Genomic DNA, 56,785 nt, shown 5'->3' on the forward strand with positions numbered 1-56,785 from the left:
GCCGATCCGCGGGACTCACTCGCTGACGTACCAGCCGAACGCTTCGCGCATCGGCACCATCATCTCGCCGTTGGTCGCGCCCCTGCGGGCCGCCTCCACCAGCGCGGGCATGAGCGGGCCGGTGCCGTCCTTCAGCGCCTGGCATGCCTCGCGGACCCCTTCGAGGGCCTGGTCCACCGCGGCCTGGTCGCGCTTGGAGCGGTAGGCCTCCAGTCGGGCCTTGGCCTTTTCCTCGATGGACTCGTCGATGCGGAAGGGCTCGTAGTTCTCCGTCTGCTCCGAGACGTAGCGGTTGACGCCCACCACGGGCAGGTCGCCGCTGTTGATCCGCTTCTTCATCTCGTAGGAGGCGTTGTCGATGTTGCGCTTGATCTCGCCGGTCTCCAGGCCCCTGAGGTAGCCGCCCGAGGCCTCCAGCTCCTCGTAGATCTCCCAGGCGGCCTCCTCCATCTCGTCGGTGAGCTTCTCGATGAAGTAGGAGCCGCCGAGGGGGTCGGCAACGTCGCGCACGCCGCTCTCCCACATGAGGATCTGCTGGGTGCGCAGCGCGGTGCGGTGCGACTCCTCGGTCGGCACGCCGACGGCCTCGTCGTAGGAGCAGGTGTGGACCGACTGCACCCCGCCGAGGACGGCGGCCAGGGCCTGCAGGGTGATCCGCGCGTTGTTGTTCATCAGCTGCTGCTGGGTCAGCACGTAGCCGCTGGTGTGGACGTGCACCCGGGCGTGCATGTTGGACGGCTTGGTGACTCCGGCGTCCTTGCAGATCTTGGCCCACATGCGGCGGTGGGCGCGGAACTTGGCGACCTCCTCGAACAGGTTGACGGTGCACCCGATCTGGAAGGAGAGGCGGCCGATGAAGTCGTCGGGCGCCAGGCCCGCCTCCAGACCGGCGTCGATGATCGACTTGCCCCAGGACAGGCCGTAGGCGAGTTCCTGGACCGGGGTGGCGCCCGCCTCGGAGAGGCCGTACATGAAGATGTTGGCCGGGTTCCAGGCCGGGGCGTTGTCCTTGGCCCACTTGATCAGGTCGATCATGAGGGCATAGCCCCACCTGGGCTCCCACGACGGGATGTCCTGGACCGCGATCCTCGGGTACCAGTTCATCGAGTTGCCGTGCATCTTCTGGGTGGGTTCGCCGCGCCGTTCGACGGCGGCGGCCAGCAGCGCCAGCGCGGGCAGGCAGTTGTCGCCGGTGATCATGGAGAAGTTGGTGGTCTCCAGGTCCCAGTCGCGGATCAGCTCGTCGTAGTCGTCGCCGGTGCTCATGTGGACGCCGCACTGGCCGAGGTTGCCCGCGGCCTCGGGGTGGTCGGCGTCGATGCCGTACATGCAGGGGACGTCGTAGACGGTGTTGAAGACCTTGTGGCCGAAGTAGCCCTCCATGCCTTCGGCGACCATCTTCTCCATCTTCTGCCGGGTCTCCTCGATGGTCCCGTAGCCGAAGACCATCTGCTGCATCCACGGCGTCAGGGCGTAGCCGTCGGGGTGCAGGCCCCGGGTGAACGGGTAGGCGCCCGGCATCTCCTCCAGGTCGCAGTCGGCCATGTCCTCGGGGGTGTAGACGGTCTTCACCGGCAGGCCCGACAGCGTCGTGGCCGGACGCAGTCTGTCGGCGTAGCGGGCGCGGCGCGCGGCCCACGTCTCCTTGGCGGCCTCGAACTTGCCACTGGGCTTGGGTGTCACTTCTTCTCCGTTTCTGCGGCGGCTCCGGCCGCCCGCTGGGCGGCGAGTCGGCGGTGGGCGTCGATCAGCTCTTCGACGAACTCCTCGGCGGCCCCGTAGGGGTCGGCCAGGCTCCGGTCGTCGACGGCGGCCTCGAGCAGTTCCTCGCGGAGCCGATCACTGGCGAAGGCGGTGAACCGCGCCCGTCGGCGGGCGTGTTCGTGGGCGGTGCGCCACTGCGTCTGTCCGGTGAACCGGTGGTGCTCGTCCACCGCGTCGACCAGTTCGGCGACGCCCTCCCGGCGCAGGGCGGAGGCCTTGAGCACGGGGACTCGCCACGGCCGGCTCCCGTCGGGGCCGGTGCGTTCGAACCCCTGGGAGGCCAGTTCCCTGAAGGTCTGCTCGGCGCCTGGGGTGTCGCCCTTGTTGACCACGACGACGTCGGCGATCTCGGTGATGCCGGCCTTCATCGCCTGCAGGGCGTCGCCGTAGCCGGGGACGAGCACCAGGGCGACGGTGTGCGCGATCGTGGCGATCTCGAACTCGCCCTGGCCGACGCCGACGGTCTCGACGATGACGACGTCCTTGCCCATCGCGTCGAGCACGTCGACCGCGTCGTTGACGGCGGCGGCGAGTCCTCCGGAGGCGCCCCGGGAGGCGAGGGAGCGGATGAAGACGCCGCTGTCCCCGCTGGAGGTCTCCACCATCCGGTCCCGGTCGCCGAGCAGGGCTCCGCCGCTGAACGGGCTGGAGGGGTCGACCGCGATCACGCCGACGGTGCGGCCCCGGTCCCTCAGTTCGCGGATGAGCGCGGAGACGAGTGTGCTCTTGCCCGCTCCGGGTGGCCCTGTGATCCCGATGAGCTGGGCCCTTCCGCAGTGCGGCGCCAGTGAGCGCAGTACCGCGCGCGCGTCGGCGTGCCCGTTCTCGATCCGGGTGATCAGCCGTCCCGCGTGCAGCGCGCTTCCGGCCACCACCTGCTCGGCCTGGTCGGTCGTAGCGTCCACGGGCATCCCCACAAAAACTATTTCTTTACGTTCAACGTTAGTCTTGCATATGGTTCAGGGAAATGCCAACAGTCTGGACAGCGGCGACCGCGATGTGGAATGCCTGGTACCGCACCGGCCGCCAACCCTCTGACGTCGCAGAACGCGCCCGCACCCAGCACGCGAGCCCAAGGGAGACGCCCATGACCGCCCCCGCACCGCGGACCCTGGAGATCACCGACTCCGGAGCCCGCCTCGACATCGCGCTCAACCGACCCGACGAGCGCAACGCGCTCACCTTCGAGGCCTGGGACGACCTCGACCGCGTCATGGCCGGGGTCGAGCGCCGCGACGACCTGCGCGTGGTGACCCTCACCGGCAACGGACCGGCGTTCTGCGCCGGGGTCGACTTCGCGGCCATCGGCGCCTCGCTGGAGGTGGAGAAGGGCAGCTACCCGTCGTTCATCCGGCGCTGGGCCGCGATCGTGGACCGCTTCGAGCGCGTTCCCCAGCCCAGCGTCGCCGCGATCAACGGCCCCGTCATCGGAGCCGGTCTGGAGCTGGCTCTGGCCTGCGACATCCGCATCGCCAGCGACCGGGCGGTGTTCGCCATGCCGCAGATGCGCATGGGCATCGTCCCCGACGTCGGCGGCACCAGCCGACTGGCCCGGGCGACCGGGGAGTCCTTCGCCAAGGACATGATCCTCACCTCCCGCATCGTCGACGCCGAGGAGGCGCTGCGCGCGGGCATCGTCAGCCGGGTCGTCGAGCACGACCGCCTGGAGGAGGAACTCGACGGCGTCGCCGCCGCGGTCGAGAGCCTGCCCTGGCCGTCGGCCTACTTCGCCAGCCTCGCCATCGACTGCGGCCCCCGCCTCGACCCCCGGCGCGCCGCCGACATCGAGGCCCTGGCCGACCAGGTGATGCTCCGCCAGGAGGAGGTGTGGCGAAACATCTCCGACTTCATGGCCGCCAAGGGGCTGCGCGGACTGGGCCGGTGACGATTTCTCCCGCAATATTTACACGTTTGACGTTGAACGGTAGATTCAATCCAGCAGCGCACGGAGGAATCGTGTTCGATCAGGGAGCCGTGGTGCAACCATGAGCAGCAGCAGAACGAACGGCAAGGTCGTCGCCCTGGAGAGCCTCGGGGACATCGTCCGCGACGGCGAGTCCGTGGCCTTCGGCGGCGGCTGGTTCGCCAACCACCCGATGGCCGCGGTACGCCAACTGATCCGGGCGGGCCGCAGGGACATCCACGCCATCACGGTCGTCGGCTCGGTCGACATGGACCTGATGGCGGCGGCGGGAACACTGGGGCACCTGTCCTTCTCGATGGTCACCCTGGAGGCCTTCGGCCTGGCGCCGAACGTCCGCGGGGGCATCGAGTCGGGCAGCCTGCCGTTCACCGAGTACACCGGCCTGGGCCTCCTGATCGGCCTGGAGGCGCAGGGGCGCGGCATGCCCTACCTGCCCTACCGGGGCCCCTTCGGCTCCGACATCCCGGGACGCTACCCCGACATCTACGCCACCACCACCTGCCCCTTCACGGGCGAGGAGCTCACCGCGGTGCGCGCCCTGCAGCCCGACGTCGCGATCGTGCACGCCCTGCGTGCCGACGCCGAGGGCAACGCCCAGTGGGACGGCACCTCCGGCCCCGACGTGGAGATGGCCAAGGCCGCCAAGCGGGTGATCGTCACCTGCGAGGAGGTCGTCGACCGGCAGGTGATCGTCGACAACGCGCACATGACCAAACTCCCCGGCTACTACGTCGACGCGGTGATCGAGGCCCCCTTCGGCGCCCACCCCACGTCGCACGTCCCCCGCTACGCCATGGACGCCTGGGAGCTCATGGGCTACGCCGCCGCCGCGGGCGACCCCGCCGCGATCGCCGAATACGTCGCACAGATCAGCGGCGAGACCGAGGAGGGCTACCGGACCCGGGTGCTGAAGGGCCGCGACAGCGTCCTCAGCGCCCTCGTCGACGCGGCCGAAGTCATCGAGGGAGCGCAAGCGTGACCGACTACGAGATCCACGAACTCATGACCTGCCGCGTCGCGGCCGAGGTCGACAACGACGGCGTCACCGTGATGGGGTCGTTCACCCCCCTGGCCTACGCCTCCTACATGCTGGCCAAGCTGACCCACGCCCAAGACGCCTACCTGGTGGGCTTCGACGCGGTGGGCATGGCCCCGGTCCAGTTGTCCTTCACCGGCGCCGAGGCCTCCGCCTACAAGGGCGCGGCCTGCCGCTGGGGCATGCTGACCGAGATCAACTCCATCCACCTGGCCAACCACGGCGGGGTCGAGGCCGTCTCCTCGGCCCAGTTCGACGGTAGCGGAGCGATCAACCTGTCGGCGATCGGACCGTTCGACGCGCCCAAGGTCCGCCTGCCCGGCGGCGCCGGAGCGGCCGAGGTGATCAAGATGTACCGCAAGATGATCGCCTACTTCGGCAACCACAACCCGCGGACCCTGGTCGACAAGGTCCAGTTCGTGACCGGCACCCGCTGGAAGGTCGGCGACCGGGCACGCGAGGAGGCCGGTCTGCAGCCCGGCCCCATCGTGGTCGTCACCAACCTCGCCGTGCTGGTCAAGGACGACGACGACCGCCCCTTCCGCATCGAGAGCGTGCACCCCGGCGTCGACGTGCGGACCGTCGTCGACAACACCGGCTTCGAACTGCAGGTGCCCGCCGACGTCCCGGTCACCGCCGAGCCGACCCAGGAGCAGCTCGACCTGCTGCGCAACCGGATCGACCCCTTCGGGACGGTGAAGTTCGACTTCGTCTCCGGCAGGGAGCGCCTCTCCTACCTCAAGGAGATCCTCGACGCCGAGTGGGACCGAGCGGCTGCGAGGCTGGCATGAGCGTCTTCGACCGGTTCAGTCTCGAGGGCAGGGTCGCGATCGTGACCGGCGCCTCCTCCGGGTTGGGCGTCACCTTCGCCCTGGCCCTCGCAGAAGCCGGCGCCGACGTCGCGCTCGGCGCCCGCCGCACCCAACTCCTGGACGAGACCAAGGGCAGGATCGAGGCGCTCGGCCGCCGCTGCGTCGCGGTCCGCACCGACGTGGCCGACCCGGCCGACTGCGAGGCCCTCGTCGCCGCGGCACGCGACCGGCTCGGCGGCGCGGACATCCTGGTCAACAACGCCGGCGTGGGCCGCGTCGTGCCCTCCCACAGGGACGACCCCGCCGAGTTCGCCCGGGTCCTGCAGACCAACCTGGTCGGGGCCTACCAGATGGCGCAGGCCTTCGGCCGGGCCTGCATCGCCGCCAAGCACGGCGGCTCCATCATCAACGTGTCGTCCGTGCTCGGCATGGTCTCCACCGACGCCCCGCAGTCCGCCTACAGCGCCTCCAAGGCCGGCCTGCTCGGCATCACCCGCGACCTGGCGATGCAGTGGACCCTGCGGCGCGGCATCCGCGTCAACGCACTGGTCCCGGGCCTGATCCACTCCGACATGACCGCGGCGATCGAGGCGGACGAGCAGGCCGAGGCCAGCGCGCTGGCCAGCATCCCGATGCGCCGCCTCGGCGACGCCGACGAACTGGTGGGCGCCCTGCTGCTGCTCGCCTCCGACGCGGGCAGCTACATGACCGGGTCCTTCCTCGTGGTCGACGGCGGCTGGACGGCGCAGTGACGGCCTTCGACACCGCGCTCGACCCGGAGGTCGAGGAGCTGCGCGACCGCGTCCGCGCGTTCGTCCGCGACGAGGCGATCCCCGCCGAGCGGGAACTGCTCGCCACGGGGGCGGAGCCGACCGAGGAACTGCGCCGCCGGCTCCAGCGGTCGGCCGCCTCCGCCGGGCTGCTCTCCCCCACCGCGCCCACGCGGTGGGGCGGCCTCGGCCTGTCGATGTCCGCGCAGGCCGTCATCCTCATGGAGGCCGGCTACGGCCTGCTCGGTCCACTCGCCCTCAACTGCGCGGCGCCCGACGAGGGCAACATGCACCTGATGAACCGGGTGGCCACACCCGAGCAGCGGGAGAGGTACCTCGCCCCGCTGGTCGGCGGCGCGGTCCGGTCCTGCTTCGCGATGACCGAGCCGAGCCCCGGCGTCGGATCGGATCCGTCCATGCTCAGCACCTCGGCCCACCGGGACGGCGACGCCTGGGTGATCAACGGCCGCAAGTGGTACATCACCGGCGCGGACGGGGCGGCCTGGACGATCTGCATGGCGCGCACCCCCGAGCACGGGGACAGCCCCGCCGGCGCGACGATGTTCCTCGTCGACGCCGACAACCCCGGAATGCGGATCGTCCGGCACATCGACAGCCTCGACAAGGGGTTCGTCGGCGGCCACTGCGAGGTGGTCTTCGACGACTGCCGGGTCGCTCCCGACGCCGTGCTGGGCGAGGTGGGCAGGGGCTTCGCCTACGCCCAGGTGCGGCTGGCGCCCGCCCGCCTCACCCACTGCATGCGCTGGCTGGGGCTGGCCCGGCGCGCCCAGGACATGGCGCTGGACCGCGCCGCCGAACGCGAGGCGTTCGGCAGCAGGCTCAGCGAACTGGGCATGGTCCAGCAGATGCTCGCCGACAGCGAGATCGACCTGGCCGCCTCCCGCACCCTGATCGCCCACACCGCGTGGCTGATGGACCGGGGCGAACGGGCGTCGGCGGAGAGTTCCGTCGCCAAGACGTTCGTCGCCGAGGCGGTGGGCCGGATCGTGGACCGGGCGGTGCAGATCCACGGCGCCCTCGGAATCTCCCACGACCTTCCGCTCTCACTGTTCCTGCGGGAGGTCCGCCCGTTCCGCATCTACGACGGCGCCTCCGAGGTGCACCGGATGTCCATCGCCAGGCGGGCCGTGCGCCGCCGCGCCGCCGACCGTGCAGCCCAGTGAACAGAAAGGAATTCCCCGTGCCCAGTCTTGCAGTGGTCGGAGCCGGCCTGATGGGCTCCGGCATCGCCCAGGTCGCCGCCGTCGCGGGCTACGACGTGGCCGTCCAGGACGTCAGCGAGGAGCAGCTCGCCCGCGCCCTCGGCGAGATCGAGTCGTCGCTGCGGCGGCTGGAGAAGAAGGGCCGACTCACCTCCGAGCAGGTGGGCCAGACCCTCGGGCGGATCACCACCACCACCGACCTGGCGAGTGCGGCCCGCGACGCCGACGTCGTGGTCGAGGCCATCGTCGAGAAACTGGACGCCAAGCAGGAGGTGTTCCGCGCACTCGACCGGATCTGCGGGCCGGAGGCGGTGCTGGCCACCAACACCAGCGCCCTGCCGATCACCCGGATCGCCTCGGTGACCAGCCGCCCCGAGCGGGTGGTGGGCACCCACTTCTTCTCCCCGGTACCGATGATGAGGCTGTGCGAGGTCGTCCGCGGCGTCAAGACCAGCGACGAGACCCTGGCCAGGGCCAGGTCCTTCGCCGAGGACCTGGGCAAGACCTGCGTGGTGGTCAACCGCGACATCGCCGGATTCGTCACCACCCGGCTGATCGTGGCGCTCAGCGTCGAGGCGGTGAAGCTGGTCGAGAGCGGGGTGGCCACCGCCGAGGACATCGACACCGCCTGCCGCCTGGGCTTCGGCCACGCCATGGGCCCGCTGGAGACCATGGACCTCACCGGCATCGACGTGTTCGTCAACGCCTCCCGCAACATCCACACCGACACCGCCGACCCCAAGTTCCACCCGCCGGAACTGTCGGTCCGCAAGGCCGCCGCCGGAGAACTGGGCCGCAAGAGCGGCAGGGGCTGGTACGAGCACTCATGAGCGAGCAGACACGGGTCACCCTCGACATCACCGGCGGACTGGCCACCATCACCCTCACCCAACCCCCGGTCAACGCCCTGGACCGGGCGCTGATCGCCGAACTGGCGGAGGCGGTCGAGGAGGTGCGGCACAGCGAGGACGCCCGCGCCGCCGTCGTCACCGGCGGGCCGAAGGTCTTCGCGGCGGGCGCGGACGTCAAGGAGATGCTGGGCTGGGACTACCGCACGGCGGTCCGCGACTCCGGCGCCCTCGGCGACGCCTGCACCGCGCTGTCGCGGCTGCCGATCCCGGTCATCGCGGCGGTCAACGGCTTCGCCCTGGGCGGCGGCTGCGAACTGGCGCTCGCCGCCGACCTGCGGGTGTGCGCGGCCGACTCCAAACTGGGCTTCCCCGAGATCCTGCTCGGGGTGATCCCCGGCGCCGGGGGCACCCAGCGGCTGCCCCGCCTGGTGGGCCCGGCCCGCGCCAAGGACCTCGTCTTCTCCGGCCGGATGGTCGGCGCCGAGGAGGCCCTGGCCATCGGCCTGGTCGACCACGTGGTCGAACCGGACCGGGTGCTGGAGCGGGCCCGGGAACTGGCCGCCCCCTACCTCAACGGCCCCGCCGTGGCGCTGCGGGCCGCCAAGGAGGCGATCGACCGCGGCCTGGAGGCCGACCTGGGCACCGGCCTGGAACTGGAGCGCGGTCTGTTCGCCGGACTGTTCGCCACCGAGGACCAGACGATCGGCATGAGGAGCTTCGTGGAGAACGGGGTGGGAAAGGCGGAGTTCCGTGGCCGCTGAACCCGCCGCGGGGACCGACCGGCTCGTCGGACTGGACCTGGAGCGGCTGACGCCGTACCTGGAGTCCGCCGTGGGGCTGGCCGGTCCCCTGCGGGCCTCCCTGATCGCCGGAGGCCGCTCCAACCTGACCTACCGCCTCACCGACGGCCGCGCGGACTGGGTGCTGCGGCGGCCGCCGGTCGGCCACGTGCTGCCCACCGCCCACGACATGGCCCGCGAGTACCGCGTCATCGACGCGCTCCACGGCACCGGCGTCCCGGTCCCCGCGCCCGTGGTGCTCTGCCGGGACCGCGACGTGCTCGGCGCCGACTTCTACGTGATGGAGCGGGTCGAGGGCCCGGTGCTGCGCGGCGCCGAGGACACCGCGGGCCTGGCCCCCGAGGAGGCTGAGCGCTGCGCGCTGTCCCTGGTGGAGACGCTGGTCGCGCTGCACGCCACCGACCCCGCCGTGCTGGAGGGCTTCGGCCGCCCCGAGGGGTTCACCGCCCGCCAGGTCTCGCGGTGGGCCAGGCAGTGGTCGCTGTCGGCGACCCGGGAACTGCCGGAGGTGGCCGAACTGGTGGGCCGCCTGGAGCGCGCCGTGCCGCCCGCGCAGCGGGTGAGCGTGGTCCACGGGGACTACCGACTGGACAACGTGATCTTCGCCCCCGACGGCGGCGGGATCGCCGCGGTCATCGACTGGGAGCTGTCCACCCTGGGCGATCCGCTGACCGACCTGGGGCTGCTGCTGGTCTACTGGGACCCGGTCACCGAGGACGTGACCGGCACCCGGCACGCGGCGAGCGCCAACCCCGGCTTCCCCGACCGGGACGCGCTGGCCCGCGCCTACGCCGACGCCTCCGGGCTGGACCTGTCCCCGCTCGACTTCTACGTGGCGTTCGGCTACCTCAAACTGGCGGTGATCGCCGAGGGCATCCACTCCCGCTACCTGGCCGGGCAGACCGTCGGTGAGGGCTTCGAGCGGGCCGGCGCCGCGGTGCCCCGCCTGGTGGCGGCCGGACTGGCGGTGCTGGACGGCCCCTGACCGCCGCTGTTTCCACACATCGCACGGCCGCCGCCTCCGAGGGAGGCGGCGGCCGTGGCGTTGTCCGAGGCCGTGACCGTGTCACCGGGCCGACCAGTCCCGGTGCGGCCCCGGAAGGGATGGTGTCCGCGCGGGGTCCTCCGTCCGGACACCACCACAGTAATTCCGCAAAACGGTTGACGTTACACGTTAGAAACGCTTACCTTCTCTGTGAGGTAGCTCACAGGGACGGCGCTAGCCGTGTCCTCTGGGAGATCAACGCCGACGTACGACCTCCTGGTCAGGGGCCGCACACCATGACGAACACCGCGGAAACCGCCGACCACCGACTCATCGACCGGGCCGCCGTCATCACCGGCGGCGGACAGGGCATGGGCGCCGCCGAGACACGGCTCTTCGCGGCCGCCGGCGCGCACGTGGTGATCGCCGACGTCCAGGAGGAGCCGGGCCGCACACTGGTGGAGGAACTGGGAGAGCGGGCGCGGTTCGTTCGCATGGACGTCTCCTCACCGCAGGACTGGGCTCTCCTCATCGACTCCCTCGACGGCTGGCCGCCGCCACGGAATCCGGGTCAACACGATCCTGCCGGGACACATCGCCACCTCCATGCACGCCAAGGTCGAAGGCGCAAGGGACACCAGGCTCTACAGCCGCCTGGCCCCCGGCCGGGGCGGCACTCCCGAGGAGGTGGCACGCCTGGCCCTGTTCCTCGCCTCCGACGCCAGCTCCTACCTGACCGGAACCGACATCACCGTCGACGGCGGACTCACCGCGGCCCTCCCCTCCCTCAAACAGGGATAGGCGAGCCGACCGGGACCACTGCCGCACGGTGCGGCCTCTGCCCTCCCGGTGGCCGCACGGTTCGCCTGTCCGGCAGCGCTTCTCCGGCGGGCACGGCGACCTTGCCCGTGCCGCTGCGGCGTTCGGGGGACACCGCCGGGCCACGGGCGGCCGGCCACTTCGCCCCCTCCCGTACAGGGCACAGTCACCACCCGTGACCGGCCCCCGGCGTCAACAATCAGAGACCACCCGCACGAGAGGACTTTCCTTGGAGCACGGGACCCCCGCCGACCGCGAGGCGATCGCAGAGTTGAAGCACGCCTACTGCTGGCACTACGACACGGGAGACCTCGACGCGCTGATGCGCCTGTTCACCGCCGACGCCGTCTGCGACCTGGACGCGTTCGGCTCCTGGCGGAGCGCCGAGGAGATCCGCCAAGGGTATGCGCGGCAGATGGCTGCCACCGGCATCCCCGGCACCCGGTTGCACTCGGTCAGCAACCCGGTCATCAGGGTGAACGGGGACCGGGCGAAGGGCTGGTGGTACCTGGTCGACTACAACATCGAGCCCGGCTGCACCGCTCCGGTGCGCATCCTGGCGACCTACGACGACGACTACCTGCGCACCGAGGAGGGGTGGCGCATCGAGCGCACCCGGCTGAGCATCCGGTGGCGTTGCCCCGAGTGAGGGGAACCGGTCAGCGCCCACCCGATCATTCGGCGGCACTCACGTCAAACGGCCGGCACCGTGATGTTCTCCTACGCCGCCGCCCCCGGCGTGGAGAGCGGTCAGGTTCCCTCGAGTTTCCGGCCCCTGTGGTGCGCGCCCTGGACGCGGTCGCCGGAACCACGGGAGCCGACGGGAGCATCGTCGTCCCGCCCGGCGGCCCCTTCGGCCGGATGACGCTGGGGCCCAGCTTCTTCCTGCTCGCCGCCTACCACCTGCGCGACGTGCTGAAGTTGCGGGGCCCGCGCGGCTGACCGGAAGGCCGGCCGTCCGTCTTCGGACCGACCCCGCACACCCGCCACCGACCGAGCGGAGAACCGTTGTGGCCATCTGTGGAGCCCCTGAAGGGGGCGGCGGCAGCGGCGCGTGGACCCCACGTCCCGTGGCGGCCCCCCGGACAGCGAGAGCCTCGGCCCATCCCCGCATGCGCGGGGAACACTGAATGCCCCGGAATCCTACCGGAGAAATAGGCCGGTTTCCCGCACTTAACAGAAACCAAACAAAACACCCAGAATAAACATGGGGACTGGAAACAGCACATACTCGCCGACTGTGTCCAGACACCGACAGAAAAGGCCGATTCCCTGAACGTGGAAACGAGACGGCCAACAGATTGGCGCGTTCCAGCCGAAGCCCTCAACTGCCACCTCGCCGCAATAACCACTTGGTACTGACTGGACTTTGATGGCGGAGTTCGTGTGGAGCTGTGCGGCCAGGGCAGGGCGTGCCGGCCGCACGGGGCCAAGGAGTGCTTTCAGTTGCCCGGGAGTGCGCACCCACCGCGTATGGCCCGACCGGGCCGAGGTATTCCACAGCACCCCAAGGAAGGCCCCGGCTGCCAGCCGGGGGTGGGCCGTGTCGGGAATTTTTCTGGATTGCCTCGCCCCCGGGATTCCGGGAAGAAGCCCTCACCACAAGGACCGGGCCGTCGAACCTTGATGAGGCGGGAACAGGCCCGAGAGCACCAAGATCAGCGTGCGGCTACTCGGCGGCGGGATGGCTGCGGCGACCACTGAACACCAAACCGACGGTGGGGCGCCCCACTCCCCTCGGGGCCCGCCGGGTGCCGGTGGCCCGACTACTCGGGCAGCGCCGTGGAGTGCCAGCACACGAAGGACCACCGGCCGCCGTGGCGTGCCCACACCGCGCTGTAGCGGGCCCGCAGACGCAGCTCCCGCCCCTGAGCCCGGGCTCCGAGGCGGACGTCACCGGTGACCACGGCGGTGTCGCCGAACAGGCGGACCCGCTCGTCGGCCACGTCGGCCGCGGTGTAGGCGACGGTTCCGTCCGCCAGCGTCCCCAGGTAGCTGTCCTTGGAGTCCACCATCGCGTTGGAGTGAGTGTAGGACATCCGGTCGGCGAACAGCTCGCGCAGCGTGGCGGTGTCGCCCTCGACCAGGGCCGCCCAGCGGCGTTTCTCCAGCTCCAGGATCTCCGCGGTGACGGCATCAGACATGAGTGCCCCCTCAAGGGTTGCCAACCCACTACAGGCGAACTATTGACGTTCAACGTCAAGGGACATTACTTTCATCACACCCGATCCGCAAATGCCCAACGACAGGACACCCAGATGTCTGTGCTGCAGTTCGCCCTCCTGGGCCTGGGGCTCGGCGGCGCCTACGCGCTGCTGGCGCTGGGCCTGGTGACCATCTACCGGGGAACGGGGGTCCTCAATTTCGCCCAGGGCGCGGTCGCCATGATCTGCGCCTACGTGTTCTTCGCGCTCCGCGACGACCTCGGCTGGCACACCGTCCCGGCGGTCCTGCTGACCCTGGCCTTCTCGGTCCTGCTGGGGGTCGCCTTCTACCTGCTGGTCATGCGGCAGTTGCGCAACTCCCCCATGCTGGCCCGGATCATCGCCACCCTGGCGCTGCTCCTACTGCTGCAGGGCCTGGCGATCCTGCTGTTCGACGTGCAGACCAAGACGCCCGCCCCCGTCGTGCCCGCCGCCCCGGTCACCGTGCTGGGCGTGCCCATCCCGGCCGACCGCCTGGTCCTGGCGGCGGTGGCCGTCGTCCTGGCCGTCGCCCTGGCCCTGATCTCCCGCCGCACCCGGATAGGTCTGGCCATCCGCGCGATCTCCGACAGCGAGAAGGGCGCCTCGCTCAGCGGCCTGTCCCCGGTCCTTATCGGCGCGCTGACCTGGGCCATGGGTTTTGCCCTGGCCGCCGTCGCTGGAGTGATGCTCAGTCCCGTGGCCGGCCTGGACTCCCAGGTGCTCACCCTGCTGGTGGTCCCCGTCTTCGCCGCGGCCCTGATCGCCCGATTCACCTCGTTCGGCGTCGCGGTCGCCGCGGGACTCGGCCTGGGCATGGTGGAGTCCGCGCTGCAACTGGTCACCGGCGCCGAGGGCGCCTGGTACACCTGGCTGTGGACCGGACCGGGCCGCTCCCAGGCGATCCCGGCGCTGGTCGTCATCCTCGCGATGATCTTCTCCGGCCGACTGCTGCCCGCCCGCGGCGAGGTGGTGCGCGGCCGCCTGCCGGTCAGCCTGCCCCCGCGCTACCGGGTCATCGGTCCGCTCCTCGCCCTGGCGGTGGGCCTGGTGTTCATCCACACCGTCAGCTCCTCCTGGCTGGCGGCCGGGGTGGTGACCCTCGCGGGCGTGCTGATCGCCCTGTCGGTGGTGGTGGTCACCGGCCTCGTCGGCCAGGTCTCGCTGGCCCAGGTCGCCTTCGCCGGGATCGGCGGCATGATGACCGCCCTGTTCGCCAACGCCGGACTGCCCTTCCCCCTCGTCCTGCTGCTCAGCGGCGCGGTGGCCACCCTGGTGGGTCTGCTGGTGGGCCTGCCCTCCCTGCGGGTGCGCGGCCCCAGCCTGGCGCTGGTGACCCTCAGCGCCGCCTACATCTGCCAGGTCGCCGTGTTCTCCGACGGCCGCCTGCTGGGCGGGGACGGCGGCTACAACCGGGTGCCCGCGGCCAGCCTGTTCGGCCGGGAGCTGAGCAGCACCGCCTTCGCCGTGGTCGCCCTGGTGATCGTGGTCGCCACCGCCAGCCTGGTCGCCGCGCTGCGGGCCTCCACCTTCGGCCGGCGCGCCCTGGCGGTACGGGAGAACGAGGCCGCCGCCGCGGCGGCGGGCATCAACCTCAAGCAGTTCAAACTGGCCGCCTTCGCCCTGTCGGCGTTCATCGCCGGCCTCGGCGGCTCGCTGCTCAGCTACCAGGCCAACGTCTTCGCCTACGAACGGTTCACCGTCTTCGAGTCGCTGCACGTGATCGCCATGGCCGCCATCGGCGGGATCGGCATGGTCAGCGGCGCCATCTTCGCCGGCCTGGGCGCCAGCGGCGGCCTGTTCTCCCAACTGCTGGCCACCTGGGAGGCCGACGCCTACCAGCTGATCATCGCCGGCGGCGCCCTGCTGATCGCCATCCAGGTCCACCCCGACGGCCTGGCCTCCACCGCACACGCCATCCGGACGCACCGGCGCCGACGCGCAACCCCGGCCCCCGCACCCACCTCCCCCGACGACACCGACCGGTCGACTTCCACCGATCAGCCGGTGCCCGCCAAGTAACAAGGAGCGACCCCCCATGAACACCAGACGCCCCCGCACCGGGCTCACGGTCGGCGCGGCCGCCACCGCACTGGCGCTCACCCTGGCAGCCTGCGGAAACAACGGCGTCGAGACCACCAGCACCGGCGGTCTCGACGGCGAACCGATCAAGCTCGGCTCCGTCCTGACCATCACCCACCCCGCCTGGAGCAACGCCTCGGTGGAGACCGTCAACAACGCGTGGGCCTCCTACATCAACGAGGAACTCGGCGGAATCGACGGCCGCCCGGTGACGGTGGAGAACTGCGACGACCACGGGGACCCGGCCAAGACCACCCAGTGCCTCAACAACCTGGTCGACTCCGGCGTGGTCGCCCTGGTCAACAACTCCTCGCTGTCGTTCGGCGCCAACGCCCTGCCCGCCATGGAAAACGCCGGACTGGCCAACATCGGCGGATGGCCGGTGACCACCAACGAGTACAACAGCCCGCACAACTTCCCGACCACCCCCGGCGCCACCGGCACCTACCCCAGCCTCGCCGTGTACTTCGCGGCCACCGGCGCCGACAGCCTCGCCGTCGCCTACAGCAACACCCCCTCCGGTCAGGCGGTCGGCGAGTCCCTGGGCGAACTGTGGGAGGAGCTGGGCGGCGGCGACTACTACATGACCGAGTTCGACCCCGCGGCCGCCGACCTGACCCCGGCGATCTCCAAGATCGCCGCCGAGGAGCCCGACGCGGTCATCCTCGCCGTGGGCGAGGGCGCCGCCGCCCGGATGTTCCAGGCGGTACGCAACACCGGGCTGACCGCCGAGGTCGGCGCCTCCTCCACACCGGCCACCAAGACGGTCTTCGACGCCGCCGGGGACGCGGCCGACGGTGTGCTGTTCGCCTTCGCATCGGTTCCCGCCGAGTACGACGGCGAGGACGCCGCCACCTACCGGCACGTCATGGAGACCTACGCGCCGGACCTCGAACTGACCGGCCAGACCGCGGTCGCCGCCTCCTCCATGCAGTACGCCCACGACATCCTGGCCGCCGTCGACGGCGACATCACCGCCGAATCCGTCCTGGCCGAACTGCAGAAGGGCGAACCGTGGGGCGGCTTCCTCACCCACGCGACCGACCCGGCCAACCCGCCGGAGGGCATGCCACAGATCGCCAACCCCTACACGCTGATCCAGCGGTACGAGGACGGCGGCTTCACTCCCGCGCCCATCGAGGACCCCGGCCACCTGGAGAACTACATCGACATCCAGGGCGACCTGTCCTGGGTCACCGGACACGCACCGGGCACCTGACCGCCACCGGCTGAGGAGTGAGATGAGCCTGCTCGAACTCGACAGGACAACCGTGCGCTACGGCGGGGTCACCGCCGCGGACTCGGTCAGCTTCACGGTCGAGCCCGGCAGCCTGGTGGGGCTGATCGGCCCCAACGGCGCGGGCAAGACCACCATGATCGACGCCATCACCGGGATGGCGCGCTGCTCCGGAGACATCCGCCTGGACGGGCAGAGCATCGTCTCCTGGCCGGCGCACCGCCGCAGCCGGGCGGGCATCGTCCGCACCTTCCAGTCGCTGGAGCTCTTCATGGACCTCACCGTCCGGGAGAACCTGCAGACCTACGCCCGGTCCCGGGCTGGCGGAGCCTCGACCGACCCCGTGGAGTACGCGCTGGAGCAGATGGACGTGGGCTGGGCCGCCGACAGCTACCCGGCGGAGTTGTCCGCCGGGTCGGCCCGGCTGGTCTCCGTGGCCCGCGCCCTGGCCGCGAGCCCCCGCCTGCTGCTGCTGGACGAACCGGCAGCCGGACTGGACGCCGGGGAGTCACAGCAGTTCGGCGCCAAGCTGAGGAGGCTGGTCGACGAGGGGGTCGCGACCGTCCTGCTGGTGGACCACGACGTCGACCTCATCATGAACATCTGCGACGACGTCCAGGTCCTCGACTTCGGCAGGCGGATCGCCTCGGGGCCGCCCGAGGTCGTCCGCGAGGACCCCGAGGTCGCCCGCGCCTACCTGGGCACGGGCTCCGACACCGAGTCCGCCGAGTCCTCCGTCGGAGGTACGTCATGACCGCGACAGTTTCCGAACACTCCGGAAAGACCCCCACCGGGTCGGGGTCCGCCGTGCTGGACATCTCGGGGGTCGACGCCGGTTACGGGCCCATCCGGGTGCTGCAGGGCGTGGACCTGTCGGTGTCCGCCGGAGAGATCGTCAGCCTGCTGGGTCCCAACGGCGCGGGCAAGACCACCACCCTGCTGGCCTGTTCCGGCATGGTGCGGGTCACGTCCGGAGACATCCGACTGGACGGGCGTTCGCTGCTGCGGTCCAGTCCGCACGCCATCGCCCGCAGGCGCCTGGCGCACGTGCCCGAGGACCGCTCGCTGTTTCCGTCGTTGACGATCGACGAGCATCTGCGGCTGTGCGCCCGACCGGACGGCCTGGACGTCCTGGAACTCTTCCCCGAACTGCAAAAGCGCCGCAACAAGCGGGTCGGGGTGCTGTCCGGGGGCGAGCAGCAGATGCTGGCTCTGGGGCGGGCGCTGGCCGCCGGGCCGCGGGTGCTGTTGGTGGACGAGATGTCCATGGGCCTGGCCCCGGTGGTGGTGGAGCGGCTGTTCTCCGCGCTCCAGGACATCGCGGTCTCCGCCGGGCTCGCCGTGCTGATGGTGGAGCAGCACGTCCACCTGGCGCTGAAGTACGCCCAGCGCGGCTACGTGCTGGCCGGCGGCCGGGTGCGCACCCACGGCACCACCGAGGAGCTGCGGGAGCGCTGGTCGGAGATCGAGTCCTCCTACCTGGGGCGGTGACGTCCACTCCGCTGTGATCGAGGGGCCCGACCACGGTCGGGCCCCTCTGTACGCTTCCGCCCGACCAAGCCGACACCGGTGGCGGGGCTGCTTCGGCCGCAAGGCACAGGATCGGGATCGGCGTCAGAGGCCGAAGAACACGGGAAACGGCCCCCGGTGTCGAGGCCATTGGTGTCTGAGGGGGTCAGGCGGCGAAGTCGCCCTCATGGTCGGGGCCGCGGAACCCTGCCAGGGTTCCGCGGCCCGGCCACGGCTCACTGTCTCGCTCTCCCCACCGAGACGGCGAGCCCGGGAGAACGTCCGAGCGGCCCTGCGGGGCCGCACCTCACCTGTCGTCCGCGGTCGCGGCTCCGGTGAGGTGGCGGGCCGCGAGGTAGGCGAAGACCATGGCGGGGCCCAGGGTGCCTCCGGCGCCGCCGTAGGTCATGCCGAAGGGGGAGGCCATCACGTTGCCCGCGGCGTAGAGGCCCTCGATGGCGTCGCCGTCGAGGTCGAGCACCCGGGCGTGGGTGTCCACGCGGGGGCCGCCCTTGGTGCCCAGACCGCCGCTGACGACCTTGATCGCGTAGTAGGGCGGGTCGTCGATGGGGCCGAGGGTGCCGCGCACGTCGCCCTTGTAGGCGGGGTCGCCCCACCAGCGGTCGTGGGCGCTGTGCCCGCGGTGGAAGTCGGGGTCGACACCGTGGGCCACATGGTCGTTCCAGCGTCGCACGGTCGCCACCAGCTCCTCGGCGGGCAGTCCGATGTCCTCGGCCAGCGCCTCCAGCGTGGGGTGGCCCTTCAGCCAGGAGGGCGGCTCCTCACCCGCCGGGTGCGGTCCGACGGTGCCGTAGGCGCGCAGGTAGCCCTGGTCGAAGACCAGCCAGGAGGGCAGGTTGGCGTAGTCGAAGGCGGACACGTCCTCGACGTGGAAGGCGCCGCCGAACGCGTTGTAGTTGGCGGCCTCGTTGGTGAAGCGGCGCCCCCTGCGGTTGACCATGATGGAGCGGGGCCGGGTGCGGTCGGCGGTGATCATGGCGCGGTTCATGGGGTTGATGCCCTCGGGCAGGTCGGCGGCGGGAATCCACCAGGCCTCCCGCATGTTGCCGAGCATCGCTCCGGCCTTCATGGCCATGTACAGGCCGTCGCCGGTGTTGGTCGGCATGGAGACGGGGTGGGTGAGCGGGCCGCGCAGGAAGGCCCGCTTGTACTCCTCGTTCCACTCGAATCCGCCGGTGGCCAGCACCACCCCCCGCTCGGCGCGGACCTCGCGGGAGCCGTCGGGGGTGTCGAAGCGCACGCCGACGACCCGGCCGTCCTCGACGACCAGTTCGCGGGCGCGGTGCTGCACCCGCGGCTCCACTCCGGCGTCGAGCAGGGCCTTGAGCAGCCGTCCGATCAGCGCCTGGCCCCGGCCGCGTTCGTCGCGGACGGCGCGGCGGGCCAGCTCCTCCTTCGAGGGGACCCGGGGGACCGCGGCGCCCAGCGGGGTCTCGCTCATGGTCAGGTGCTCGCTGGAGTAGTACGGGGTGTGGGTGACCCTGTCCTGCCACTCGCCCAGCTCGTCGAAGGGGAAGAGCGGGCACTCGATGGTGCGGCCGCCGCCGGGCTTTCCGCCCGGGTGCTCGGGATGGTAGTCGGGGAAGTCGGGGACGGCGTAGAACTCGGTTCCGGCCTGCCGGTCGAGGAATTCCACCATCTCCGGTCCGGCCTTGAGGTAGGCGCGGACCAGGCGCTCCTCGAGCAGGTCCCGCGACAGCGACATGATGTAGGTGAAGGCCTCGTCCTCGCTGTCGGTGACGCCGATGGCCGCCTGGTGCGGGTTGCAGGGGATCCACACGTGCCCGCCCGACCAGGCCGCGGTTCCCCCCACCTCGTGGGACTTCTCGAACAGGCCCACCCGCGCTCCGCCCCTGGCGGCGGTCACCGCCGCGGTGAGCCCCGCGGCTCCCGTGCCCAGGACGATGACATCGAACTCCTCGGTCATCACAGCTCCTCTCCCTGACCTCCCCCCTTTGTAATGCATCTTCCTATTGACGTACAAGGGAAGGTTTGCGAACGTTCTGGGAGACCTACCGAGGGGAGCCCGGCAATGCTGTTTCACGAAGTGATGGCCCGTGCCCTCGCCGACCACGGCGTGGACACCGTCTTCGGAGTCCTCGGCGACGCCAACCTGTACATGATGGACAGCTTCCAGCGGGTGACCGAAGGCAGGTACTACTCCTGCTCCAACGAGGCGGGCGCCGTCCTGGCCGCCAACGGGTTCGCCCGCACCTCCGGTCGGCTCGGCGTGGCCACGGTGACCCACGGCCCCGCCCTGACCAACACCGCGACCGCCCTGGTGGAGAGCGTACGCGACCACACGCCCCTCCTCCTGGTCGCGGGCGACACCGCGGTGGTGGACCGGGAGAACTTCCAGAACATCCCGCAGCGCGACGTCGTGCTCCCCACCGGCGCGGGATTCGAGCAGGTCCGCTCCCCGCTGACCGCGGCCGAGGACGTGGCCACGGCGATCCGGCGGGCGCTGCTGGAACGGCGGCCGGTCGTGCTCAACGTGCCGGTCGAGTTCCAGTGGGAGGACGTCCCCTACCAGCCGGCCGCGCCGAAGCTGGTCGAGCCGCAGGCCGTGGCCCCGGATCCGGCCGCGCTGGACGCCGCGGTCGGGGTCGTCGCCGCCGCCCGACGCCCGATCGTGCTGGCCGGACGCGGCGCCGCCGCCCCGCGCGCCAGGGCGGCGCTGCTGCGACTGGCCGAGCGCATCGGCGCCCCGGTGGCCACGACGCTGCGCGGCAAGGACCTGTTCCGCGGCGAGCGGTGCAACCTCGGCATCTTCGGCACCCTGTCCCACGAGGTCGCCCTGGAGACGATCATGGAGAGCGACTGCGTCGTCGCCTTCGGCGCCAGCCTCAACAAGTGGACCACGGCCGAGGGGTCGCTGCTGGAGAAGAAGCGGATCGTCCACGTCGACCTGGACCGCGACGGTATCAACCGGTTCTCGCACGCCGACGTCGGCGTCGTCGGCGACGCCGCGACCGTGGCGGAGACCATCGTCGAGTGGCTGGACCAGGCGGAGGTCGCCCCCACGGGCTTCGCCTCCGAGGGGCTCGCCGCGAAGCTGGCGGCCCGCTCCCCCGCGGACTTCACCGACCGGAGCACCGACGAGACCGTGGACATCCGCACCGCCATGCTCCGCATCGACGAGGCGTTCCCCGCCGACCGCACGCTCGTCCTCGACGGCGGCCGGTTCATCTTCACCGCCTTCACCATGCTGCACTGCCCGGAGCCGAGCGCCTACGTGCACACCGTCAACTTCGGCTCGATCGGTCTGGGCATGGGCAACGCGATCGGGGCCTGCCTGGGCGCTCCCGGACGGCCCACCCTGCTGGTCACCGGCGACGGCGGGTTCATGCTCGGCGGCCTGGCGGAGTTCAACACCGCGGTGCGCCACGGCGTCGACCTCGTCGTCGTCGTACTCAACGACGGCGCCTACGGCGCCGAGCACGTCCAGTTCCGCGCCAAGAACATGGACCCGGCCATCTCCACCTTCGCGTGGCCCGACTTCGGTCCGGTCGCCACCGCGCTCGGCGGGCGCGGCTTCACCGTCCGCAACCCGGCCGAACTGGACGAAGCGCTCGCCGCTGTCGAGACCCGGGACCGGCCGATCCTGATCGAGATCAGGATCGACCCGGACAGGGTGCCCGCTCCCGGCCACTGATCCCCCGACGTGCGGGGCGTCGGCTCAGCGCCGGCGCCCCGCGGCCGTGCTCGGCAGGAACACCGCGATGATCCCGGCGAGCACCCCCGCCGCGCAGGCGAGGTGGAACACCACGGAGAAAGAGCCGGTCGCGTCGGCCAGCCAGCCGCCGATGGGCGGCGCGACGACCTGCGCCAGCCCGAGAGCGGCCGTCACGGAGCCGAAGGCCGTGCCCATCCGGTCGGGTGTGAGGACGTCGCCGAGATAGGCGACCATCACCGTGCCGACCGACGTCATCACCAGTCCGTAGACGAGGTTCGCCGCCGGTACCGCGCCGCTCCAGTCCAGGGGGACGACCAGTGCCGCCAGTCCGGCCGTCGCCATGCAGGCCGCCAGGACCGGTCGGCGGCCGAGCCGGTCGGAGGCCCGGCCGCCGACCGCTCCCCCGGCGATGCTGGCGAGGCCGAGCAGCGAGAAGGCGCGGGCGGCGTCCGCCGAAGCGAAGTCCAGGTCCTCCCGCAGGGCCACGACGAGGTAGGTGGTGTAGAGGACGAAGCTCACTCCGTACAGGAAGTAGGACACCAGCAGCCTGCCCCTTCCGGGGATCCCGGCGTGCCGGGCCGCAGGCGCCGGCGGCTTCGCGGGGTCGGGGCGCACCGGCTTCAACAACAGCAGGAGCAGCAGCAGGACCAGCACCGCTGCGGCCGCTTCCAGGGCCCACACCGGCCGCCACTGCCCCGCGCCGAACACCCGTTGGGTGAGTCCCACGACGGGGCCGATCGCCGCGATGCTGATGCCGACGCCCGCGGTGGCCAGTCCGAATCCGAGTCCCCGGTGGCGCTGGGGGACGTGCGCCGCGACGACCGACGGTATCGGGATCCAGACCAGGGCGCTGCACAGACCGGCCGCTCCCATACCGACGAAGAGCAGCGGGACGGAGGGGGCGAGGGCCACGGCGGCCAGTCCCAGAGTGGTCAGCGCCAGTCCGGTCCTGAGCAGCCGGGTGCTTTCGAAGCGGTGCCCGGCGCAGGTCAGCGCGAGGACGCCGATGAGGTAGCCGCCGAGGTTGGCGGCGCTGAGCAGTCCGGCCGCGCTGTAGGAGCCGAGCAGGTCGCGGGTCATGTCCGGCATGACGTAGCCGAGGGTGAAGCGGACGAAGCCCTGGGAGACCGCCGCGGCGCTCATGACCAGCAGCACCGGCCAGATCCAGGTCCGCGGCGGAGCGTCGGCGGCGGGCTCCTCGCCTGCCGGCTCGGCGGTTGCGGGCGGTTGAGCTGCCATCCGGGTGTCCCTTCCGCACTCCCGACAGGAAATCTAACACTATACGTAAGACGTCGAATGCGATAGATTCACGTCGATCTCCCAGGAGGTGGCGCGATGAACGAATACGACGTGGTGGTGCTCGGCACCGGAGCCGCCGGACTGACCGCCGCGCTGGCGGCGGCGAGCAACGGCGCCTCGGTGGGACTGTTCGAGAAGGCCGACCGGGTCGGCGGCACGACGGCGCTCTCCGGCGGCATCGTCTGGCTCCCCGGCAACCGCCACGCCGCCGAGGCGGGCGTCGACGACAGCCGTGAGAAGGCGCTGACCTACCTCGGCTCGCTGTCCAACGGCAGCATGCGCCCGGAGATGGTGGAAGCCTTCGTCGACAACGTCGCCCCCACCCTGGACTGGTTGGACCGCGAGACACCGCTGCGGCTCCGACTGGTCCCCCGGTATCCCGACTACCACCCCGAGCACCCCGGCGGCCTTCCCGGCGGCGGCCGCTCCCTGGAGCCCGCGCTGTTCGACACCCGGGGCCTGGGCCCCTGGCGGGACCGGCTGGTCGGCTCCCCCCGCCGCCTGCGCATCAGCGAGATCCCCAGCGGCGGCGGGACCGGCGTCATCGCCCCCGAACTCATGCGGCGGCGGACCGAGGCCTCCCAGGAGGGGCTGGGGCGGGGGCTGGTCGCCGCGCTGCTCCAGGGGTGCCTGGACCGGAGCATCGAACCCCGCACCGGCATGCGGGCCGTCGAACTGCTGGTCGACGGCGGCCGCGTCACGGGAGTCCGGTTCGAGTCGGGCCAGGAGTCCCGCGAGGTGCGCGCACGCAGGGCGGTCATCATCGCCACCGGCGGCTTCGAGCACGACCCGGCCCTCGTCCGGGACCTGCTGCACGGCCCGCTCGCCCACCCGCCGGGCGTTTCGAGCAACACCGGGGACGGACTGCGCATGGCGATGCGGGTCGGCGCCCGCCTCGGCGGCGTGCACGAGGCGTGGTGGGTCCCCGTCGTCCTGGTTCCGGGTGAGGACGGCACGCCCGTCCCCACCCTGCTGCTGCGTGAGCGGACCCTGCCCGGCACGCTCATGGTCAACGCGCGCGGCCGCCGGTTCGCCAACGAGGCCGCCAACTACAACGCGCTCGGCGCCGTGTTCCGCACCTTCGACATCGCCTCGTTCTCCTACGCCAACGTCCCGGCCTGGCTGGTCCTCGACGACGCCTGCGTGAAGAGGTACGGCGTGTTCGGCACCGCCGCGGGCGCGGGCGCCCCCGACTGGGTGCGGCGCGCCGACACCCTGGAGGACCTCGCCGAGCGGATCGGCGTCCCGGCCGACGCCCTGGTCGCGACGGTGGCGCGCTTCAACGACCACGTCCGGGCCGGGCACGACCCCGACTTCCACCGCGGCGAGAGCGTGTACGACGGCTGGTGCGGCGACCAGACGTACTACGGCACCCCGCGGGCCACCCTGGGCAGCGTCGCCACCGGGCCGTTCCACGCCGTGCCCGTCCACCCGAGCGCGCTGGGCACCAAGGGCGGCCCCAGCACCACCCCCGACGGCCAGGTCATCCGGGCCGACGACACACCGATCGAGGGACTCTACGCCGTGGGCAACGCGATGGCCGCCCCCACGGGAATGGTCTACGGCGGCGCCGGGGGCACGCTCGGTCCCGCCGTGGTCTTCGCCCACCTGGCCGGACGGCACGCGGCCACGTACTAGGGAGGCGTCCAGATGTCGGACGGGATCGCGGACGGCCCGCTGTTCCAGCCGATCCGGGTGGGAGGCATGGACCTGCGCAACCGGATCATGCTGCCGCCGCACGGGCGGCTGACCGGTGACCTGTTCGGAAGCGAACGGCAGGCCCGCGCGCAGATCGCCTACTGGCGGCAGCGCGCCGAGAGCGGTGCCGCCTGGATCTGCGGACTGAACGGATTCGTCGCCAACCCGGTGATCCCCGGCTTCGAGCCGACCGGTCTGGGCGCCACCGTCCGCGGCGTCTTCCGGCTGCCGCAGTTTCGCGAACGGGCCGCGCGCTACGCCGAGGCGGTGCAGGCGGCGGGCGCCTACGCGTCGGCCCAGCTGATCATGCAGGGCGGCATGCCGCACTCGCCGTCGGGCCTGATGGCCAACCACACCAACAACCAGGTCCCCCACGTGCTGGACGCCGCGGAGATCGCCTGGTTCGTCGAGGAGTACGCGTTCTGCGCCGCGGAGGCCAAGGCCGCCGGGCTCGACGGGGTGGAGCTGCACGCCAACCACGAGGACCTGCTCCAGCTCTTCCTCTCCCCCGCGACCAACCGGCGCGACGACTCCTACGGGGGCGACCGCGAGCGGCGGACGCGGCTGCTGCTGGACGTGCTGCGCGCCATCCGCCGAAAGGTGGGGGCGGACTTCACCGTCGGCGTGCGGCTGAACATGGACGAGCTGTTCGAGGGCGGCTACGACCTGGCCGAGGGCCTGGCCATCGCCACCGCGCTGCAGGCCAGCGGCACCGTCGACTACCTGCACTGCGTGGTCGGCAACAACTGGGGGGCGCCCAGCTACATCCAGACCCACCACTACGGCGTCGCGCGGTGGTCGGACCTGGCCCACCGGTTCACCCGCGCCCTGGACATCCCCGTGGTCCACACCGGCCGGATCGCGACGGCCGCCGCGGCGGCCCGCGTCGTCGAGGAGGGGCACGCCGACGTCGTCGGGATGGCGCGGGCCGTGTTCGCCGACGGCGACCTCGTCGCCAAGGCCCGCGGCGGCCGCGCCGCCGACATCCGTCCCTGCGTCGGCACCAACGACTGCCTGCACCGGGTCGTCGTGGAGGGCATGCGGTTCGGTTGCTCGGTGAACCCGCGCACCGGACGCGAGGCCGAACCGCCGCCGTCCCGGACCGAGAGGCCCAGGCGGGTGCTCGTCGCCGGTGCGGGACCGGCCGGGCTGGAGTTGTCGGCGCTGCTGGCCGAGCGCGGACACCGGGTGTCGGTGTGGGAGCGGGAGGAGCGGGTCGGCGGGCAGATGCGGGTCGCGGCGCGGGCCGCCGAGAACGCCTCCTACGCCGACTTCCTGGCCTTCCAGGAGCGGCGGCTGGCCTCCCTGGGAGTGGAGGTGGCCCTGGGCCGCGAGGCGACGGCCGAGGCCGTGGCCGACGCCGGATTCGACGTCGTCGCCGTGGCCACCGGGGCCCGGTCCCGCCGCCCCGACATTCCGGGGGTGGACCTGCCGTTCGTGGTCGACGGGCGCGAGGTGCTGCTGGGCTGGGCCGAGGTCGGCGGACGGGTGCTCGTGGTGGCGATGGAGGACCACATGCAGCCGCTCACGATCGCCGGCCACCTGGCCGACCTCGGCAGGGACGTCACCGTGCTGTACCCGACGCCCGCGGTCGCCCCGCTGGTGGGCAGGTACTCCATCGGCGCTCCCCTGGCCAAGCTCAGCGCGGCGGGCGCCCGGATCGAGGTGACGGAGCGGGTGACCCGCGTCGAACCGGGCCGCGTGGTGTCGCGCAACGTCTACTCGGGTGTCGCACGCGAGCACACCGGCTACGACTCCGTGGTGCTGGCCTGCGGCGGGGAGGCGGAGTCCGCTCTCTACACGGAACTGGAGGGCCGGGTCGCCGAGCGGCACGTCCTCGGGGACGCCTACGCGCCGCGCCGGATCTCGTTCGCCACCCGGCAGGCCTACGAGCTCGCGCTGCGCATCTGACCGCCGCCGCGTCCGCATGCCGTCGGGGCGGCTCTCCGTGCGGTGGCCAACCGGCCGCGGTGCCGGGGCCGGGGTCTTCGCGGCGGGCCGGGCGGCGGAGTCCGGGCGCGCACGGGCGCGCCCGGACCGGTGGACGGCGGGCGGCGCTCAGGACACCGCGGCGAGGTCCTTGGCGTGCAGGTTGACGACCAGGGACTTCACCCGGGTCATCGCCTCGATGGAGGGGCGCACGCCCTGCGTGCCCATGCCCGACGCCTTGGTCCCCAGGAACGGGAAGTGGTCGGGACCGCGTGCCGTACGTCCGTTGACCTGGACGGTTCCCACGTCCAGGCGGGCCGCGACCTGGATGGCCAGGTCGATGTCGCGGGTGAAGACCGCGGCCTGCAGTCCGTACTCCGACCGGTTGCTGATCCGGATCGCCTCCTCGGCGCTGCGGACCCGGATGACGGGCAGCACCGGCGCGAACGGCTCCACCCAGGCCAGGTCCATGTCCTCGGTGACGCGGTCGACGACCGTGGGCCGCACGAGGTTGCCCTCGCGGTCGCCGCCGCAGACGAGGGTGGCGCCGCGGGCCACCGCGTCCTGGACCATCCGTTCGGCGCCGACGGCCGCGTCGGCGTCCACCAGCGGGGTGATCCTGGCGTTGTCGCGCGGGTCGCCGACGGTGAGCTCGGCCGCCCGCTGCGCGACCGCGGCGACCAGCCGGTCGGCCACAGCGTCCACCACCAGGACCCGCTTGACCGCGGTGCAGCGCTGGCCGCTGTAGGAGAAGGCCCCGGAGACGATGTCGGCGGCGGCCGCGTCGATGTCGGCGTCGGCGAGCACGATCGCCGGGTCCTTGCCGCCGAGCTCCAGCAGCAGCGGCACCATCCCGGCCTTGCGGGCCAGTTCGGCGCCGGTCCCGGAGGAGCCGGTGAAGGTGATCAGGTCGACGTCCCCGTGCTGCACCAGGTAGTCGCCGATGCGGGAGCCGCGGCCGGTGACCGCCTGCAGGACCTCCGGCGGGATGCCGGCCTCGTGGGCGAGGTCGCACATCATCAGCGCGCTCAGCGCTCCCTGGGAGGGCGGCTTGAGCACGACCGCGTTGCCGGTCGCCAGGGCCGGGGCGATCTTGGACACGGCCAGGTTCACCGGGTAGTTGAACGGCGGGATCGCCAGGACCGTGCCGAGGGGGACGCGGTGGACGACGGCCAGCTTGTCGCGCGCCTGCCCGGGGAAGGCGTCGGAGAACTGCGAGTCCCCGATGACGCGCTTGGCGTCCTCGGCGGTGTGGCGCACGTAGTCGGCGGAGCGGGCCACCTCGTCCCGGGCGTCCCTGCGGGCCTTGGCCACCTCCATCATCAGCACCTCACCGATCCGCTCGGCGTTGTCGGCGAGCAGGTCGGCGAAGCGCAGGAGCAGTTCGGTGCGCTCGGTCAGGGGCCGGGCGAACCAGCGCGGCTGGGCCTGTCGCGCGGCGGCGAAGCACAGGTCGATCTGCTCGCGCGTGTACTCGTGGACGCCGCCGACAACCGTCCCGTCCACCGGTGAGACCACCGGCAGGGTGGGGGTGTCGTCCGGTTTTCGGCGTTCTCCGGCGAGCCAGTAGCGGTGGTGCGGGTCGGTGCGTCGTGTCGCCATTGCCAGTCTCTCCTCGGGTGGGCCTGTGCGTTCCGGTCCGGGGGCCGGGGGTTTGCCCCAGAGTACGATGATCGGATATAACGTTCAACGTCAAGTATCAATATTTTGGCCGTGTCCGACGGCCCGCCCCCGAAGGAGCCCCGTGTTCGACCGCTACTACGACGAACTCGCCGTCGGCGACAGACGCGCCTTCACCGGCCTGACCATCACCGAGACCCACGTGGTGAACTTCGCCGGCGTCACCGGCGACCACTTCGGCCTGCACATGGACGCCGAGTACGCCAAGACCACACCGTTCGGGCAGCGCATCGCGCACGGCCTGCTGGTGCTGTCCTGCGGCGCCGGACTCATCCCGCTGCTGCCGGGCCGGGTCATCGCGTTCCTCGGCATGGAGGAGGTCAGGTTCCTCGCCCCCTGCTTCTTCGGCGACACGATCCACCCGGTCATGGAGGTGCTCGACAAGAGGGACAAGACGCCCGGCGGCGTGGTGACGATCAAGGAGGACATCCTCAACCAGCGCGACGAGACCGTCATCTCGGCGCGCATCAACATCTGGGTCGGCTCCGGCCCCTCCGCCGAAGCCGCCTGACGGCCCCCGGGAGGAGCCCGTGGCATCCCCTGCCCCCGCCGACGGCCCCAAGGGCAGGCAGCGCGACCTGCTCAGCATCGGTGAACTCGCCCGCCGGTCCGGACTGTCCACCCGCACCATCCGCTACTACGAGGAGCTCGGCATCCTGCCCCCGCCCCAGAGGACGACGGGCGGAACACGCCGCTACTCCCGCGACTACTTCTTCTACCTGGAGGGCACCCGCATCCTCAAGCAGCTCGGTTTCGACCTCGACGAGATCGCCGAACTGGGCCGCTTCGCGCTGACCGGCGCCTCGGCGTCGAGCCGCACGAAGACGATCCTGCAGGAGAAGGTCTCCCAACTCGACCACCGGATCCGGGTCCTCAAGCGCCTGTACCGGCTCGTCAGCGCGGCCGCCTCCTCCCGCGTCGACCCCGACGCCCCGGTGCCGCAACTGCTGCGCTGGGTCAGCGAGAAGAGCGGTGAGGGTTTCACGGCAGACGAATCGGACAACAATCCACCACCACGCTGGAGTTGACGATGCAACGCACCCTCTTCGACACCGTCCACAACGACTTCCGGGACTCCGTGCGCGAGTTCGTCCGCCGCAACGTCGTCTCCGAGTACGAACGCTGGGAGGCCGAGGGCCTGGTCGACCGCGAGCTGTGGAAGCTGGCCGGCGAGTCGGGCTTCCTCGGCACGGCCGTGCCCGCCGAGTACGGCGGCGGCGGCGAACCCGACTTCCGCTACAACGCGGTCCTCGTGGAGGAGTTCGCGCGCGCCGGCGCCCTCTCCCTCAGCTCCGGCTTCGGCCTCCACAACGACGTCGTCGCGCCCTACCTGCTGGAACTGGGCACCGAGGAGCAGAAGCAGCGCTGGCTGCCCGGCTTCTGCTCCGGAGACGTCGTCACCGCGATCGCGATGACCGAGCCCGGCGCGGGCAGCGACCTCAAGGCGGTGCGCACCACCGCGACCCGCGACGGCGACCACTACGTCCTCAACGGCACCAAGACCTTCATCACCAACGGCATCCACTCCGACATCGTGATCGTCGTGGCCAAGACCGACCCGTCGGCCGGGGCGCGCGGTGTCAGCCTCCTGGTCGTGGAACGCGGCATGCCGGGCTTCCGCCGCGGCCGCAACCTGGCCAAGGCGGGCATGCACTCCCAGGACACCGCCGAACTGGTCTTCGAGGACGTCCGGGTGCCCGCGTCGAACCTGCTCGGCGAGGAGAACAGGGGATTCGGCTACCTGATGCGCAACCTGCCGCAGGAGCGGCTGTCCATCGCCGTCGTCGCCGTCTCCGCCGCGCAGGCCGCCTTCGACTGGACCGTGCGCTACTGCCACGAGCGCAAGGCGTTCGGCCAGGAGATCGGCAGCTTCCAGAACAGCCGGTTCAGACTCGCCGAGATGGCGACCGAGATCGAGATGGCCCAGACCTACGTGGACCGCGCCGTACTCGAGCTCAACGCGGGAACGCTCAGTCCGGTGGACGCGGCGAAGGCCAAGTGGTGGACCACCGAACTGATGAAGCGCACCGCCGACACCTGCCTCCAACTGCACGGAGGCTACGGCTACATGGACGAGTACCCGATCTCCCGCTTCTGGCGCGACGCCCGGATCCACACGATCTTCGGCGGCACCACCGAGATCATGAAGGAGATCATCGGCCGCGACCTGGGCTTCTGACAGCGGGGCGGACCGTGACTCCGCCCACATTGGGAAATCGCTCTCCGCTACCGGTGGTAAACTGGACAGAAACTTAACGAAATTCGTTAAGTTTCAATTTCAACAGCAGCCTAGGAGCCCACCGATGTCCACACGCACCTCCTCCCGGAGGAGGACCTCCCCGGCCGCCGACACCGCGGAGAGCGCCGAGTCCCGACCGACTCCCCAAGAGCCTCCCGGCCACTCCGACGGGGGAGAACTGCTCAGCATCGGCGAACTGGCCAAGCGCGCGCAGGTCTCCCCCAGGACCATCCGCTACTACGAGGAACTGGGCATCCTTCCCACTCCCCCGCGCACCGCCGGAGGCAGCCGCCGCTACCCGCGCGAGTACATCTTCTACGTCGAGGGCGCACTGCTGCTCAAGGAGATGGGCTTCACCCTGGAGGAGATCCGCGATCTCGGCCAGTGGGCCCTGGACCGCACCACCGCGGCCTCCGAACGCACCCAGGCCCTCCTGGAGAGCAAGGTCACCGTGCTGGAGCACCGCATCCGCGTGCTGACCCGGCTGCACGACCTGGTCATGGAGGCCACCCGCGGCCGCTCGATGAAGGCCGACCAGACTCCGGAACTGCTGCGCATGCTCGGCGAGGAGGCCCAGTCCTCCGGCCTCAACTCCACCGACCGGTCGGAGTCCCACGACTGAGACCCGTGGCCCTCCCACAGGACGCGGAGAACAGGCCGACCCGTCACCGACCTCGACCTCATCGGCCTGTTCTTCCGGTGTTTCCGGCCCTGCCGCCCCACTCCCCCCGACGCCGGACGCGGTGCCGCGACGTCCACGGCGGATCTCCGCACACGGCCGCGGCCCCGGCGGCGCGCCCCGAGGTGCCGCACGGCTCCGCCCGGCAGCGGGTACCGCACGGACCGGAGCCGCGGAGCCTGTGCTCCGCCGGGGAGCCCTGCGGCGCGCCGCGCCCCCACCGGGGGTCTAGTCCCGGATGACGGACTTGCTGCGCATCAGGAACTCGGCGAGGTAGCCGTCATGGGGAAGGTCGGGGTCCTTGTGGTAGGTGCGGTGGTCCCCCACGTAGACGTTGCTGATGGTCGGCTCCTCCAGCAACCGGTCGACCAGCCGCTCGTCGCGGGTGATCGCCGTGACCACCAGACTGTCGCGCAGCGGCGCGGTACCGGCCTCGGGCGTCCACGGGGCGACCCACACGCACGGGAAGGGCAGCTCGTTGCGGGCCTGGGGGGCGTCGGGCCGGTCGAGCTGGTGGACCGCGGGCCGCAGCACGGCGCTGCCGTCCCCCAACTCCTCGACCACCCCGTCGCCACCGAGCCAGGGCCGGGTTCCGGCCGCCTCGCGGAGCAGGAACGCCTCGACGGCGCGCGCGGCGGCCACCGGCTGCACGGGAAGGAGCGCCGCCTCGTCCTGCGGGGGCAGGCTCGCCAGTCCGCGGAGCCGTTCGGCGAGCGCCGCGCACAGCGGCGCCGGATCACCCTCCACGTACACGGCGGTGGTGTTCACACAGCCGGTGCCGCCGTGGCGGCTCACCGAGTCGACGATGGTGTCCAGGTGGTCGCGCCAGTCCACGTCGGCGGTCAGCAGGATCTTCGAGCGCCCCGGCCCCTGGGGCAGCACGGTCCGCTCCCGCAGGTACCTGCGGACCACGTCCTGTCCGCCGTAGACCATGCCCAGGTCCGCCGCGCGCAGTACCGCGTCGGCGTGGTCGTGGCCGGTGGGCAGCAGCGCCACCTGGTCGTCGCCGAATCCCGCCGCGCGCAGCGCGGTGACGAGCCGGTGGGGGGTGAAGGGGTCGCGGCGGGACGGTCGGACCACCACGCGGTAGCCGAGGACGAGCGCCTGCGGCCAGAGGCTGTGGGTGCCGGGGTGGTTTCCCGCGGCGTGCACGGCGAAGACGTCGCCCCGCCGCCGCCACACGGCGCGCCCGGTACGGGTGCTCGGGTCGCGCCAGTGGTTCACCGCGCCGGTGGGGCGGGCCTGCTGGACGCTGTGGTAGGCCCTTGCCAGGCGCGCGGCGGTGGCCGTGGTGGCCGCCCGCACGACGGAGATCGGCATGCCGCTGACCCGGCTGACCGCGTACTCGTAGTCTTCGACCGTCAGGCCGCCGAGCGCGGCGGTGGCGAACAGCCGCGCCGCGCTGCGGAGGAGGGCGGTCCGCCGGTCCGGGTCCGGGCTGTCGGCCCGGCGCAGGGCCGCCACCGTCCGGTCCACGAACAGCGGGGGGACGAGGCTCAGCTCCGCGACGTCGGCACCGGCGACGTCGGTGACCGTGAAGCGGTTGCGGGACCGGTAGGCGCCCTTCGCGCCGAGCGCGGGGAGCTGGACCAGCGCGGTGCGGGATCCCGGCATCAGTAGACCCCTTCGATGACCGTCTCGTTCTCGAACGTCGCGACCGGTGCGACGTCGGCGACGCTGTCGCCGACCTGCCCGGCGGGCGGCCGGACCCGCAGGGCGGTGTCGCGTTCCAGGTTGTTGGGCAGCAGGAAGGACTTGCTGACGTGGTTGGCCAGCACCCGGCCCCGCTGGCCGTAGTCGACCGGGCGCAGGGTGTCGGGGTCCACGACCGAGAAGGTCACGTACGGGCTGAGGGTGTCGAAGACGCAGGGGTCGTCGTCGCCGAGCCCGGCCCGCTCCGAGGCGAACCCGAGGACCATGGTGCTTCCGTAGTGGCCGTAGAGCACGGTCTCGGAGAAGACCTCCCTGCGGTACAGGTACCGGGAGTCCGGATCGAGGTGGGTGCCGCCCCAGCGGATGGCCCGCACCTTCGTGTTGACCAGTTCCACCAGCTCCTCCCGCCGCGCCAGCCGCTCCAGCAGCGGGGGTGTGATGGTCATGACGCCGACGTCCTGGGACCGCAGGACGTCGGCCGCCTGGTCGACGACGTGCTCGGCGTAGGCGTCGGCCTCGCCTCTGCGGTCCGCGGCCATCGACTTTCGCACCCAGCGCGGGTCCAGGTCGACGGTGAAGCCGTAGGAGCCGTAGGTGCTGGCGGACCTGCGGAAGTACTCTCCGACGAGGTGCGGCCCGGTGGGCACGATCCCCAGCCAGTTGGTGCCCCGTCCGAAGCCGTGGGCGTCGAGGTTCGCGCTGCTCCAGGCGAGCATCCGGTCGAGCCAGTCCCGCAGCAGCACGACGCGCTTGGGCGCGCCGGTGGTGCCCCCGCTCTCGAAGACGCCGACCACATCGGGGTGGGGGCCGTAGCCCCGGGGGATCAGGTCCTCCACGCGGACGTCGCGCAGTTCGGAGGCCACGTTCGGGAAGAGCGCGAGGTCCTCGTGGGTCCTGACGTCCGTGCGCGGGTCGAAGTCGAGGGTCTTGGCGCGCTCCAGCCAGTAGGGCGAGCCGGTCTCCGGACTGAAGTGCCAGTCCATCGCGGCGCGGATGAACTCCTCGGGGTCGGGGCGGGCGTCGAACGGCAGGTCCAGGATCGCGGTGGGGGGCACGGGCACGGTGTCTCCTTGGCGTCGGTCGCGGTGGGGGCTGGTGCGCACGTCCGCGGCGCCGGGAAGGCGTTCCGGCGGGCCGTACGCGCTCGGACAGGTCGCCGGCGTCGGCGTCGGTGCGGTGCCGTCCGCCGACGCCGGCGCCGTCCCGGGGCGCTCAGATCCGCAGCAGCGTGCAGCACCACTGCATGCCGGTCGATATTCCGCAGAGCGCCACCACGTCACCGGGTCTCAGGTCGCCGCGTTCGAGGTGGACCCCGAGCGAGACCAGCTGGTCGGCGGCTCCCATGTGGCCGTGTTCCGGTGAGAGTTCGGCGTTGGTGCGGTGCGGGGGGTGGTCGAGCGCCTTCGCGATCGCGGTGATGCTCGCGGGGCTGTCGTTGGTGTAGATGACGTGGTCGACGTCGCCGCGGGTGATCCCGGCCCGGGCGCAGGCCGCGTCGATCACCTCGCGGATGTGGTCGACCCGCTCGCCCAGGAACCGCCGCAGCCGTGCCGAGTCGTTGTCGAAGTGCTCGTTGATCTTGTCGTAGCCCGACGGCGCGGTGCGGCTCGACCACCCGTCCGGTGGCAGCGGCCGCACCGCGCCACCGAACTCGAGGCTGATCAGGTCGTTGTAGCGGGGGACGGTGAAGCTCTCGCTCGCCAGCCAGCGGTTGGCCGGGTGGCCCCGGCGGATGACGGCGGCCGCGGCTCCGTCGCTCAGCACGGAGTTGAACACGTTCATCCGGTTGCGGTGGAACTCGCTGACCCTGTTGACCACTGCGAACAGCGCCGTGTCGGTCTCGGGCCGCATCGCCATCGCCGCGGCCACGTAGAAGAGGCCGTTGATTCCCGAGGCGCAGCCCTCGTTGAGCAGCAGGGTGTGCGTACGTTCGATCCCCAGTCTGTCGGCGAGCGCCGCCGCGCTGTCCCAGTAGGAGTACTCGGGCATGTCCGAGGTGGCCAGCACCACCAGGTCCAGTGCGCGGGCGTCGGTGCCGGCGCGCTCCAGGGCCTGGCGTGCCGCCGCGGCGGCGAGGTCGGTGGCGTGGACGTCGTCGGCGGCGCGGTGGAAGGTTCGGTAGCCCCACTTGAGCACCCGCTCGGGGTCGGGCACGTACTCGCCTGCCGTCGCCGCCACGTCCTGGTCGTCTCCGAACGCGAAGCCGAGGCTCGCGATTCCGATGTCCACTGTCGGGTCGGGCATCGATGCTCCCATCAGGTCAGAGGTCTTCTCCGCGGGGGCGCGGGGGAAAGGGGGGCGGCGCCGTTGGGCGCCGGTGTGGCGGGGGCGCGGCGGTCAGCGCGGGCTGCACTGGTGCGTACCGCGCCCGGTACGGTTCTCAGTCCCCGGTGATCCGGTGGGCCAGTTCCGCGGCGGCCGCGGCGAAGTCCTTCTCGAACAGGATCATCAGGTCGTACTCGGCGCCGAAGCGCTTCTTGGCGCGTTCGGCCATCTGGAGGGCGAGCATGGAGTGTCCGCCGAGTTCCAGGAAGTTGTCCTCCGGAAGGACCTCGGGCTCCTCCAGGAGTTCGGCGGCCCACCGCAGGGTCAGCCGCTGGATCTCCTCGGCCGGGACGGTGTTCGGTGTCGCGCTCATCGGTTGCGGCTTCTCTCCTCTTCCCAGATCCGGGCGACCTCGGCCCGGTCGACCTTCCCGTTGATGGTGCGCGGCAGGTGGGGCGTGGGCAGCCGCTGGTAGCCGGCGGGGTGCATGTAGGAGGGGAGCAGGGTCCTCACGTGCGCGCGCAGTGCCCGCGCGTCGGGCGCGGCGCCCTCGGTGGCCACGTAGGCGCACACCAGGCGCTGGTCTCCGGGTTTGAACTCGTGGACCCACACCACCGCGTCGGCCACCGCGTCGTGGGAGCGCACCGCGGCCTCGACGTCGCTGAGCTCGATGCGGTGTCCGCGCAGTTTCACCTGGAGGTCGGCGCGCCCGTGGTAGACCAGGCCGCCGTCGGGGGCCGTGCTCACCAGGTCCCCGGAGCGGTAGTAGCGGACCGTGGCGCCCTCCGGGGAGGTGAGGAGGGGGAACCGTTCGGCGGTGAGGTCCGGCAGGTTGAGGTAGCCCTCGACGACCTGCGGTCCGGCCAGCCACAGCTCTCCTTCTTCGCCCGGACCGGCGTCGCGGCCGTCCTCGGTGACGACGCGGGCGGTGAACCCGGGCAGGAGGCGGCCGATGGGTGAGGCCTCCCCGGCGAGGTCCTTCTCGGTCACCTCGTGGAAGGTGGTCAGTACGGTGGTCTCGGTGATCCCGTACATGTTGACCAGAATCGGCCGCTCCAGTCCGAAGCGGTCCGCCCAGGGGCGCAGCGCCGCGGGGGTGAGCTTCTCCCCGCAGAAGATGATGTAGCGCAGGTGGGGCAGTGCGATGTCGCCGTGGAGCACCGCGGCGGCCAGGGCGCCGAAGGCGGTGGGGGTCTGGTTCAGCACGGTGATCCGCTGGTCGCGGACGAAGCGCGCGCACTCCTCGGGGTTGCGGGCGGTCCACCGCGGCACCACCACCAGCCGCGCCCCCGTGGACAGGGCGCCCCAGATCTCCCAGACGGAGAAGTCGAAGGCGATGGAGTGGAAGAGCAGCCACCGGTCCGCCGGGGAGAACGAGAAGAGGTGGTTCGTGGCCGCGAGCAGGGTGGCCGCGCTGCCGTGGGAGACCGGCACCCCCTTGGGCCGTCCCGTCGTCCCGGATGTGTAGATGACGTAGGCGGTGTCGTCGGGGGCGGGGACCGGTTCCGTGCGGGGCTGCGGTCGGGCCTGCCAGAGCTTCGCCACGTCCTCCTCGTCGATGACGGACGCGTCGTCGACGGCGCAGCCGTCCGGGTCGCCGATGAACGCGCACGTCCGGGCGTCCTCGACGATGAACTGGTTGCGCGTCGACGGGTTGCGCATGTCCAGCGGCACGTAGGCCGCGCCGGCCTTGAGGATGCCCAGCATCGAGGCGATGGCCTCGGCGCTCGCGGGGAGCCGGAGGGCGACCCGGTCCCCCCTGCGCACGCCCCGGGCGTGGAGAAGCTCTCCGATCGCGTCCGACCAGGCGTCGAGCTGCCGGTAGGAGAAGACCTGGTCGGCGTCTGCGAGTGCGGTGCCGTCGGGGTTGTTCGCGGCCGCTTCGGTGAAGATCCCGACGAGGGTCCGGGAGGCCGCGACGTGTTCGGGTTTCGGATGTCGTGTGCTTTCCGTGGGCATTGCTCTTCCTTTTTCCTCGGTGGCCCGGGGGCGCGTGCGCCCGCTCTCAGGCGGTTCTCACGGCGCGGGCGAACCTGACCACCCGTGCGGCCTGGACCCGGGCCGCGTTCCGGGTGGTCTCGCCGACCGCCGCGGCGTCCGCCCCGCAGGTGTGGGCGGTGCCGTAGGGGTTTCCGTCGGCGAACTTGTCGGGGTGGGTGTATCCGGGGGGGACGATGATCCCGCCGAAGTGGTAGAAGGAGTTGGCCAGGGCCAGCAGGGTGGACTCGCTGCCGCCGTGCGGGCTCTTGGTGGAGGTGAAACCGCTGTAGACCTTCCCGGCCAGCAGTCCCTGGCTCCAGGCGGGGCCGAGCGTGTCGATGAACTGCTTGAGCTGGGCGGAGATGTTGCCGAACCGGGTGGGCGAGCCCATGATGACGGCGTCGGCCCACAGCATGTCCTCGGCGGTGGCGACGGGGATGTCGGCCGTCGCGGCGAGGTGGGCCGCCCATTCCGGTCTGGCGTCGACGGCGGAGCGCGGGGCGGTCTCGGCCACCCTGCGCAGCCGCACCTCGGCGCCGGCCTTCTCTGCCTGCTCGGAGATCTCGCGGGCGATCTGCGCGACGTGTCCGGTCGCGGAGTAGTAGATGACGGCGACTTTCACCGTGGTGTCCATGGCCAAAGCAACTCCTTGTCGCCCGGGCGGGGCCGGGGGGACGGACGGCGGTTCGGGGGGACCGGTCGGAATCGCGCTGCGGCCGGGCGGCGGCCCGGGCCGGGGAAGGGGGGCGGGGCTGTCGCGGCTACCATTCGGCGAGGTGGAGGGCGCTCCACGGCCTCCTTCCCGCCTCGGGGCTGGGTCGGGAGAACGAGCGGTCGCAGTAGAGGAGGGGTGTGCGGTCGCTCACGTGCGTCCGCTCCACCCGGCCGAGCAGGATGCTGTGGTCGCCGGCGTCGACGACGCGGTACATCGAGCAGGCGACGCGGACGCACGCTCCGGGAAGGCCGGGAAGGCCGAGTTCGCACGGTTGCATGTCCCCTCCGGAGAACCGGTCGACGCCGGAGGCGGCGAACCTCCGCGCGACCTCCTCCTGCTCGTGTGCCAGGACGTTGACCATGAGGTGTGCGGCCGCGGTGAACGCGGCGTGGCTGCTGGCCTTCTTGTCCAGGCAGACCAGGACGAGGGGCGGGTCCAGGGACACCGAGCTGAACGAGGTCGCGGTGAACCCCCAGCGTCTGCCCGAGTCGTCGACGGTGGTCACCACCGTCACCGGGCCGGGGACCCGGGCCATCGCCGCGGTGAGGAGCGTGTGCTCCATGGCGTCATCCTTTTCTCCGTCGCGTCGGGAAACTCGGCTGTGCGCGGGCTCGACCGCCGGCGGGGCGCACCGCGCTAGGGCTGGAGCCGCACCGTGTGCCACGTCCGCTCGTGGAGGTCGTAGCGCAGCCTGCGGTGCAGCCGGTCGGGACTGGCACACCAGAACTCCACCTCGGTGGGCGACAGCAGGTAGCCGACGAACCGGTCGGGGCGGGGCAGGGGGGTTCCCGCCCGCGCCAGCCGCCCGGCCTCGGCGCGCAGCGCCTCGGCGTCCGAGAGCGGTTCGCTCTGCCGGGAGGCGGTCGACATGGCGTGCAGCGGGTGGGGGCGGGCGGCCCACAGCGCGTCCGACTCGGCCTCGTCGAGTTGTGCCACCGGTCCGGAGAGGATGATCTGCTGGCCGGTCTCGCGCCAGTAGAGCAGTCCCGACGCCCAGCGCGTGGCCGCCAACTCCCGGCCCTTGCGGCTGCTGCTGTGGCTGGTGAACACCACGCCGCACTCGTCCAGGCGGGTGATGACCACGATGCGGTTGGAGGCGCGGCCGTGCTGGTCCGCGGTGGCCAGGGCCAGGGCGCGGGGCTCCCGGACGCCGCGCGCGACCGCCTCGTCCAGCCATCGCCGGACGAGCCCCATGGGCTCGGGGGGCGGCGTCTCGTACTCGGGGAAGTCGAGGCCGGTCTCCCCGGTGAGGGATTCGAACCTGCTGGTGTCCATCGGGCTCCTAGACGTAGAGGGTTCCGCGGGCGGCGACGGCTCCGTGGCCGCTGACATGGACCGACCGGACGCGCTCTGCGTCTGCCTCGGCCGTGGCGACCATGAGGGAGGGGCGTCCCATCTCGACGCCCTGGAGGATCTCGATGCGCTGGCCGTACTCGGCGAGGCCGTGCCTGGCCAGGTGGATCGCGAGGGGTCCGGCGGCCGAACCGGTCGCCGCGTCCTCGACCACGCCGTAGGCCGGGGAGAACATCCGGGTGCGCCAGCGCGTGCCGCTTCCGGCGAAGCAGTTGGCGGCCATGTCGGGGAAGCGGGACAGCGCCCGGTGGTCCGGGTGGAGGGCCGAGAGCGCGGCCACGCTGTCGAGCCCCACCAGCACGTGGCGGGGTCCGTTGCGGTAGGCCTCCACCGCCACGGTGGCGGCCGTCACCCCCAGCGCCTCCAGGAGTTCCGCCGCGTGCTCGTACGGCTCCCAGGTGGGAACCGGCTGGCGCATGCGCACGGTCCTGAGGTCCGCCGCGTCCCCGTCGACCTCGACGGGGATGACACCCATCGCGGTCTCCAGGCGCAGGTGCCCGGTCTTTCGGGTCACCGCCAGGGCGACGGCCGTGCCGAGCAGGGGGTGTCCGGCGAACGGGAGTTCGTTGACCGGGGTGAAGATCCGTATGCGGGCGTCGGCGTCGCCGCGGGGCGGCAGCACGAAGGTGACCTCGGAGAGGTTCATCTCCTTGGCGATGCGTTGCATCAGGTCGTCGGTCAGGTCGGCGCTGTCGAAGAAGACGGCCACGGGGTTGCCTTCGAGTGGTCGGCGGGCGAAGGCGTCCACGATCATGTACTCGTGCATGGGCTGCTCTCCGTGTGAGGGGGCGGGTCTGCGGGGGTGAGCGCGGGGCCCAGGCCGTGGAGGGTCGGAAGCGCGTGCAGGCCCTCGACCGCGGCCTCGACCTCGAACCGCGAGCGGTGCGTGGGCGGGTAGCCGATCAGTTCGGCCGCGCGGTTGGGCGGCAGCGCGCTGTCGTGGGGGCGGGACTCCTCCCACACCATCACCGCGCCCCAGCGGTTGCGGTCGCGGTCGGCCATCCACAGCTTCAGCCGCAGTCCGGGGACGTCGCCCCAGACGGCGGCGGCGTCGGCCAGATGCCCGCGCAGGGTGTCGATGGTCTGCGCGGAGGCGTCCAGGTCCCACCAGGCGATGTCGATCCTCACCGGCCCAGCACCCCCCGGATGGTCCGGGCGAGGATGCGGGGGCCGTCGACGGTGAGCACCGATTCGGCGTGGAACTGCAGGGAGACGAAGTGCGGCCCGCGCAGCGCGTGCACCTCCCCGCTCGCCTGGCAGCGGCTGACCTCCACCAGGCCGACCCCGTCGACCTCGCGCTTGTCCTCGGTGCTGTGCGCCACGAACGTGTTGTAGAAGCCGACCCTCTCCCGGGCGCCGAACAGGTCGATCTCCCGTTGCACGCCCTGGTCGGGGGCGTCCCGGCGGAGCAGTGCGAATCCGAGCCTGAGGCTGAGCACCTGGTGGCTCAGGCACACGGCGAGGAAGGGGTGTCGCGTGTCCAGCAGCAGGTCGGCCACCGACCGCAGATGGGCGATGCGGGGGTCGGTGGCCGCACGCGGATCCCCCGGCCCCGGTCCCAGCACGACCAGGTCGTAGTCCCGCGGGTCGTAGGGCTCGTCGAAGCGCCGCACCGTCACCGACAGCCCCAGGGCCCGGAGCTGGTGGCCGATCATCGCGGTGAAGGTGTCCTCCGCGTCGACGACGAGGGCTTCCACGCCGACCAGCCCGTCCACCCGCGCCACCCGGCCGCCGTCGCGCAGCCAGAAGTCCGCGATCCCGGTGTTGCGGCGCCGCAGGGCCGCGCGCACCTCGGGGTGGTCCGCGAAGCGCGTGTCCGCGCCGGACCGCATCGCGGTGAGCAGGCCGTCGGCCTTGGCCCGGGTCTCCTCGGCCTCCGAGCGCGGGTCGGAGTGGCGTACCAGCGTGGCGCCCACCGCGATCCGCATCCGGCCGGAGGGGGTGATCTCGGCGGTGCGGATGAGGATGGCGGAGTCCAGGGTGCGCTCGCCGTCGGCGTCGCGGCCGATCAGCGCGGCGACGCCGCTGTAGTAGCCGCGCCCCTCGGGCTCGTGGCGGCGGATGACGCGGGTCGCGTTCTCCAGGGGGCTTCCGGTGACGGTCGGGGCGAACATCGTCTCGCGCAGGATCTCGCGCACGTCTCGACTGCTCCGCCCCTCGATGAGGTACTCGGTGTGCGCCAGCCGCGCCATCTGCCTGAGGTGGGGTCCCGAGACGCGCCCGCCGGTGTCGCAGATCCGCGCCATCATCTTCAGTTCCTCGTCGACCACCATGTACAGCTCGTCGGTCTCTTTCCGGTCGGCGATGAACTCCGTGATGCCGCGCAGGGTGGGGCCGGTGGGTGGATAGCGGTAGGTGCCGCTGATGGGGTTCATCGCGGCCACGCCGTGCTCCAGCGAGACGTGCCGTTCCGGGGTGGCGCCCACGAGGGTCCGCTCCGGGGTGTGCACGACGAAGGTCCAGTAGGCGCCCTGCTCGCGCTCCAGCAGGCGGCGGAAGAGGGACAGGGCGACGTGCGGCGAGTAGTCGCCGACCTCGGCCAGGAAGGAGCGCTTGATCACGAAGTTGGCTCCCTCGCCGGTGCCGATCTCGTCGGCGACGACCCGGCGGACCGTCGCGGCGTAGTGCGCGTCGTCCACGTCGAAGCGGTTGCTGTCCAGGCGGATCGGTACGTCGGGGATGCGGCGCACCACGTCGGAGGCGGCCGTACTGCTCTGCTCGGTGACGACCATCGCGACCAGCGGCGCTCCGTCGTCCGGCACGGTGAAGCCGCGCTCGGCGATCTGCCGGTAGGGGATGAGGACCAGTGCGTCGTGCGCGGGTTTCGGCTCCGGGGGGCGCGGTCCGGTCAGCGGGATGTCCGCCAGTGTCGCGGGCTGTGTCACCTCTCCGGTCAGGACGTCGACGGTTCCCGGGGTGCCGCCGCCGGCCCGGTGCAGCAGGGCGAAGGCGGGAGGGGGTGCTGCCAGGATCCGGTCGAGCAGGTCGTGGCCGTGGTCCGCGGCCGGGGGGTTCATGCGAACACCTCCTCGGCCGTGACGACCTTCCCGCACCGCCGTGCCACGTAGTCCAGGGTGAACCGGTGGTCGTCCTCGTGGAAGTCGCCGAGCGCGTCGGCGACCAGGAACGGCTGGATGTCGTTGGTGAACGCGTCCAGCGCGGTCGCCAGCACGCCCACGTGCGCGTAGACGCCGCACAGCAGCAGTTGGTCGCGTCCGGCCTCCCGCATCCGCTCCAGCAGGTCCGAGCCGTGGAAGGCGCTGTAGCGCCACTTGGTGAACGTCCAGTCGGCGGCGGTGGGCGTGAGTTCGGGGACCACCGCGCTGTCCGCGGGGTCGGTGCGCATGCCGGGACCCCAGAAGTCCGCGAGGAGTCCGCGCTGCTGCGGGGTCATCCGGCCGGGCTGGGCGGTGTAGGCCACCGGCACGCCCAGGGCCGCGCAGTGCTTGCGGAGCTGGGCGGCGTTGTGGACCAGTTCGGTGCGCAGCGGTTCGGGGAAGGCTCTGAGGAAGTAGTGCTGCATGTCGTGGACGAGGAGTACCGCGCGTTCCGGGCGCGGCGTCCACCGGACGAGGTTGTCGGGAAGCTGCTCCCGGGTCGGCAGGGAGTAGGGCCTGATCGGCGGGATACCGGCCATCGGGCGTCTCCTTTCGGGCGGGGCCGGGGCGGTTCAGCGGGCCTCGGCCCAGGCCGCGACGAGGGCGGCGGCCTGGTGGGGGTTGAGCCTGGGATCGCACAGCGTGGTGGAGCGGCCTTCGGCGGCCGTGTACTGGGACGCGTCCGCCACGCACTCGGTCACGTCGTCCGGCGTGGCCTCCAGGTGCAGTCCGCCCGCCACGCCACCGGCCGCGGCCACCGCCGCGCGAAAGCCCCGGACCTCGCGCAGCATGGTGTCCAGCAGCCGGGTCTTCCTGCCGGCGGGGGTGGTGACGGTGTTGCCGTGCATCGGGTCGCACAGCCAGATCACCGGATGGCCGGCCGCGGCCACCGCCTCCACCAGTGCGGGCAGCCGGTCGGTGACGGTGTCGGCGCCCATGCGCGCGATGAGGGTGAGGCGTCCCGGTTCCCGCAGCGGGTCGAGCCGCTCGCACAGGGCGGTGATCTCCTCGACGCCCATCGTGGGGCCGACCTTGCAGGCCACCGGGTTGACGACGCCGGCGAGCAGGTCGACGTGGGCGCCGTCCACCTGCCGGGTGCGGTCCCCGATCCACGGCCAGTGGGTGGAGGCGAGCCAGCGTCGGCCGTCGTCGGTCTCGCGGACCATGGGGACCTCGTAGTCCAGCAGCAGCGCCTCGTGGCTGGTCCACACCGGGGATTCGGTGTCCGGCCGGGTCGGGGGAAGCGGTGAGCGCCATCCGAGCTGCTCGACGATGTCGCTCGCCGCCATGTAGCCGACCAGGATGCGCAGCGGGTCGGGGCGGCGGCTCTGCGGGTCGGGCTCCGGGCTGTTGACCATGTGCCCCCGGTAGACGGGCAGGGTGCGGTCACCGACCTGTTCCACGGGGCGGGAGCGGGGTTTGGCGAACTGGCCCGCGATGCGTCCCACCCGCAGCACCGGTGTGCCGGTGGCCCTGCCCAGGGTGTCGGCGAGCAGGTCGAGCAGGGCGGTTTTGCGGCGCACGTGCTCGGGGGTGCTCTCCTGCGGGTTCTCGGCGCAGTCCCCGGCCTGGAGCACGTGGGCCGCTCCGGCGGCGACGTCTTCGAGGAGGGAGCGCAGTACGTCCACACCGTCCACCCCGACCAGGGGCGGGCGGGACCTGAGGATGTCCCGCACGCGCCGGACCTGGGCGGGGTCACTCCATTCGGGCTGCTGAAGCGCCCCGAGACGCTTACTTTCCGTAACGGCGTATGTCAAGGCGGGCCCCCTGGGAAGCGTTGGGAGAAACCGGTCGGAGCACGGAGGTCATGCCGCACGGCCTGTCATGTGGGGATCCCCGCTCTCCTGATCGCGGGGACCTCGATCCCGAGGGCCCGGAACTGCTGGCACGGGTTCATGAACTCGCGCTGCTGCTTGATCCTGCCGTTTTCGAAGAGGAACGAGTGGATGAAGTGGTTGCGGTAGTAGCCCTCGGGATATCCGTCGAAGAGGATCCGCCCCTCGCCGTCGCACTCGACCCAGAACCGGTCGGGGTCCTGGGTGTCGAAGATCTCGATGTTGGTCCACACCCAGTCCGGGAAGCACTTCAGCGACCACACGGCGTGCTCGGCCAGACGGTCCCGGCCGCGGATGATGATCGGTTCGCCGCTGTCGGTGGTCCACAGTCCCCCGGATCCGTCCTCGGTGAAGAGCAGGTGCCGGCGGAGTCGGTCCTGTCCCCGGGTGTTCATGTACCGCTCGACGACGGCGCGGTTGTGGTCGCGCATCTCCTTGTCGTCGGAGAAGCGGGTCGGGAACGCGGTGTCGGTGGACATGGGATGCCTCGCTTTCCGTGTCGTCTGCCGGGTCGTTTCGGGTTCTCGGTCCGGGTCGTGTCACACCAGGACGCTGATCTGCCGGGGGTCCGCGCCGACGAGGGCACGGCCGTAGAGCTGCTGGGGGATTCCCATGCCGAAGCCCGCGTGCCGGCTCCCCACGTTGATGTCGCGCCAGATCCGCTGGAGCGGGTTGGACTCGTGGAATGCCGAGGAGCCGTACGCGGTGACCAGGACGTCCACCGCCTCCCGGCACTGCTGCGCGACGTAGGCGGCGTCCATGCGCGACCGGGCACGGGTCAGCAGGTCCGGGTTGCGCCCCGCCCGCGCGTGGCGGTGGACCGTGTCGGCGATGCGCCGCGCGTGCAGCTCGGCGGTGTCGATCCTCGTGGCGGCCTCGGTCAGCGCGAGCTGGGTCGTCGGCGACTCCGCCTGGTTGGCGTAGGTGGCACCGGCCACGGGACGGGTCGGCGCCTTCTCCCGCACGTAGCGCAGCGCCGCGTCGGCGCCACCGATGAGCGCCCCGAGCAGCCCCAGCGAGAACACCCCCGTCATGCTGTTGCGGTAGAGGTTGTCCGCGTCCACCAGCCCGTCCATCTCGCCGTTGCGGACCGGCAGGTACGGCAGCAGGCGGTGCCGGGGAACGAACACCCGGTCCGCGACCACCGTGTTGCTTCCGGTCCCGCGCATGCCGGTGAAGAACCAGGTGTCCTTGACCCGCACCTCCTCGGCGCGAAACAGCGCGAAGTGCGGCTGGGGGGTGTCGGCGCCCAGCGCCACCAGCAGGCACACCCACTCGCAGTGCAGGCTCCCCGAGGCGTAGGCCCACTCGCCGCTGACGACGGCCCCTCCGTCGACGGGCTCGACGGCCCTGGACGGAACGCCCAGGACCAGTGCGGTGCGCGCGTCGGGGTTGTCCCGCCAGACCTCCTCCTGCGCTTCTTCCGGGAAGAGGGAGACCACGAAGTTGCCCACGTTCAGCACGCCGGTGACCCACGCGGTCGACGGGCATCCGCGTCCCAGTTCCGTTGCCACGTCCAGAAGCGTCCGGACATCCGCCTGGTATCCGCCCATCCGCTTCGGCGTCATCAGACGCATCAGCCCGGCGCCGGTGACGCCCGACACCGCCCTTTCGGTGAGGCGCCGTTCCCGGTCGCTTTCCTCCGCGTCCTCCCACAGTTTCTCCCGGAGCGCTTCGGCCCGTCCCACAAGCGTGTCCCGGTCGGGTGCGGAAATGTCGGTGGAAAAGGATTCGGTGGCAGTCGAATTGTTCATGGAATCTCTTCTCTCTGGTCCGGTCCGCCGCGGGAGAACCTACCGGCGGAGGCGGATTCCCTCAAGGCCGCGCCGCATTTTGCGGAAGCATTCCAGTTGTTCGGGGAAACGGTGTCCCCCCTGGGTGGAAAACGGGTGTGCGGCGTACGCCCGAAGAACGTGTCGGGCGTTTTCTGCTGCTCGGAGGAATGGAGGTGAGTATTCACGCGGCCGGCGGCGCGAAGCGGCGCCCCGCGGGTGGGGGGCTCCCGGGAGGGACCGGTTCAGTCCCCGTGGGCGGCCCCGGCCGCCCCGTCCCAGCGCCGCCAGGTGCGCAGCCGCTCCTCGTAGGTCTTTCGCACGGTGTCGAGCGCCCAGGCGCCGAGGAGGCAGCGCAGCGGCGGGTGGGGAGCGTCGACGATGTCGAAGAGGGGTTTGACGGTGTCCTCGGGGTCTCCCGGGGAGATCCCGGCCGACGTGTCGCGCATGGCCCGCACCGACTCGGCGTAGGCCTCCCCGGGCTCGGCCCACACCGCGGAACTCCCCCTCCAGTCGGTCCTGTAGGGCCCCGGCTCCAGCAGGGTGACGTGGACGCCGAAGGGCGACACCTCCTGGGCCAGGGCGTCACTCATTCCCTCGATGGCCCACTTCGAGGCGTGGTAGAGGCCCAGCATCGGCCAGGAGGCCAGACCGGCGATGCTCGACACCTGCACGATGTGGCCGCCGCGCTGGGCGCGCAGGACGGGCAGGACGGCCTGGGTGACCCACAGGGTGCCGAAGAAGTTGGTGTCCATCTGGTCGCGGGCCTGCTGCTCGGTGACGTTCTCCACGGGGCCGAAGAGCCCGTAGCCGGCGTTGTTGACCACGACGTCCAACCGCCCGAACCGCCGGTGGGCGGCGGCCACGGCGGCGTGGACGGCCTCCCGGTCCGACACGTCGAGCCGCAGCGGCAGAACGGCGTCCCCGTGCCGCTCGACCAGCTCGTCCAGGGCCGAGACGGTACGGACGCCGGCGGCGACCCGGTCGCCGCGCTCCAGTGCGGCCCGCGCCCAGACCCTGCCGAACCCTCGGGACGCTCCGGTGATGAACCAGACCTTGCCGGACACGGCACTCCCTCCTGTCTTCTGGCGTTCGTGCGCCTGCCGCGCGGTCGCCCGCGTCGGTCCGCGCTGCCCGTGACGACCGTGTATTCGACCAAAACGGTCGAATTCTGTCGAGCGGTGTGCTGTTTCCCCGGTGTGCAACTGAGGAGAATTCCCAGTTGCACACCGGGGGCCTTCCCGTCCTGCCACGGGCTGACGAGGGTTTTCACGGTTCGGCGCTCCGGAACCGGGGCGGTGGGGCACGCACCCCGGAAAAAGAGGAGGCGGACCGGTCGCGGCACGGAGCGCATTTCCGGGGGCCGTCCGGTGTTTCGGCTCCGCCGTACGTCCCGCGGCTTGCCGCTTCCTTCTTCCACGGGTACGTTTCCGTAACCGTCCCCGTATCTCGGGGATCACTGCGGCCTCTCCGGGAGAGGGGCGTTCCGCGCTATTCACGCTCCGGCGGCGACGCGGCGAGGAATTCTCCTCCGCCTTCCTTTCCGCATGCCCGGAAAAGCGTTCCCGCCGGGCACGGAGGGGAGTTCCCGCCGCGGGTTCCTTCCGCGTGCGGCAGCGAACCGGCGTTCCTCCGGGTGGGCCACCGCGGTTGCGCAGAACCCGTTCGTTGTGAGGAGGATCGTGTGACCGACAGAACCGGCCACTCCTACGACTTCACCGAAGCCGACTTCAACGCCGTCTACGAGGGCGGCGACCTGCTGCCCGGCGCCGGGATCAGAAGTGTCCCCTGGGACATCGGCGAGGCGCAGCCGGCCGTGGTCGACCTGGAGCGCCGGGGGCGCTTTCGCGGCGCGGTGCTGGACGTCGGATGCGGCCTGGGCGACAACGCCGTCTTCCTGTCCGCACGCGGCTACCGGGTGACCGCCGTCGACGCCGCCTCCACCGCGGTCGAGCAGGCCAGGCAGCGGGCGCGGGGGGCCGACGTCGAGTTCGCCGTCGCGGACGCGACCAGGCTGGACGACTACGCGGGCCGCTTCGACACGGTGCTGGACAGCGCGCTCTACCACACGATGGACCAGGCGACGCGCGAACGCTACGTCGCCGAGCTGTACCGCGTCACCCGGCCCGGCGCCCGCCTGAACATGCTGTGCTTCGCCGACGTGCCCGGAGGGATGCCGGCCCCGCTGGCGGTGTCGCGGGAGAACGTGCGCACCACGCTGGCCCGGGCGGGATGGTCCGTCACCGACGTGGAACGGGACGTGTTCGTGGGGGTGGCCGCTCCCGTCCGGGACTTCCTGGACAGGACCGGGGCCGCTCCCGAGGTCGACGAACGGGGGCGCACCCGCCTGCCCGTCTGGGTGGTCCTGGCGGACCGGGGGTGAGCCCCGGGGCCCGTCCGGCGGAGTCGACTGGTCGCCGCCGGGCGGGCCCGGTTCCCATAACCGCGGGTTCTGGCAGCGATAAACACCAGGTCTTGGACGTGGGGACCGGAGGCGTCCAGGATGGGGCGGGGAACCAGACACCGGTTCAGGCGGTACGAAAGGCCCAAGGCGAAAAGGACTGCGGTGATGGGCGACAGCAGTGCTCACGGCGGCTTCTCCGACCTGGCGGCCCGGGTGCGCGGCCCGGTGCTGCCCCGTGGAGGGGACGGCTACGAAGAGGAGACCCGCGGCTTCCAGACCGGGTTCCACCACCGGGCGGCGGTGGTGGTCGGCGCGGTCGACGCCGATGACGTGCGCGCGGCGGTGCGGTTCGCGGTCGAGCACGGGATGGGCGTCGCGGTGCAGTCGACCGGGCACGGGGTGACCGTCTTCGACGACAACAGCGTGCTGGTCACCACCGGGCGGATGGACGACGTCACCGTGGACCCCGACGCCCGGTGCGCCCGGATCGGGGCGGGGGCCCGCTGGGAGCGGGTGGTCGAGCGGGCCGAACCGTACGGCCTGGTCCCCCCCAGCGGCTCCGCCGGGCATGTCGGCGTGGTGGGCTACACGCTCGCCGGCGGCATGGGCCTGCTGGCCCGGGAGTTCGGCTACGCGGCCGACCACGTGCGCGCCGTCGACGTCGTCACCGCCGACGGCGAACTGCGCCACGTGACCGCCGACAGCGATCCCGACCTGTTCTGGGCGCTGCGGGGCGGGCAGGGCAACTTCGGTGTGGTGACCGGTCTGGAGATCGCCCTGCAGCCGGTCGACCGGATCTACGGCGGGGGGATGTTCTTCGGCTCCGAGCACGCCGCTCCGCTTCTCTCGTTCTTCCGCGAGTGGACGGCCGGACTGCCCGAGGCCATGACCGCGTCGGTGGGGATGATCGGCTACCCGGCGATCCCGGTCTTCCCCGAACCGCTGCGGGGCAGGCACGTGGTCCACGTCCGGTTCGCCACCACCGACCTGGCCGCGGGGCCGGAGTTGGTGCGGCCGTGGCGGGAGGTCGCCCCGCCGCTCGTCGACGAGGTCGGTGAACTGCCCTACAGCCGGGCGGGATCGATCTACCGGGAGCCGGACTTCGCCCACGCCTACGACGGCAACAACGTGCTGCTGCGCGAACTGGACCCGTCCGCGCTGGAGGCGGTCCGGGAACTGGCGGGGGCCGAGGCGCCGGTGCCGTGCATCGTCGACCTGCGCCACCTCGGCGGAGCGCTGGCGCGGCGGCCCGCGGTGGACAACGCGGTCTCCTTCCGGGAGGCGCAGTACATCCTGCGGGTGCTCTCCCCGCTCGACGACGCCTCCCTGGCGGACGTGCGCGACGCCCACGGACGGCTCGAGGCCGCCGTCGCGCCGTGGACGCTGGGGCGGTCGCCGAACTTCGTCTACGGTGAGCGGGACCCCGCCGACCTCAGGTCCAAGCTCTACGAGAAGACCGTCGCGGACCGGCTGGCGGCGGTCAAGGCCGTCCACGATCCGGACAACGTCTTCCGCTGCGGCCACAGCGCTGTCGCGCCCGCGGCCGCCGACCGCTGACAGGCGGCCGCGGCACGGTCGGAGCACCCGGACGTGCGCGGCCGCCGCCGGCCGCTCCCCGCGAAGCACCGTGCGGCTTCCCCGTGGGTGTCGGCCGCGGTTCTCCGCCTCCGCGGTCGGCGGGGACCGCGCGGGCAGGGTGGGACCCGGGATCCGGCCGCCTTCGGACCGCTGCTTTCCGGTCGGGGCGGAGCCGACCTGCGCCCCGACCGGCTCCGCCGACCACGCGCTCCCCGGTCGGGCCTCACCTGCGGAGGCTCAGGGGGAGGCCGACCGGTGCGAGGCGATCCCCACGGGGTTGCCGTCGGGGTCGGCGACATAGGCGACCCGTTCGCCCCACGGCATGTCGGCGGGGCCCCGGAGCACGGGGACGCCCTCCTCGCGCAGCCGTTCGACAACGGCGTCGACCTCGGCGACAAAGACAAACATCTCGAAGCGGACACCGTCTTCCGGGCCCCGGCCGTAGCGGTCCCGCGCCTGGGCGGCGTCGACGACGGCGAGCTCGGCCGAGCCGCGGCGCAGGCCGACGTAGGTCGGCGCGTCCCCGGGAGGGTGCTCGACGGCCCGGGTGAATCCGAGCCGTTCGTAGAACCCCGCGGTGGCGGGCACCGCCTCGGAGAAGACAACCGGAAAAGCACGGTCAAGGTTCTCCATGGCGGGCAGAATAGCACGGTGGCCGCTTGTTCATTCTCTCTTTCCTCAGGCGAATCAGCGGCGTCGGCGCCTTCGCACACTTCTTCGGGTTCCGGGGACCGGCCGCACCCGGACTTTCCCTGCGGCGGTCGAATAGATTCCGAGGTCAGGGACGCCCACGGCCCCGGTCCGGACACCCGGAGGCACGCGGCACCGCACCGGCATATCTCCCGGAACATGGGAGGCGGCTTTTGATAGAAACCGATTATAGCCGGGCCGTTGACACTCCGTAGCCGCACAAATAGAATTCCAGACGCGCAGATCACGAGGAAATAAATAACTGATCTCCGAAATCCGCCTGGGGGACTGATGTCACGGGAGCGGCATCCGGCCGCACGGCGAGGACCGGGGTTGCGGTGAACCGGGGCAGGCGGCTCCTCCGCAGCTCCGGGCACGTGGAACGTCCCGTCCGGAGCCAGCCCCCGACACACTGGACCACGGTCCGCCACGGCCGTCCGGCGGCACCGCGGCCACCCCCGGAAACGGGGCCGGCACCACCCGCCGCACGGGAGTCGGCTGTCTCCGGAAGCCGCTGAAGAGACCACGACGGCCGCCGACGGAGAGCACCGGCACCAATTCTCCGGAAGACCGGAAGAGAAGAAAATCCCTCGCGTCAAGAGAGTTCTGATTCGCGCCTTGGCCATTGAATTTTCCCCGGAACCAGCAACGGTCAACAGAAGAAGGAAATCCTTGCGTGAACCCCGAATCCGCTCTCCCCAAGGACTCCACCGGTTCGGAAACGGACATCGCATCGCTCCGGAAGCGGTGGTCACAGAACATATCGGCTCCAGAACTGGTCCCGATAAGCTCGCTGAATCCCGCTGACTCGCCGCGCCACCGCGGACTGAGACCCGAGCACCTGAGAACCCTCACCGAATCCAGGGAGGAACTTCCGCCCATCCTGGTCCACCGCGCCACGATGCGGGTGATCGACGGCATGCACCGCCTGAAGGTCGCCGCCGACCAGGGAGGAACCCTGATATCCGCGCGGTTCTTCGAGGGGACGGAGAGCGAGGCCTTCGTCCTCTCCGTCGAGGGAAACACCCGGCACGGCCTTCCCCTGACCCTGGCGGAGCGCACGGCGGCGGCCCGGCGCATCCTCGCCTCCCACCCGGAGTGGTCGGACCGGATGGTCGCCTCCGTCACGGGCCTGTCCCCCAAGACGGTCCGCGACCTGCGGCACTCCGCCCAGATCAGTGCTCCCGAGGTCACCGCGCGGGTCGGCCGGGACGGAAGGGTGCGGCCGCTCGACCCCGCGGCGGGCCGCCTCCGCGCGGCGGAACTCCTCCGGAAGAACCCGCGGGCGTCCCTGCGCAGGATCGCCGACGAGGCCGGGATCTCCCCCGGCACCGTTCGGGATGTCAAAGAGCGGTTGCGGCGCGGCGAGGAACCGGTTCCACGGGCCAGGAACCGGAAGAGGATGTCGGGTCCTCCCACCCGGAAGGACTCCTCGAACCTGCCGACGCCCCGGCCGAACCGCGCCCCGGTCCAGTCGGAGGACCTGCGCGCCTGCCTGGAGACCCTGACCGGAGACCCCGTGCTGCGCTACTCGGAGAACGGTCGCCGTCTGCTCCGGGTCCTCTCCGCGATCTCCGTCCTCATCGAAAACCGGGAGCAGTTGTTGAGAAGCGTCCCGTCGCACTGGGCGGGCACCATTTACCGGATAGCCATGGAATGTTCCAAGGAATGGCAGGAATTCGCCCAGCAGATGGAGGTTCTCGAAGAGGCGCGGTGAGGCGCAGAGGCCACCGCCGCCCCCGCGGCGCCCGAAGACGCGGAGGCCTTCCGGCGAGGACGGCAGAAACCCAGCCGGAAGGCCCAGCCGGCAACGTTTCCCCGGCGCCCCCGGCGACGGCCGCTGTGGCACGATCCATCGGTTCCCGACGCGGCGCCGTAGGTTTCTTCCACTAGGATTTCCTTCATGGAGCTGCGTCAGCTGGAATACTTTATCGCCGTGGCGGAAGAGCAGAGTTTCACCAAGGCCGCCGCACGGCTGTACGTGGCCCAGCCAGGTGTCAGCGCACAGATCCGGCGCCTGGAGCACGAACTCGGACAGGAGCTTCTGGACCGCTCGGGGCGGAACGTACGGCTCACCGAGGTGGGAGCCGCCGTCCTCACCTACGCCCGGACCGTCATCGACGGAATCGCCAGCATCCGGCTCACCGTCGACGAGTTCGCCGGACTGATGCGCGGCCGCGTCTCCATGGGAGTGGTCCGCTCCTGCCCGGCGCTCGACCTGCCCGCCCTGCTGGCGAACTTCCACAAGAACTACCCGGCCGTGGAGATCACCCTGGTCGAGGAGAACTCCGACCGCCTGCTGGACGACGTCCAGAACGGACTGCTCGACACGGCGATCGTCGCCCTGACGGCCGCCACCCCCGCGGGCATCGACCTCCACGTCTTCGTCGACGAACCGCTCGTCATCGCCGTCAGCCCCGGCGACCAGCTGGCCGGGGAGAACACCGTCCCCATCGACGCGTTACGCGACCGGACGCTGACCAGCCTCCCCCGAGGAACCGGCATGCGGGCCTGCCTCGAGGAGGCCTGCTCCGCGGCAGGTTTCGAACCGCGTGTCTCCTTCGAGGTCAGCGACCCGGACATGCTCGCGCAACTGGCCATCCGCGGTCTGGGACCGGCCGTCCTTCCCGCCTCCCTCGCCGCCGAGTACCCCGAGGAACTCCACGCGATCGCGGTGTGTCCCCCGCTGCGCGGGCGCATGGCGCTGATCTGGCGCTCGCAGGGACCGCTCAGCCCCGCGGCGCGGACGTTCGTCAACCACGCGCGCAGCGCGCTGGCGGAGCAGTCGACAGACCCGCAGCCGGAACGCCTGTGACGGAAGCCGCCGACCGGCCCCTCCCCGGGGCGCGTCCTCGCCACGGGGAAGGACGGCCCCACGGGTTCCGCACCACGCTGACGCGGCACCGACCCCCCGCAGAGGAACAGGCATAAGAATTCCTTCTCACCGCGAGAACGAACCGCTCTTTCCCTTTCCCGGAAACCGGACCCCAGAATGGTGGGCGGATTTCCACGGGAAGGAGACGGTGAAAATGGGTTCCGCGCGGCGGACGAATCCGTGGGCCTCGCTGTCCGCACTCTGTGTCGGTTTCTTCCTGATCATGATGGACACCACCATCGTGAATGTCGCGCTTCCCCGGATGATGGCCGAACTGGACGCGGGACTGCACCAGATCACCTGGGTGAACAGCGCCTACCTGCTCACCTTCGCCGCACCGCTGCTGGTCGCCGGCAGGCTGGGCGACCGGTGGGGGCGGAAGCCGGTGTTCCTCGGCGGCATGGCCGTCTTCACCGCGGCGTCACTGTGGTGCGGGTGGTGCGACAGCGTCGAGATGCTCATCGCCGCGCGCGCCCTGCAGGGCGTCGGCGCCGCGGTGATGATGCCCCAGCCGATGGCCTTCATCACCACGCTGTTTCCTGCCCGCCGACGCGGCGCCGCCCTGGGCGTGTGGGGCTCGGTGGCCGGTGCGGCCACCACCGTGGGCCCCCTGCTGGGCGGGTTCCTGGCCGACGGGCCCGGCTGGCCGTGGATCTTCCTGGTCAACGTGCCCATCGGGCTGCTCGGTCTGGCCATGACCGGCTTCCTGGTTCCCGGGGTGCGGCCGCGGGGCGGGCGCCGCTTCGACCTCGCGGGCACGCTGCTGTCCGCCCTGGGCCTGCTCGCCCTGGTGTTCGGCGTACACAACGGCGAGTACTACGGGTGGGGGCGGGTGCTGGGCCCCGTCGGCATCGCGCACATCATCGGTGTCGGAGTGCTGCTGTTGGGCGTGTTCGTGGTATGGCAGCGGTACAACGACCGCGAGCCGCTCATGCCGCTCACCCTGTTCGGCAACCGCGACTTCGGCGCGGCCACCGTCACTGCCGCCGCCATCGGTTTCTCCCTGACCGGCCTGTACCTGCCGCTGACCCTCCTCCTGCAGGAGGTGCTGGAACTCGCGCCGCGGCAGGCCGGTGCGCTCATGCTGCCGATCGCGGTGGCGAACAGCGTGGCCGGACCGGTCGCGGGCGCGCTTTCCGACCGGATCGGCGGCAGGCGGGTGGTGATGACCGGGCTGCTGGTGTTCGCCGCCGGAATCGGGGCCATCGCGGTGTCGGCCGGTCCGGAGACGGACCCGTGGCTGGTGGCCGCTGCCCTGGCGGTGTGCGGGATCGGAACCGGCGCCGCGTTCGCGCCGATGGCCAACGTCGCGGTCGGCGGCCTGTCCCCGGAACTGGTCGGCGCCGCCTCCGGCGTGTACAACGCCGTCCGCCAGGTGGCCGGCGTCCTCGGCAGCGCCGCGGTGAGCGTGTCGCTGCAGGCGTGGCCCGCGGACGGAGCGTCCCAGCACGGCATGGCGAGTGCGGTCGGAGCGACGCTGCTGCTCCTCGTCGTGGTGCTGTTCGTGGGGTCGGCCGCGTGCCTGGCCATGGAGCCGCGGCCCCGTCCCGCCGAATCCTTTGACGCTCCGCGGAAGGCCGCCGCGGTCTGACCGCCGACCGCCCGCTTCGCGCACAAGCCCCCGCCGCTCCCCGCAGCGCCATCCCGAAAAACCCTTTTTTCCCGGAAAGCTCCACCGGACGGCGGTCTTCCATAAACACGTCTTCTGGACGCGATAACAACCAGCTTTTGGATTTCCTCTCGGCGGAATCCGAGAATGGAGAGGAAAGGAACACCGCCTGACAGGAGGGGAACGTGACGCAGCGAGAGACCGCCCGAACCCCGGAGGACCTGACCCGTCTGTTCGTGCAGCGGGCCAACGCCCGGGACGCCGAGGGCATCGCCGCGCTCTACGAGGAGGACGCGGTGATGGCCTACCCGCCCGGTCAGGTCACCAGGGGGCGATCGGCCATCCGGAAGCTGTGGGAGGAGTTGTTCTCCTCCACCGAGGACATCGGGGAGTTCCGGCCGGAGAAGTCGCTGCCGACCCTCGTCAGCGGCGACCTCGCCCTCACTGCCACGGCCCCGCTGGACGACGCCGGCGCGCGGGCCCAGGTCGCCCGGCGCCAGCCCGAGGGGCACTGGCTGCGCGTCCTCGACCAGCCCGAGTTCCGCCAGTGAGCCCCGCGGACGGCCGGATCGCACCGGGCCGCGGCGCCTGACCGCCGTGACGGGTCCGCCCGATGCGCGGATGCTGTTGGTGAACCAGGCTCGTGCTGCCGTGTCCCGCCGGGTGGGACCCGGCGGGACACGGCGCCGCCGGAGGGCGGACGCGGGTGCGGGCACGGGGTATGCCGGTGAGCCGGATACCGGTGCGGACGGGGTTGACCGCGGCAGCGGTGGGTGGGTGCTGCAGGCTGGTCCTGGTCAGGCCGCGGCAGCAAGGCCTGCGTAGGCCATGAGCTGGGAGGCTGGGGAGGCGGCGGCGTATCCGGAGTCGCCCCAGTGCCCGTCGGGCGGCAGAGCGGCCGGCCGGGCCGGAGTGGACGGCGGCGGCCATGCGGTCGTCGAAGATCGAGGCCTGGGTGGTGGCGACGCCGGTGACCGGATTCGGGGCATCCGGTCCACGGGGCCCGGTGAGGCGGACCCTGGCACCGGACCAGGGCAGACCGCGTTCGACGCCGCTACGGGGACGGCATCGGCGGCTTCGTCCAGCAGAGATTTCCACTCCTCCCCGGCACTGTTCCAGCAGATATTGTCCAGATCTTCCGAATCACCAAGGAAGTTTTTCTGTTCGGGGAGACTACGGTTCCGGGTGACGCAGAAGAAGGCTCCATCGGCGAGTTCCGGAGAGACACCCGACATGGCATAGTCGGCGTCCTCTTCCTGCTCGTGCTCATCGAGGTTTGATGGTCGGATTCCGCGGCGGACACGGCTCCGCCGCCACTCCTGGCAAGGTCGAGGCATTCCACCCCGGCCGTCCTCGGTCAGTCCCCACGAATACCTCCGCGTAGTGAGGTTCTCTCAACGAAACGGGCCGGGCGGTGGGGCGGGGGCGTTCCCCTGTGAGTGTGGACACCTGGTGGTCAGGCGGCGAGTTCCGGACCAACCGCTCGCTGTTCGTGGACGAGCGGGCTGGGCCGCCCGTTCGCTGAGTGCCGCCGTCAGGTGCTGTACCGGCCGATCCAGGCGGACACCGCCAACCGGGCCGCCCGAGCGGTCGGCCACCGCGTTGTCCGCGCTGGAGCCCACGGCCCCCATCGACTGGACCACCCCCAGCCCTTCGCACACCGCGGCGCACTCCCTGGAGGTGCAGGGCGCCGTGGTCGGAGTGGAACAGCGCCCCGGACGAACACCCGCGCTCGGCGCCGG

Annotated in this window: 51 protein-coding genes and 2 pseudogenes (1 of these 53 running past the window's edge); 29 read left to right on the plus strand and 24 right to left on the minus strand. The window is 71.6% G+C overall.

The genetic code is table 11. From position 1 onward, the window contains the following. Window positions 1-15 precede the first annotated feature (15 nt). The gene (locus NI17_RS08900) at window positions 16-1,683 is read right to left on the minus strand and encodes an acyl-CoA mutase large subunit family protein (RefSeq protein ID WP_084012629.1); all 1,668 of its coding nucleotides are present in this window, start codon (window positions 1,681-1,683) and stop codon (window positions 16-18) included. After that, entirely contained in the window at window positions 1,680-2,669 is a 990-nt protein-coding gene (meaB, locus tag NI17_RS08905) for a methylmalonyl Co-A mutase-associated GTPase MeaB (RefSeq protein ID WP_234401952.1), read from the minus strand. Before meaB ends, NI17_RS08900 begins: the two co-directional genes overlap by 4 nt. Window positions 2,670-2,851: 182 nt before the next feature. Between meaB and NI17_RS08910 the strand changes: the two genes are divergently transcribed. From NI17_RS08910 to NI17_RS08965, 12 genes and pseudogenes are all read left to right on the plus strand, one after another. Then, window positions 2,852-3,649, plus strand: coding sequence for an enoyl-CoA hydratase/isomerase family protein (locus NI17_RS08910; RefSeq protein ID WP_068691739.1), 798 nt, complete (start codon window positions 2,852-2,854; stop codon window positions 3,647-3,649). 100 nt (window positions 3,650-3,749) lie between these two features. After that, on the plus strand, window positions 3,750-4,667 hold the full coding sequence (locus NI17_RS08915; RefSeq protein ID WP_068691737.1) for a CoA transferase subunit A: 918 nt from the start codon (window positions 3,750-3,752) through the stop codon (window positions 4,665-4,667). Then, window positions 4,664-5,515 carry a CoA-transferase gene (locus NI17_RS08920; protein ID WP_068691735.1) on the plus strand — a complete coding sequence of 284 codons (852 nt, stop codon included), beginning with the start codon at window positions 4,664-4,666 and terminating at the stop codon, window positions 5,513-5,515. Before NI17_RS08915 ends, NI17_RS08920 begins: the two co-directional genes overlap by 4 nt. Beyond that, window positions 5,512-6,288 carry an SDR family NAD(P)-dependent oxidoreductase gene (locus NI17_RS08925; protein ID WP_068691860.1) on the plus strand — a complete coding sequence of 259 codons (777 nt, stop codon included), beginning with the start codon at window positions 5,512-5,514 and terminating at the stop codon, window positions 6,286-6,288. The genes NI17_RS08920 and NI17_RS08925 overlap by 4 nt, the downstream gene beginning before the upstream one ends. Then, window positions 6,285-7,490 (plus strand): acyl-CoA dehydrogenase family protein, encoded by a 1,206-nt coding sequence (locus NI17_RS08930; RefSeq protein ID WP_211329462.1) that lies wholly within the window; start codon window positions 6,285-6,287, stop codon window positions 7,488-7,490. The genes NI17_RS08925 and NI17_RS08930 overlap by 4 nt, the downstream gene beginning before the upstream one ends. A gap of 17 nt (window positions 7,491-7,507) precedes the next feature. Further along, complete coding sequence (locus tag NI17_RS08935) at window positions 7,508-8,359, plus strand: 3-hydroxyacyl-CoA dehydrogenase family protein (protein ID WP_199860054.1); 852 nt, start codon at window positions 7,508-7,510, stop codon at window positions 8,357-8,359. Continuing rightward, entirely contained in the window at window positions 8,356-9,141 is a 786-nt protein-coding gene (locus tag NI17_RS08940; protein WP_119267907.1) for an enoyl-CoA hydratase/isomerase family protein, read from the plus strand. The genes NI17_RS08935 and NI17_RS08940 overlap by 4 nt, the downstream gene beginning before the upstream one ends. Beyond that, complete coding sequence (locus NI17_RS08945; protein ID WP_119267908.1) at window positions 9,131-10,165, plus strand: phosphotransferase family protein; 1,035 nt, start codon at window positions 9,131-9,133, stop codon at window positions 10,163-10,165. The genes NI17_RS08940 and NI17_RS08945 overlap by 11 nt, the downstream gene beginning before the upstream one ends. A 371-nt stretch (window positions 10,166-10,536) precedes the next feature. Next, window positions 10,537-10,638, plus strand: a pseudogene (locus NI17_RS08950) (oxidoreductase); the annotation flags it as partial. A 91-nt stretch (window positions 10,639-10,729) separates the two neighbouring features. Then, a complete protein-coding gene (locus NI17_RS08955; protein ID WP_369975088.1) occupies window positions 10,730-10,966 on the plus strand; it encodes an SDR family oxidoreductase in 237 nt (78 codons plus the stop codon). A 247-nt stretch (window positions 10,967-11,213) separates the two neighbouring features. Then, complete coding sequence (locus NI17_RS08960; RefSeq protein WP_068691728.1) at window positions 11,214-11,633, plus strand: nuclear transport factor 2 family protein; 420 nt, start codon at window positions 11,214-11,216, stop codon at window positions 11,631-11,633. A gap of 131 nt (window positions 11,634-11,764) precedes the next feature. Continuing rightward, complete coding sequence (locus NI17_RS08965; RefSeq protein WP_157129736.1) at window positions 11,765-11,926, plus strand: hypothetical protein; 162 nt, start codon at window positions 11,765-11,767, stop codon at window positions 11,924-11,926. Between the two features lie 824 nt (window positions 11,927-12,750). Here NI17_RS08965 and NI17_RS08970 read toward each other — a convergent pair. Then, window positions 12,751-13,128, minus strand: a complete 378-nt coding sequence (locus NI17_RS08970; RefSeq protein ID WP_068691726.1) for a nuclear transport factor 2 family protein — start codon at window positions 13,126-13,128, stop codon at window positions 12,751-12,753. Window positions 13,129-13,242: 114 nt separating this feature from the next. Here NI17_RS08970 and NI17_RS08975 point away from each other — a divergent pair, with 114 nt between their 5' ends. The 4 genes from NI17_RS08975 to NI17_RS08990 are packed head-to-tail and all read left to right on the plus strand — an operon-like array spanning window position 13,243 to window position 17,977. Then, window positions 13,243-15,189, plus strand: a complete 1,947-nt coding sequence (locus tag NI17_RS08975) for an ABC transporter permease (RefSeq protein ID WP_068691724.1) — start codon at window positions 13,243-13,245, stop codon at window positions 15,187-15,189. Window positions 15,190-15,205: 16 nt separating this feature from the next. Further along, the gene (locus NI17_RS08980; RefSeq protein ID WP_068691722.1) at window positions 15,206-16,468 is read left to right on the plus strand and encodes an ABC transporter substrate-binding protein; all 1,263 of its coding nucleotides are present in this window, start codon (window positions 15,206-15,208) and stop codon (window positions 16,466-16,468) included. A gap of 22 nt (window positions 16,469-16,490) precedes the next feature. Further along, entirely contained in the window at window positions 16,491-17,240 is a 750-nt protein-coding gene (locus NI17_RS08985; protein ID WP_068691720.1) for an ABC transporter ATP-binding protein, read from the plus strand. Then, window positions 17,237-17,977 carry an ABC transporter ATP-binding protein gene (locus tag NI17_RS08990; protein ID WP_068691718.1) on the plus strand — a complete coding sequence of 247 codons (741 nt, stop codon included), beginning with the start codon at window positions 17,237-17,239 and terminating at the stop codon, window positions 17,975-17,977. Before NI17_RS08985 ends, NI17_RS08990 begins: the two co-directional genes overlap by 4 nt. Before the next feature lie 325 nt (window positions 17,978-18,302). Here NI17_RS08990 and NI17_RS08995 read toward each other — a convergent pair whose 3' ends face one another. Further along, complete coding sequence (locus NI17_RS08995) at window positions 18,303-19,943, minus strand: FAD-dependent oxidoreductase (RefSeq protein WP_068691716.1); 1,641 nt, start codon at window positions 19,941-19,943, stop codon at window positions 18,303-18,305. Between the two features lie 105 nt (window positions 19,944-20,048). Between NI17_RS08995 and NI17_RS09000 the strand changes: the two genes are divergently transcribed. Next, the gene (locus NI17_RS09000) at window positions 20,049-21,671 is read left to right on the plus strand and encodes a thiamine pyrophosphate-binding protein (RefSeq protein ID WP_068691714.1); all 1,623 of its coding nucleotides are present in this window, start codon (window positions 20,049-20,051) and stop codon (window positions 21,669-21,671) included. Window positions 21,672-21,695: 24 nt separating this feature from the next. Here NI17_RS09000 and NI17_RS09005 read toward each other — a convergent pair whose 3' ends face one another. After that, window positions 21,696-22,931, minus strand: a complete 1,236-nt coding sequence (locus NI17_RS09005; protein ID WP_068691712.1) for a YbfB/YjiJ family MFS transporter — start codon at window positions 22,929-22,931, stop codon at window positions 21,696-21,698. Window positions 22,932-23,027: 96 nt separating this feature from the next. Here NI17_RS09005 and NI17_RS09010 point away from each other — a divergent pair, with 96 nt between their 5' ends. Both NI17_RS09010 and NI17_RS09015 read left to right on the plus strand, forming a co-directional pair. Continuing rightward, on the plus strand, window positions 23,028-24,629 hold the full coding sequence (locus NI17_RS09010; protein ID WP_068691710.1) for an FAD-dependent oxidoreductase: 1,602 nt from the start codon (window positions 23,028-23,030) through the stop codon (window positions 24,627-24,629). 12 nt (window positions 24,630-24,641) lie between these two features. After that, a complete protein-coding gene (locus NI17_RS09015; protein ID WP_068691708.1) occupies window positions 24,642-26,600 on the plus strand; it encodes an oxidoreductase in 1,959 nt (652 codons plus the stop codon). A 147-nt stretch (window positions 26,601-26,747) separates the two neighbouring features. Here NI17_RS09015 and NI17_RS09020 read toward each other — a convergent pair whose 3' ends face one another. Continuing rightward, on the minus strand, window positions 26,748-28,220 hold the full coding sequence (locus NI17_RS09020) for an aldehyde dehydrogenase family protein (RefSeq protein ID WP_068691706.1): 1,473 nt from the start codon (window positions 28,218-28,220) through the stop codon (window positions 26,748-26,750). 142 nt (window positions 28,221-28,362) lie between these two features. On the opposite strand from NI17_RS09020, the gene NI17_RS09025 reads away from it, so the two are divergent. The 4 genes from NI17_RS09025 to NI17_RS09040 all read left to right on the plus strand — a co-directional run bounded on the left by NI17_RS09025 (window position 28,363) and on the right by NI17_RS09040 (window position 31,159). After that, window positions 28,363-28,809, plus strand: coding sequence for a MaoC/PaaZ C-terminal domain-containing protein (locus NI17_RS09025; protein ID WP_068691704.1), 447 nt, complete (start codon window positions 28,363-28,365; stop codon window positions 28,807-28,809). Between the two features lie 19 nt (window positions 28,810-28,828). Then, window positions 28,829-29,326 carry a MerR family DNA-binding transcriptional regulator gene (locus NI17_RS09030; RefSeq protein WP_084012625.1) on the plus strand — a complete coding sequence of 166 codons (498 nt, stop codon included), beginning with the start codon at window positions 28,829-28,831 and terminating at the stop codon, window positions 29,324-29,326. A gap of 2 nt (window positions 29,327-29,328) precedes the next feature. After that, window positions 29,329-30,477: an acyl-CoA dehydrogenase family protein gene (locus tag NI17_RS09035; RefSeq protein WP_068691702.1), complete on the plus strand. Its 1,149-nt coding sequence runs from the start codon at window positions 29,329-29,331 to the stop codon at window positions 30,475-30,477. 124 nt (window positions 30,478-30,601) lie between these two features. Next, window positions 30,602-31,159, plus strand: coding sequence for a MerR family DNA-binding transcriptional regulator (locus tag NI17_RS09040; RefSeq protein ID WP_068691700.1), 558 nt, complete (start codon window positions 30,602-30,604; stop codon window positions 31,157-31,159). A 285-nt stretch (window positions 31,160-31,444) separates the two neighbouring features. Here the strand turns inward: NI17_RS09040 and NI17_RS09045 are convergent, their stop codons facing one another. From NI17_RS09045 to NI17_RS09120, 16 genes are all read right to left on the minus strand, one after another. Then, window positions 31,445-32,830 (minus strand): aldehyde dehydrogenase family protein, encoded by a 1,386-nt coding sequence (locus NI17_RS09045; RefSeq protein ID WP_068691698.1) that lies wholly within the window; start codon window positions 32,828-32,830, stop codon window positions 31,445-31,447. Continuing rightward, window positions 32,830-33,930: a phenylacetate--CoA ligase family protein gene (locus NI17_RS09050; RefSeq protein ID WP_068691696.1), complete on the minus strand. Its 1,101-nt coding sequence runs from the start codon at window positions 33,928-33,930 to the stop codon at window positions 32,830-32,832. Before NI17_RS09050 ends, NI17_RS09045 begins: the two co-directional genes overlap by 1 nt. A gap of 151 nt (window positions 33,931-34,081) precedes the next feature. After that, window positions 34,082-35,113 carry a 3-oxoacyl-ACP synthase III family protein gene (locus tag NI17_RS09055; protein WP_068691694.1) on the minus strand — a complete coding sequence of 344 codons (1,032 nt, stop codon included), beginning with the start codon at window positions 35,111-35,113 and terminating at the stop codon, window positions 34,082-34,084. A 136-nt stretch (window positions 35,114-35,249) separates the two neighbouring features. Further along, on the minus strand, window positions 35,250-35,507 hold the full coding sequence (locus NI17_RS09060; protein ID WP_068691692.1) for a phosphopantetheine-binding protein: 258 nt from the start codon (window positions 35,505-35,507) through the stop codon (window positions 35,250-35,252). Then, window positions 35,504-37,093 carry an amino acid adenylation domain-containing protein gene (locus NI17_RS09065; protein WP_068691690.1) on the minus strand — a complete coding sequence of 530 codons (1,590 nt, stop codon included), beginning with the start codon at window positions 37,091-37,093 and terminating at the stop codon, window positions 35,504-35,506. Before NI17_RS09065 ends, NI17_RS09060 begins: the two co-directional genes overlap by 4 nt. A 46-nt stretch (window positions 37,094-37,139) precedes the next feature. Continuing rightward, the gene (gene wrbA, locus NI17_RS09070) at window positions 37,140-37,748 is read right to left on the minus strand and encodes an NAD(P)H:quinone oxidoreductase (protein ID WP_068691688.1); all 609 of its coding nucleotides are present in this window, start codon (window positions 37,746-37,748) and stop codon (window positions 37,140-37,142) included. Between the two features lie 127 nt (window positions 37,749-37,875). After that, a complete protein-coding gene (locus NI17_RS09075) occupies window positions 37,876-38,391 on the minus strand; it encodes a flavin reductase family protein (RefSeq protein ID WP_068691686.1) in 516 nt (171 codons plus the stop codon). A gap of 74 nt (window positions 38,392-38,465) precedes the next feature. After that, on the minus strand, window positions 38,466-39,104 hold the full coding sequence (gene phzG, locus NI17_RS09080; protein ID WP_068691684.1) for a phenazine biosynthesis FMN-dependent oxidase PhzG: 639 nt from the start codon (window positions 39,102-39,104) through the stop codon (window positions 38,466-38,468). Between the two features lie 7 nt (window positions 39,105-39,111). Continuing rightward, a complete protein-coding gene (locus tag NI17_RS09085; RefSeq protein ID WP_119268091.1) occupies window positions 39,112-39,948 on the minus strand; it encodes a PhzF family phenazine biosynthesis protein in 837 nt (278 codons plus the stop codon). After that, window positions 39,933-40,310 (minus strand): hypothetical protein, encoded by a 378-nt coding sequence (locus NI17_RS09090; RefSeq protein ID WP_068691682.1) that lies wholly within the window; start codon window positions 40,308-40,310, stop codon window positions 39,933-39,935. The genes NI17_RS09085 and NI17_RS09090 overlap by 16 nt, the downstream gene beginning before the upstream one ends. Then, window positions 40,307-42,199 (minus strand): anthranilate synthase family protein, encoded by a 1,893-nt coding sequence (locus tag NI17_RS09095; protein WP_068691680.1) that lies wholly within the window; start codon window positions 42,197-42,199, stop codon window positions 40,307-40,309. The genes NI17_RS09090 and NI17_RS09095 overlap by 4 nt, the downstream gene beginning before the upstream one ends. Beyond that, window positions 42,196-42,819 carry an isochorismatase family protein gene (locus NI17_RS09100; RefSeq protein ID WP_068691678.1) on the minus strand — a complete coding sequence of 208 codons (624 nt, stop codon included), beginning with the start codon at window positions 42,817-42,819 and terminating at the stop codon, window positions 42,196-42,198. Before NI17_RS09100 ends, NI17_RS09095 begins: the two co-directional genes overlap by 4 nt. 33 nt (window positions 42,820-42,852) lie before the next feature. Next, window positions 42,853-44,037 (minus strand): 3-deoxy-7-phosphoheptulonate synthase, encoded by a 1,185-nt coding sequence (locus NI17_RS09105; protein WP_068691676.1) that lies wholly within the window; start codon window positions 44,035-44,037, stop codon window positions 42,853-42,855. Window positions 44,038-44,102: 65 nt separating this feature from the next. Next, the gene (locus NI17_RS09110; protein WP_084012624.1) at window positions 44,103-44,594 is read right to left on the minus strand and encodes a PhzA/PhzB family protein; all 492 of its coding nucleotides are present in this window, start codon (window positions 44,592-44,594) and stop codon (window positions 44,103-44,105) included. Between the two features lie 60 nt (window positions 44,595-44,654). Continuing rightward, the gene (locus tag NI17_RS09115; protein ID WP_068691674.1) at window positions 44,655-45,869 is read right to left on the minus strand and encodes an acyl-CoA dehydrogenase family protein; all 1,215 of its coding nucleotides are present in this window, start codon (window positions 45,867-45,869) and stop codon (window positions 44,655-44,657) included. 263 nt (window positions 45,870-46,132) lie between these two features. Next, complete coding sequence (locus tag NI17_RS09120; RefSeq protein ID WP_068691672.1) at window positions 46,133-46,954, minus strand: SDR family NAD(P)-dependent oxidoreductase; 822 nt, start codon at window positions 46,952-46,954, stop codon at window positions 46,133-46,135. A 617-nt stretch (window positions 46,955-47,571) separates the two neighbouring features. Here NI17_RS09120 and NI17_RS09125 point away from each other — a divergent pair. Both NI17_RS09125 and NI17_RS09130 read left to right on the plus strand, forming a co-directional pair. Then, window positions 47,572-48,270 (plus strand): class I SAM-dependent methyltransferase, encoded by a 699-nt coding sequence (locus NI17_RS09125; protein ID WP_068691670.1) that lies wholly within the window; start codon window positions 47,572-47,574, stop codon window positions 48,268-48,270. A gap of 186 nt (window positions 48,271-48,456) precedes the next feature. After that, window positions 48,457-49,848 (plus strand): FAD-binding oxidoreductase, encoded by a 1,392-nt coding sequence (locus NI17_RS09130; protein WP_068691668.1) that lies wholly within the window; start codon window positions 48,457-48,459, stop codon window positions 49,846-49,848. A gap of 258 nt (window positions 49,849-50,106) precedes the next feature. Here the strand turns inward: NI17_RS09130 and NI17_RS09135 are convergent, their stop codons facing one another. After that, complete coding sequence (locus NI17_RS09135) at window positions 50,107-50,502, minus strand: VOC family protein (RefSeq protein WP_068691666.1); 396 nt, start codon at window positions 50,500-50,502, stop codon at window positions 50,107-50,109. A 958-nt stretch (window positions 50,503-51,460) separates the two neighbouring features. Here NI17_RS09135 and NI17_RS09140 point away from each other — a divergent pair. The 4 genes from NI17_RS09140 (at window position 51,461) to NI17_RS09155 (ending at window position 55,594) form a co-directional block, all read left to right on the plus strand. After that, entirely contained in the window at window positions 51,461-52,276 is an 816-nt protein-coding gene (locus NI17_RS09140) for a winged helix-turn-helix transcriptional regulator (protein WP_234401950.1), read from the plus strand. Window positions 52,277-52,462: 186 nt separating this feature from the next. After that, entirely contained in the window at window positions 52,463-53,374 is a 912-nt protein-coding gene (locus NI17_RS09145; protein WP_068691662.1) for a LysR family transcriptional regulator, read from the plus strand. Between the two features lie 214 nt (window positions 53,375-53,588). Beyond that, the gene (locus NI17_RS09150; protein WP_068691660.1) at window positions 53,589-55,025 is read left to right on the plus strand and encodes a DHA2 family efflux MFS transporter permease subunit; all 1,437 of its coding nucleotides are present in this window, start codon (window positions 53,589-53,591) and stop codon (window positions 55,023-55,025) included. A gap of 203 nt (window positions 55,026-55,228) precedes the next feature. Continuing rightward, on the plus strand, window positions 55,229-55,594 hold the full coding sequence (locus tag NI17_RS09155) for a YybH family protein (protein ID WP_068691658.1): 366 nt from the start codon (window positions 55,229-55,231) through the stop codon (window positions 55,592-55,594). 1,038 nt (window positions 55,595-56,632) lie between these two features. On the opposite strand, the pseudogene NI17_RS09160 reads toward NI17_RS09155, so the two are convergent. After that, window positions 56,633-56,785, minus strand: a pseudogene (locus NI17_RS09160) (transposase); its annotated part runs 146 nt beyond the window's last position; the annotation flags it as partial.

Origin of the sequence: Thermobifida halotolerans, from assembly GCF_003574835.2 — a bacterium.
Lineage (GTDB): Bacteria > Actinomycetota > Actinomycetes > Streptosporangiales > Streptosporangiaceae > Thermobifida > Thermobifida halotolerans.

Excerpts from the sequence above, each read along its gene's own strand:
- NI17_RS09085 (WP_119268091.1), bottom strand. The coding sequence starts at position 39,948 with ATGCACGAGTACATGATCGTGGACGCCTTCGCCCGCCGACCACTCGAA.
- NI17_RS08970 (WP_068691726.1), bottom strand. The coding sequence starts at position 13,128 with ATGTCTGATGCCGTCACCGCGGAGATCCTGGAGCTGGAGAAACGCCGC.
- NI17_RS08980 (WP_068691722.1), top strand. The coding sequence starts at position 15,206 with ATGAACACCAGACGCCCCCGCACCGGGCTCACGGTCGGCGCGGCCGCC.
- NI17_RS09065 (WP_068691690.1), bottom strand. The coding sequence starts at position 37,093 with ATGCCCACGGAAAGCACACGACATCCGAAACCCGAACACGTCGCGGCC.
- NI17_RS09055 (WP_068691694.1), bottom strand. The coding sequence starts at position 35,113 with ATGCCCGACCCGACAGTGGACATCGGAATCGCGAGCCTCGGCTTCGCG.
- NI17_RS09035 (WP_068691702.1), top strand. The coding sequence starts at position 29,329 with ATGCAACGCACCCTCTTCGACACCGTCCACAACGACTTCCGGGACTCC.
- NI17_RS09150 (WP_068691660.1), top strand. The coding sequence starts at position 53,589 with ATGGGTTCCGCGCGGCGGACGAATCCGTGGGCCTCGCTGTCCGCACTC.
- NI17_RS09075 (WP_068691686.1), bottom strand. The coding sequence starts at position 38,391 with ATGGAGCACACGCTCCTCACCGCGGCGATGGCCCGGGTCCCCGGCCCG.
- NI17_RS09010 (WP_068691710.1), top strand. The coding sequence starts at position 23,028 with ATGAACGAATACGACGTGGTGGTGCTCGGCACCGGAGCCGCCGGACTG.
- NI17_RS09040 (WP_068691700.1), top strand. The coding sequence starts at position 30,602 with ATGTCCACACGCACCTCCTCCCGGAGGAGGACCTCCCCGGCCGCCGAC.
- NI17_RS09015 (WP_068691708.1), top strand. The coding sequence starts at position 24,642 with ATGTCGGACGGGATCGCGGACGGCCCGCTGTTCCAGCCGATCCGGGTG.
- NI17_RS09145 (WP_068691662.1), top strand. The coding sequence starts at position 52,463 with ATGGAGCTGCGTCAGCTGGAATACTTTATCGCCGTGGCGGAAGAGCAG.
- NI17_RS08985 (WP_068691720.1), top strand. The coding sequence starts at position 16,491 with ATGAGCCTGCTCGAACTCGACAGGACAACCGTGCGCTACGGCGGGGTC.
- NI17_RS09110 (WP_084012624.1), bottom strand. The coding sequence starts at position 44,594 with ATGTCCACCGACACCGCGTTCCCGACCCGCTTCTCCGACGACAAGGAG.
- NI17_RS09005 (WP_068691712.1), bottom strand. The coding sequence starts at position 22,931 with ATGGCAGCTCAACCGCCCGCAACCGCCGAGCCGGCAGGCGAGGAGCCC.
- NI17_RS09100 (WP_068691678.1), bottom strand. The coding sequence starts at position 42,819 with ATGGCCGGTATCCCGCCGATCAGGCCCTACTCCCTGCCGACCCGGGAG.
- NI17_RS08925 (WP_068691860.1), top strand. The coding sequence starts at position 5,512 with ATGAGCGTCTTCGACCGGTTCAGTCTCGAGGGCAGGGTCGCGATCGTG.
- NI17_RS08910 (WP_068691739.1), top strand. The coding sequence starts at position 2,852 with ATGACCGCCCCCGCACCGCGGACCCTGGAGATCACCGACTCCGGAGCC.
- NI17_RS08915 (WP_068691737.1), top strand. The coding sequence starts at position 3,750 with ATGAGCAGCAGCAGAACGAACGGCAAGGTCGTCGCCCTGGAGAGCCTC.
- NI17_RS09060 (WP_068691692.1), bottom strand. The coding sequence starts at position 35,507 with ATGAGCGCGACACCGAACACCGTCCCGGCCGAGGAGATCCAGCGGCTG.
- NI17_RS09140 (WP_234401950.1), top strand. The coding sequence starts at position 51,461 with ATGCGGGTGATCGACGGCATGCACCGCCTGAAGGTCGCCGCCGACCAG.
- phzG (WP_068691684.1), bottom strand. The coding sequence starts at position 39,104 with ATGGACACCAGCAGGTTCGAATCCCTCACCGGGGAGACCGGCCTCGAC.
- NI17_RS09130 (WP_068691668.1), top strand. The coding sequence starts at position 48,457 with ATGGGCGACAGCAGTGCTCACGGCGGCTTCTCCGACCTGGCGGCCCGG.
- NI17_RS09045 (WP_068691698.1), bottom strand. The coding sequence starts at position 32,830 with ATGCCGGGATCCCGCACCGCGCTGGTCCAGCTCCCCGCGCTCGGCGCG.
- NI17_RS09115 (WP_068691674.1), bottom strand. The coding sequence starts at position 45,869 with ATGAACAATTCGACTGCCACCGAATCCTTTTCCACCGACATTTCCGCA.
- NI17_RS08940 (WP_119267907.1), top strand. The coding sequence starts at position 8,356 with ATGAGCGAGCAGACACGGGTCACCCTCGACATCACCGGCGGACTGGCC.
- NI17_RS08990 (WP_068691718.1), top strand. The coding sequence starts at position 17,237 with ATGACCGCGACAGTTTCCGAACACTCCGGAAAGACCCCCACCGGGTCG.
- NI17_RS09095 (WP_068691680.1), bottom strand. The coding sequence starts at position 42,199 with ATGAACCCCCCGGCCGCGGACCACGGCCACGACCTGCTCGACCGGATC.
- NI17_RS09000 (WP_068691714.1), top strand. The coding sequence starts at position 20,049 with ATGCTGTTTCACGAAGTGATGGCCCGTGCCCTCGCCGACCACGGCGTG.
- NI17_RS09135 (WP_068691666.1), bottom strand. The coding sequence starts at position 50,502 with ATGGAGAACCTTGACCGTGCTTTTCCGGTTGTCTTCTCCGAGGCGGTG.
- NI17_RS08995 (WP_068691716.1), bottom strand. The coding sequence starts at position 19,943 with ATGACCGAGGAGTTCGATGTCATCGTCCTGGGCACGGGAGCCGCGGGG.
- wrbA (WP_068691688.1), bottom strand. The coding sequence starts at position 37,748 with ATGGACACCACGGTGAAAGTCGCCGTCATCTACTACTCCGCGACCGGA.
- NI17_RS08975 (WP_068691724.1), top strand. The coding sequence starts at position 13,243 with ATGTCTGTGCTGCAGTTCGCCCTCCTGGGCCTGGGGCTCGGCGGCGCC.
- NI17_RS09020 (WP_068691706.1), bottom strand. The coding sequence starts at position 28,220 with ATGGCGACACGACGCACCGACCCGCACCACCGCTACTGGCTCGCCGGA.